26 protein-coding genes, 1 pseudogene and 1 CRISPR repeat array (1 of these 28 cut by a window edge) are annotated in these 41,097 nt (G+C 33.0%); of the genes and pseudogenes, 9 read left to right on the forward strand and 18 right to left on the reverse strand.

Annotated features, from left to right (window positions below):
- Together bshB1 and PQO00_RS17540 are read right to left on the reverse strand one after the other, a co-directional pair.
- Nucleotides 1-523: the 5' portion of a bacillithiol biosynthesis deacetylase BshB1 gene (gene bshB1, locus PQO00_RS17535; RefSeq protein ID WP_274186157.1), read on the reverse strand. The gene continues 194 nt to the left of window position 1, outside the view; the window shows 523 of its 717 coding nt (coding positions 1-523); the start codon lies at nt 521-523; the stop codon falls past the left edge of the window.
- A 24-nt stretch (nt 524-547) separates the two neighbouring features.
- Nucleotides 548-1,342 carry a cation transporter gene (locus tag PQO00_RS17540; RefSeq protein WP_274186158.1) on the reverse strand — a complete coding sequence of 265 codons (795 nt, stop codon included), beginning with the start codon at nt 1,340-1,342 and terminating at the stop codon, nt 548-550.
- Nucleotides 1,343-1,764: 422 nt separating this feature from the next.
- Here PQO00_RS17540 and PQO00_RS17545 point away from each other — a divergent pair, with 422 nt between their 5' ends.
- The 3 genes from PQO00_RS17545 to PQO00_RS17555 all read left to right on the forward strand — a co-directional run bounded on the left by PQO00_RS17545 (nt 1,765) and on the right by PQO00_RS17555 (nt 6,467).
- Nucleotides 1,765-3,606, forward strand: a complete 1,842-nt coding sequence (locus tag PQO00_RS17545) for an SLC13 family permease (protein WP_274186159.1) — start codon at nt 1,765-1,767, stop codon at nt 3,604-3,606.
- Nucleotides 3,607-3,647: 41 nt separating this feature from the next.
- Entirely contained in the window at nt 3,648-5,276 is a 1,629-nt protein-coding gene (pckA, locus tag PQO00_RS17550; protein WP_274186160.1) for a phosphoenolpyruvate carboxykinase (ATP), read from the forward strand.
- A 513-nt stretch (nt 5,277-5,789) separates the two neighbouring features.
- Nucleotides 5,790-6,467, forward strand: coding sequence for a DUF2490 domain-containing protein (locus PQO00_RS17555; protein ID WP_274186161.1), 678 nt, complete (start codon nt 5,790-5,792; stop codon nt 6,465-6,467).
- Nucleotides 6,468-6,488: 21 nt separating this feature from the next.
- On the opposite strand, the gene rlmF is transcribed toward PQO00_RS17555, so the two are convergent.
- The 3 genes from rlmF to PQO00_RS17570 form a co-directional block, all read right to left on the reverse strand.
- A complete protein-coding gene (gene rlmF, locus PQO00_RS17560; RefSeq protein ID WP_337992859.1) occupies nt 6,489-7,385 on the reverse strand; it encodes a 23S rRNA (adenine(1618)-N(6))-methyltransferase RlmF in 897 nt (298 codons plus the stop codon).
- The gene (locus PQO00_RS17565) at nt 7,386-7,820 is read right to left on the reverse strand and encodes a VOC family protein (RefSeq protein WP_274186162.1); all 435 of its coding nucleotides are present in this window, start codon (nt 7,818-7,820) and stop codon (nt 7,386-7,388) included.
- Nucleotides 7,821-8,382: 562 nt separating this feature from the next.
- Complete coding sequence (locus PQO00_RS17570) at nt 8,383-9,789, reverse strand: MATE family efflux transporter (protein ID WP_274186163.1); 1,407 nt, start codon at nt 9,787-9,789, stop codon at nt 8,383-8,385.
- 198 nt (nt 9,790-9,987) lie between these two features.
- On the opposite strand from PQO00_RS17570, the gene PQO00_RS17575 reads away from it, so the two are divergent.
- The gene (locus tag PQO00_RS17575; RefSeq protein ID WP_274186164.1) at nt 9,988-10,653 is read left to right on the forward strand and encodes an HAD family phosphatase; all 666 of its coding nucleotides are present in this window, start codon (nt 9,988-9,990) and stop codon (nt 10,651-10,653) included.
- Between the two features lie 72 nt (nt 10,654-10,725).
- Here PQO00_RS17575 and PQO00_RS17580 read toward each other — a convergent pair whose 3' ends face one another.
- The 3 genes from PQO00_RS17580 to PQO00_RS17590 all read right to left on the reverse strand — a co-directional run bounded on the left by PQO00_RS17580 (nt 10,726) and on the right by PQO00_RS17590 (nt 14,821).
- Nucleotides 10,726-10,884, reverse strand: a complete 159-nt coding sequence (locus PQO00_RS17580) for a hypothetical protein (RefSeq protein WP_274186165.1) — start codon at nt 10,882-10,884, stop codon at nt 10,726-10,728.
- Nucleotides 10,885-10,892: 8 nt separating this feature from the next.
- Entirely contained in the window at nt 10,893-14,150 is a 3,258-nt protein-coding gene (gene ccsA / locus PQO00_RS17585; protein WP_274186166.1) for a cytochrome c biogenesis protein, read from the reverse strand.
- A gap of 269 nt (nt 14,151-14,419) precedes the next feature.
- A complete protein-coding gene (locus PQO00_RS17590) occupies nt 14,420-14,821 on the reverse strand; it encodes a group III truncated hemoglobin (protein WP_274186167.1) in 402 nt (133 codons plus the stop codon).
- Between the two features lie 188 nt (nt 14,822-15,009).
- On the opposite strand from PQO00_RS17590, the gene PQO00_RS17595 reads away from it, so the two are divergent.
- Nucleotides 15,010-15,180, forward strand: a complete 171-nt coding sequence (locus PQO00_RS17595; protein ID WP_274186168.1) for a hypothetical protein — start codon at nt 15,010-15,012, stop codon at nt 15,178-15,180.
- A gap of 449 nt (nt 15,181-15,629) precedes the next feature.
- On the opposite strand, the gene PQO00_RS17600 is transcribed toward PQO00_RS17595, so the two are convergent.
- The 6 genes from PQO00_RS17600 to PQO00_RS17625 all read right to left on the reverse strand — a co-directional run bounded on the left by PQO00_RS17600 (nt 15,630) and on the right by PQO00_RS17625 (nt 25,546).
- The gene (locus PQO00_RS17600) at nt 15,630-15,788 is read right to left on the reverse strand and encodes a hypothetical protein (protein ID WP_274186169.1); all 159 of its coding nucleotides are present in this window, start codon (nt 15,786-15,788) and stop codon (nt 15,630-15,632) included.
- Entirely contained in the window at nt 15,778-18,507 is a 2,730-nt protein-coding gene (locus tag PQO00_RS17605) for a pitrilysin family protein (RefSeq protein WP_274186170.1), read from the reverse strand. Before PQO00_RS17605 ends, PQO00_RS17600 begins: the two co-directional genes overlap by 11 nt.
- 37 nt (nt 18,508-18,544) lie before the next feature.
- Complete coding sequence (locus PQO00_RS17610; RefSeq protein WP_274186171.1) at nt 18,545-19,939, reverse strand: RagB/SusD family nutrient uptake outer membrane protein; 1,395 nt, start codon at nt 19,937-19,939, stop codon at nt 18,545-18,547.
- A gap of 11 nt (nt 19,940-19,950) precedes the next feature.
- Nucleotides 19,951-23,538 (reverse strand): SusC/RagA family TonB-linked outer membrane protein, encoded by a 3,588-nt coding sequence (locus tag PQO00_RS17615; RefSeq protein ID WP_274186172.1) that lies wholly within the window; start codon nt 23,536-23,538, stop codon nt 19,951-19,953.
- A 169-nt stretch (nt 23,539-23,707) separates the two neighbouring features.
- Nucleotides 23,708-24,877 (reverse strand): FecR family protein, encoded by a 1,170-nt coding sequence (locus PQO00_RS17620; protein WP_274186173.1) that lies wholly within the window; start codon nt 24,875-24,877, stop codon nt 23,708-23,710.
- An 84-nt stretch (nt 24,878-24,961) separates the two neighbouring features.
- Nucleotides 24,962-25,546, reverse strand: a complete 585-nt coding sequence (locus tag PQO00_RS17625) for an RNA polymerase sigma-70 factor (protein WP_274186174.1) — start codon at nt 25,544-25,546, stop codon at nt 24,962-24,964.
- Between the two features lie 270 nt (nt 25,547-25,816).
- Here PQO00_RS17625 and PQO00_RS17630 point away from each other — a divergent pair, with 270 nt between their 5' ends.
- The 4 genes from PQO00_RS17630 (at nt 25,817) to PQO00_RS17645 (ending at nt 31,940) form a co-directional block, all read left to right on the forward strand.
- Nucleotides 25,817-26,737, forward strand: coding sequence for an ABC transporter ATP-binding protein (locus PQO00_RS17630; RefSeq protein WP_274186175.1), 921 nt, complete (start codon nt 25,817-25,819; stop codon nt 26,735-26,737).
- 154 nt (nt 26,738-26,891) lie between these two features.
- Nucleotides 26,892-29,225, forward strand: coding sequence for a Gldg family protein (locus PQO00_RS17635; protein WP_274186176.1), 2,334 nt, complete (start codon nt 26,892-26,894; stop codon nt 29,223-29,225).
- A 56-nt stretch (nt 29,226-29,281) separates the two neighbouring features.
- Nucleotides 29,282-30,613: a hypothetical protein gene (locus PQO00_RS17640; protein WP_274186177.1), complete on the forward strand. Its 1,332-nt coding sequence runs from the start codon at nt 29,282-29,284 to the stop codon at nt 30,611-30,613.
- Nucleotide 30,614: 1 nt separating this feature from the next.
- The gene (locus PQO00_RS17645; protein WP_274186178.1) at nt 30,615-31,940 is read left to right on the forward strand and encodes a hypothetical protein; all 1,326 of its coding nucleotides are present in this window, start codon (nt 30,615-30,617) and stop codon (nt 31,938-31,940) included.
- A 297-nt stretch (nt 31,941-32,237) separates the two neighbouring features.
- On the opposite strand, the pseudogene PQO00_RS17650 reads toward PQO00_RS17645, so the two are convergent.
- The 4 genes and pseudogenes from PQO00_RS17650 to cas9 form a co-directional block, all read right to left on the reverse strand.
- Nucleotides 32,238-32,450 (reverse strand): annotated as a pseudogene (locus tag PQO00_RS17650) (hypothetical protein); the annotation flags it as partial.
- A 928-nt stretch (nt 32,451-33,378) separates the two neighbouring features.
- A CRISPR array of direct repeats spans nt 33,379-34,560; the repeat unit is 46 nt; unit sequence GTTGTGAATTGCTTTCAGTTCCTTAATTTTATGGATAATTCACAGG.
- A 109-nt stretch (nt 34,561-34,669) separates the two neighbouring features.
- Nucleotides 34,670-35,014 (reverse strand): CRISPR-associated endonuclease Cas2, encoded by a 345-nt coding sequence (cas2, locus tag PQO00_RS17655; RefSeq protein WP_274186179.1) that lies wholly within the window; start codon nt 35,012-35,014, stop codon nt 34,670-34,672.
- Between the two features lie 15 nt (nt 35,015-35,029).
- A complete protein-coding gene (cas1, locus tag PQO00_RS17660) occupies nt 35,030-35,950 on the reverse strand; it encodes a type II CRISPR-associated endonuclease Cas1 (RefSeq protein ID WP_274186180.1) in 921 nt (306 codons plus the stop codon).
- 4 nt (nt 35,951-35,954) lie between these two features.
- Complete coding sequence (gene cas9, locus PQO00_RS17665) at nt 35,955-40,556, reverse strand: type II CRISPR RNA-guided endonuclease Cas9 (RefSeq protein ID WP_274186181.1); 4,602 nt, start codon at nt 40,554-40,556, stop codon at nt 35,955-35,957.
- Between the last annotated feature and the right edge of the window lie 541 nt (nt 40,557-41,097).

Here is a 41,097-nt window from a genome sequence, read left to right on the forward strand (position 1 = left end):
ATGCCTTTTTTTTATCCATAAAACCAGATACATCCACAACTAAATCTGGTTCTAAATTTTTCCATTGTATATAATGATAGACTTGTTTAGGCCTCCATGGGCTTTGTGCTTTTTCCCCATCATTCGTTTCAATTTTAATTAATCCGCTTAAAAAACAAGCATCACTAACCAGTTTACTTCCTTTACCATGATCTATATGCCTATCATCAATAGCATTACAAAGCACAATGTCTGGTTGGTACCTACGAATCATTTTAATGATTTCTAATTGGTGCTCTTTATCATTTACAAAAAAACCATCCGCAAACCCCAGATTGACCCTGGCAACTACACCTAATATTTTAGCAGCATTATTAGCTTCAATAGCCCTTGTTTCTGCTGTGCCTCGGGTTCCTAGCTCCCCTCTTGTTAAATCTATGATACCTACTTTTTTGCCGTTGGCAACTTCTTTTGCTATGGTGCCGCCACACCCTAATTCTACATCATCAGGATGTGCTCCTATAGCTAGTATGTCTAATTTCATAATACTTATTATTAGTATTTATTTTTATTTGCTGAGTTTTAAAATTCTAAAAGCGCCTTGAATTACCAAAACAAAAACAATGGTTCCTATAATTAGATCTGGCTTGTTTGAATGTAACCAGGTCACTAAAATTCCAGCAATAATAACCCCCAAGTTAATAATCACATCATTTGATGTAAAAATCATACTTGCTTGCATGTGCACTTCTTCCTTTTTTTTATTCTTTTGTAGCACGTACAGACAAATTCCGTTTGCTATAAGCGCAAAAATAGAAACAATTATCATAGTTGAGAAATCAGGTAACACTTCTTCACTTAAAAACCGCCTTAAAACCTCAATAAAACCAATGGTCGCTAGTATCATTTGAAAATAACCAGCAAGTTTTGCTATCTGTTTTTTCCTAACCAGTGTTCCTCCAACGGCAAAAAGGCTAATACCATAAACAAAACTGTCTGCAAGCATATCTAAACTATCTGCCACAAGTCCCATTGATTTAGAGATTAAACCTGTGGTCATTTCGATCATGAAAAAAAGGAAATTAATACTCAGTACAATCCAAAGTCGTTTTTTTTGATTGATTTCTTCTTTAAAATTAATTTGATTCGTTTTTTCTGTACTTATTTTTGAGCCTCCCAAATTCAGTTCGATTATAGATTTTTCAATGCTATCTATTTGTCCTGTATGGAACACAAAGAGTTTTCGGTTTGGAATATCAAATTCTAGATTTTTAATGGATTTTATGCCTTCTAATTTCATCCGAATTAAATTTTCTTCAGAAGGACAATCCATTTTAGATATTTTGAATGCTGTTTTTTCCATCTATTTAGCTTATAGAACTCATCTTGACTTTTTATGATTTGCTACAGAATCATCATTTTATTTCCATATTTTGTCTTTTAATGCATGGTAACGATGCTATTATATTCAAAAAAGTCTTCGTCTAAAAACAAAAACATGGCTTTTCGTTTAAATAAAAAAGTCTAGATAAGTTCATAATCCATAATCCTTGCACCTAAATTTATTAAAGATATAAGAAATCATTAAAAATTTAGTATTACTCTCACGTTTTCGTATTCATTTTACACACCAAATAGTTCAAAATATTCACAATTCCCGAAAAATAACGCACTTACAAAAAGCATGACATTCGTCATAATTGTTAGCAATAATCAACTGTAACTTTATCCTATAATTATATGGTACCTATTAAACACTAAAGACACCATAAACAACCACAAGATATGATTTATTTAATGCTTCTCATTTTAGTTATTACCATTGGTCTCTTTATCTGGGGAAAGTTTACACCAGATATTGTTGCACTCATGTCCATGATAAGTTTATTCCTAACAGGAATTTTAACCCCTACCGAAACATTAAGTGGTTTTAGTAATCCAACAGTTATTATGATTGCGGCACTCTTTATTATAGGTGAAGGTATTGCTCAAACAGGTTGGACCGCTTTAGCCGGTAAGAAATTTGTAGAATGGGCAGGAAAAAGCATTCCTAAACTATTGGTCATTGTAACATTAGGTGCTGGTATATTATCTGGTTTTGTAAGTAATACAGGTACAGTAGCCACTTTAATGCCTCTTACTATATCATCGGCCTGGAGCATTGGTACCCTGCCTTCAAAAATGTTAATGCCCGTAGCTTTTGGTTCTAATACTGGAGGCTTACTCACCTTAACTGGCACACCTCCAAATATTATTGCTAGTAATGCTTTAATAGATGCTGGTTTTGAAGGGTTCTCTTTCTTTGAATTTGCATTAATAGGTATTCCTTTATTAATAGTCGCATTAATTTATTTTAGATATATAGGATACAGACTATTGCCGAAAAACAAAACAAATAATAAGCCCGTAAATATTGAATCAACCTTACATAATTGGATAGAAGCTTATAAAATTGATAGTGGTTATTATAGATTACGTATAAGATCATTATCACCATTAATTAACACAAAAATTGAAGATTGGCAATTCGAAAAAAATTATAATGTTACCATTATTCGTACAAAAAGAAGGCATCCAAATATTTTAAAAGGCGTCCCTGCCTTTGAAGAATTTCCAAATCCAAAAACAGAACTCTACTATCATGATATAGTAACCGTAAAGGGTGATACTGAAGCTATTAATAAACTGATGATTACCTTCAGGTTAGGATTATTACCCCTTGAACCTATTACAGATGAGTTAAAACACAATCTAATTAACCAAGAGGTAGGTATGACAGAAGTTATCGTAAACCCAAATTCTATTCTCGTTGGTAGAAAATACAAACTAGGCGATTACTTTAAACGATATGGTATTCAGCTTTTAGCAGCCTCAAGAAACAATATCCCTTTACAAGAAAAAGAAATTACGGTAAAAGCTGGTGATGCTTTTATAATAAGAGGTACCTGGGAACATATAGACGATTTAAAAAAACAACATGAAAATCTGGTCATTATCGGTAGCCCAGAAGGCATGGCCAAAAACATTGAGAGTCTTAACTCAAAATCGTATATCGCTTTGGGGGCTTTAGTACTCATGATCCTATTTATGGTCTTTAAAATAGTACCAGGGTCAATCGCTGCATTAATTTCTGCCGGGATTGTTCTTTTAACTGGTTGCGTACCAATTTCTAAGGCTTACAAAGGTATCAGTTGGACCAGTGTTGTTATGATTGCTGCTATGATTCCCATGGGAGTTGCTCTACAAAAAACAGGAACTGCACAGATTATAGCCAACGGTTTGGTAGATTATTTAGGATCTATCCACCCCGTATTGTTATTAGGTGGTGTATTTCTACTAACAACAACGTTTAGTCAAGTCATTAATAACTCCGCAACGGCCGTGTTAATGGCACCTATTGCTATCCTTGCCGCAAATTCGTTAAACCTCTCACCTGCTCCATTTATGATAGTGGTTGCCATAAGTGCATCAACGGCATTTTTAACCCCCATAGGAACAACTACGAATGCAATGGTAATGACCGCAGGCGGATACAAATTTATGAATTACCTCAAAGTAGGAGCACCATTGCTACTTCTATTTTTTATAATAACCTTAATACTAGTGCCCATAATATGGCCTTTTTAAAAACTAAAAAAATATTAATAAGAACCTTAAAATCGAACAAAATGGAAAATCTAACAACAACAAAGCATGTAAGTTTAGAACAGTATGGCTTAAAAGACGTGAAAGTGAATTGGAATTTATCTCCAAAGAAACTGCAACAAATTACCGTTGCGAAAGGTATGGGAAAAGAAACTGCAAACGGAACGCTTGCTGTTAATACAGGTAAGTTTACCGGACGTTCTCCCCAAGATCGGTTTCTGGTAAAGGATGATTATACTGCCGATAAAGTTTGGTGGGGAAAAACCAATAAACCAATATCTCCTGAAAATTTCGATAAACTTAAAAATGAAATAACGAACTATCTTTCTGGAAAAGAAATTTATGCAAGAGATGGCTACGTATGTGCAGAACCAGAATTTAGAACAAATATTAGAACGGTAACCGAATTACCTTGGTCTAACTTATTCGTTTACAATATGTTCTTAAGACCTAGCGAAAAAGAATTAGAAAACTTTAAGGAAGATTGGTTAATTCTTTGTGCCCCTGGGTACGAATGTCCAGACCCCAAAGCTTATGGCATCCGTCAAGGTAATTTTTCAATCCTCAACTTTACTCAAAAAATTGCTTTAGTTGGAGGGTCTGCCTATACCGGCGAAATGAAAAAGGGTATTTTCTCTGCATTAAACATGATTTTACCTGTAGAGAAAAATGTATTGCCTATGCACTGCTCTGCTAATGTTGGAAAATATGGGGACACCGCTATTTTCTTTGGACTTTCCGGAACAGGAAAAACAACATTATCTGCAGATCCTGATAGAAAATTAATTGGCGACGATGAGCATGGATGGACAGCAGACAATACTATTTTTAACTTTGAAGGTGGGTGTTATGCAAAAGTTATCGACCTCACTGAAGAAAAAGAGCCGGACATTTTTAGAGCTATTAAACCAGGAGCTATACTAGAAAATGTTATATTTAAAGATGATGGAGAGGTAGATTATAAAGATAGTAGTATTACTCAAAATACGCGTGTAAGCTATCCTATTTATCATATTGATAATATTCAAGAAACACTTTATGCAGACAACCCTAAAAATATATTCTTTTTAACATGTGATGCTTTTGGCGTATTGCCACCAGTATCAAAACTAACGCCAGGGCAAGCTGCTTACCACTTTATCTCTGGTTACACTGCCAAAGTTGCTGGAACCGAAGCTGGTATTACAGAACCCGTACCCTCTTTCTCTGCTTGTTTTGGAGAGCCATTTATGCCATTGCACCCCACTGTTTATGGTGAAATGTTAAGCAAAAAAATGCAAGAAGCTGGTGTAAATGTATGGCTAATCAATACAGGATGGAGTGCTGGACCTTATGGTGTAGGATCTCGTATAAAATTAAAATATACAAGAGCTATGATCACGGCAATCCTTAATGGCGAGTTGGATCGTGTAGATTACGAGCAGAATTTTATTTTTGGCTTATACATGCCTAAATATTGTCCAGGAGTTCCGTCTGAAATCTTAGACCCTATGAACACATGGTTAAAAAAAGGTGAATATGTTGGTAAAGCTATTCAGTTAGCACACTCGTTCCACTTGAACTTTGAAAAATTTGCTGGCCAGGCTTCAGAACAAATTATTGAAGGTGGTCCACTAATTGATGAACACCATCACTTACACGAACACTTTTAATAGGTTCTTATTTAACCAGAAAAAGGCTGTCTGAAAAGTGTCATTCTGAATATTACCGAGAAACAAAATATATTTTGTTTTGAAGGTAGCTGCGAAGCTGTGATGAATCTCTTAAAAACATAATATATTGTTTTACTAAACTATAAGATTCTTCGCTATAGCCTGTACTGAGCGTAGTCGAAGTACTCTGAATGACAAATTTTACTACTTTTCAGACTGCCTCTTTCTCTTATATCATTAACAAAAAATAAGCCTAATAATTCGTTTAGTTCACTATCTTTTATTTTAAAAATAGGAGTTTATGAATCTTCGATTTCTATGGCACTTATATTTCAAGATAAAACATGTGCTCAGCTTGACTGGGTCCATAACAAGGGCTATGCTTTCACACCCAATCCCTAGGCAGGAAGCTGAGCACATGTTTTCTATTTTATATAAGCACACTATAATTCAAATTATTTAGGGATCAACTTTTGCCTGATTTTTATCGCTTTGATGCAAAATTTACAAACCATGAAATACTATATAGCTTCCCTTATTTTTATACTAACCATGTCTTTAAGTTACTCTCAAACTTCACCCCAAGACAAATTAGGTACCTGGTATACATATTTTGGAGATCATAGGGTCTCAAACAAACTAAGCATCAGTGTTGGTGGACAGGTTTGGTGTTACGAACCGGTAACAAACTTTAATTTATTACTCGTTAAAACAGGTATAGACTATCACATAAATAATAAATTAAAAGTTGAACTGGGCTATGGTTTTTTAGATATTGACAAAAGTATAGATGGTATAAAAGACAAGCACATATTTGAAAATAGAATATCAGAACAAATTTATTTTAAACATAGGCTGGTTAATTTGCCTATAGATCATAGGTTAAGAATTGAGCATCGTATATTTAATCCCAGAACAGAGAACTCAACAAAACATAGGTTAAGATACCGATTAGGGACAAAAGTTAATCTCAACAAAACATTTTTTATTCGTATAAATAATGAAACGTTGGCGCATATTCAAAAAGACTTTTTTTCAGAAAACAGACTTTACGGTGCTCTAGGTATAAACCTATCTAAATCCAGCAACCTCCAATTAGGGTATATGCATCGCTATATAAACGATTTAAACTTGCACAGATTACAAGTAAGTGTATTTATTAAAACGGATCATAGGAAGAAAAAAGTTTAAACGACTTCGTTATGTCTTTCTTCATATATCTAAAAAAGTCCATGCCACTATTCTAGATATTTTATTGCCTTGCCCCATATTAATGACTTTAACTTCTGTAGCTCCCAACTTTTTTAAAGACACTTGCATCCCTTTTACCAAATCTTTTTTAGAAACCAATGTTGTAAACCAATGACATTGGTTTTTATATAAAGAACTTTCATATAAATAATTATGAACAAAAGCCTTTTCGCCCCCCTTGTACCAAAGCTCGTTATGCGTTCCCGAAAAATTCCTAACAACAGTATCTCCCATATTTAAACCTTTTAGTTTTCGCATAGTCGCTCCCATAGCTTCTGTTTCCGATTTATAAAAAGGCGGATTACAAATGGCCGCAGAAAATGTATCCGATTCATTTAAAACACCTTTAAGAATGTTTGCACTATTCATCTGATGTCTTAACTCAATGGCGTTATCCAATTCATTTTTTGAAATGATATTCTGTGCATATTGCAATGCCTTTTTGTCAATATCCGTTCCAACAAAACTCCAATGGTATACTGCTTTACCAAGCATGGGATAAATACAACTGGCTCCGGTTCCTATATCTAAAATATCTATACTCCCATGAGCATGCGATTGGTCTAGTAAATCTGCTAAATGATGTAAATAATCTACACGACCAGGAACAGGAGGGCATAAATTGTTATCTGGAAATTCCCAGAATTTAATATTATAATGCGCAAACAACAATGCTGTATTTAATGCCTTTACAGCCTTAGGGTTGGCAAAATCGATTGTTTTGGTTTGATATTTATTTTCAAATACAAATTGTTTTAAATCTGGATACGAATGGGATAAGGCATCTATATCGTACCCGGATTTATGTATGTTATTTGAATGAAAATTAGGGTTTGTTTTGATAACTTTAGTTTTAATTTATGACTCTTTTTCTTCAATGGTATTTCCTTTTTCATCTAATGCTAAATAAGGGTTAAAAGCAATTTCCCATAGGTTTCCATCAGGATCTGAAATATAGCTACTATAGCCTCCCCAAAAAACACTTTCTGGTCTTTTCACAATGTTTACGCCTTTAGCTTCTAACGACTGAATTAATTGATCAACTTCTTCCTTCGTTCTTGTATTAAAAGCTAAAGAAAACGCTTTAAATCCAGTTCCTTCATGGCTAACCCCTGCATCTTCTGCTAATTTCTCCCTTGAATATAATGACAATAAAAGTCCGTTTAGTTGAAAAAAAGAAATGTCGTCGTTACTCGATGCCATCTTTTTCCAACCAAATTTGTTTTCATAAAAGTCATTTGATACTTTTAAATCGTTGACTCCTAAACCAACTATTGTTAATCTTTGTTCCATATTCTTTTATTATTGGTAAATCCTCATTCGGATCTATTCTAAAAATTTCAATTTGTTTTATGTTTTGTTTTTTCTAAATCTGGATGGCTAAAATATTTTCCGTCATACATAAGTATACCAAATAAACTTCAAAATAACTGGTTAAATCCGTTTAGTTCACTATCTTTTATTTTTATAATTGGTGTTCATGAATCTTCGATTTCTATTTCCTTTATTTTTCAATAAAAAACATAACCATAACTAGGCTTGCTTATGTTTTTTATCTCATCTAAAGAAAATATAATTCAAATTTACTACCAATCATTTTAAAATTCATTTGGTATAAACAAGGAACATTCGTTTTTTTATCAATCCATAAATAATAAAAATACCTTGCTTTAAATATAGAAACAAGGTATCCCATACCCAATTAAAAACCCAACAATTGTTTTATCCTGGTCTAAAGTATTATTTCTTAGCGCCAGCAAAACACTTTTATTGGGGGCACTTATATTTAGATAAGAGGCATCGGTTACCTTTATCATCATTCATAAAATTCCAAGTAGTCTAAATTAGCTAGAGTCTAGACTTTTATCGTTTTCCAATGCCCTCTTTTAAACCAAACTATAGAGACAACTGCTATTAATATTTCTGCCAAAGTAATGGCCCAAAATACCCCCGATGGTCCAAAATCTAAAGTAATGGCCATGATATAAGCAAAAGGTAATTGTAACAACCAAAAGCATACAAAGTTAATATACGTTGGTGTTTTGGTATCTCCCGCGCCATTAAAAGAATTAATCACCACCATACCATAACCGTAAAAAATATAACCAGCCGCTATAACCCTTAAGCACTGGCTTCCGTATTTAACAACATCTGGCGTCGTATTAAACAATACTATTATTTGTTGAGCAAATACTAAGTAAATAATAGAAACTAAGCCCATAAAAATGGCACTATACTTTCCTGTTTTCCAAACTGACAGCTCAGCACGTTCTGGCTCTTTTGCTCCCAAATTTTGTCCAACTAAAGTCGCAGCTGCATTGCTCATACCCCAAGCGGGCATTAAGGTAAACATCATGACACGAATCGCAATTGTATAGCCAGCTAATACCTCACTTCCAAATTCGCTCATAATTCGCATTAAAAACACCCATGAAGAAGTGCCTATTAAAAACTGACCAATTCCTCCAAGCGATACTTTGATTAAGTTAAACATAACCCCAATACGAATGACCAAATCCTTAACGCCTATCCTAATTTTACTGTACCCAAAAAACAAAATAGCTAATTGAAATACAACGGCAGTACCTCGGCCTATAGTGGTTGCTATGGCTGCGCCTTCTACTCCAAAAGCAGGAATAGAGCCAAAGCCAAAAATAAATATGGGGTCTAAAATAATATTGAGTCCATTCGATAGAATTAATGTCCACATGGCTACTGATGCATTGCCCGCTCCACGAAAAATAGCATTGATTAAAAACAACAACATAATAGTTATATTGCCCCCTAACAACACTTGAGTATAGCCATAACCTTCAGCAATTAGATCTGGTTCACCTCCCATAAGTCCTAAAATTTCTTTAGGATATAAGATGCCTATCATACTAATAATAGCAGCTACAAAAACCCCTAGAAAAATAACCTGAACCGCAGCATGAGAGGCGCCCTTTAAATCTTTTTCCCCCACACGTCTTGCAACTATAGCTGTTGCTGCCATACTTAAACCTATAGCGACTGCATATACCAAAGTAATAACAGATTCTGTTAAACCAATGGTTGCTACGGCATTTACACTAATCTGAGACACGTATAAGATATCTACAATGGCAAAAATAGATTCCATGAGCATTTCTAAAATCATAGGAATCGATAACATAAATACGGCACGACGAATACTGCCAGAAGTAAAATCTTGTTCTTTACCCGTTACAGCTATTATAAAATATTGAATAAATTGTATTAAAGAAATTTTATTTGATTGCATTTTTGATTGTATTAAATATAAACAATTACCAAACACGTAAAGCGCGCTCAGTAGCTTTTTGCTCGAGAGAACCTCGATGCATCTATAGAAGTGGCATTAAACAATCATAAAACAAAGATGTACATTTAATTTTAATTTACAAAATGATTTTTTAGGCTGTTTGTTTTCATTCTAATATCTTAGCAAAAAAAAAATTAGATGATAAAAGCTGTTATTTTTGACATGGATGGTGTTATTATTGATAGTGAACCCATGCATAATAAAGCATATTGTGATATGTTTGATGAAATTGGCATTGAGGTTTCGGATGCATTATATCAATCATTTACAGGACAGTCCACTATTAATATCTGTAAACGTTTATGCGATCGTTTTAATCTTACTGAGACTCCAGAAACTTTAGTTGCACTTAAACGAAAATATTATAAACGTTTTTTTGACAGCAATTCAGATCTGACTCTAATTAGTGGTGTTTTGGATTTAATAAAAGACTACCATCGTAACGGGTTAACTCTAGTTTTGGCTTCGTCTGCTGCCATGACGAGTATTAATCAAATCTTTGAGCGTTTTGATTTAGACCCTTATTTTGTTGCCAAACTAAGTGGTGGAGACTTAAAAGCATCTAAACCGCATCCTGAAATTTTTATTAAAGCTGCTGAAGCTTCGGGATTTAGTCATGACGAATGTATTGTTATTGAAGATTCTACCAATGGTATTAAAGCTGCAAAAGCTGCTAATATTTTTTGTGTGGGCTATGACAGTTTTCATTCAAAAAACCAAGACTATAGTCAGGCAGATATGGTCATAAAAGATTTTAAAGAGATTGCTTTTAATAAAATAAACACATTGGTCCACACATATTAAACCAATTGACAAGAGAAATGTCCCTTAAATAATTTGAATTATAGTGTACCTATATTTATTTGTTAATTGGTATTAGTCTTTACTATTTTGTGAATTTGCTTTTTGGATAATCGCTTTTAAGCGTTCCTTTCTTGATATCACCTCAGCTTTTTTCTTATTTTTCTTCCGCGTCATTAATTTAGAGTGCTTTGCCTTGTTTTTCGTGTTTTTTTCACGCCCCGTTTTTGCCATAGCACAAGCTATTTTTTATAATATTTGGCATACCCTCTGTAAGCAAAAAAGCCTAAAACAGCAACGATGGCACAAGCAATTGCAATAAATTTCATACTCACAATTTGATCGCCACTAGCATAACTATGCAAGCCTGCTAGATAGAAATTCACTCCAAAATAGGTCATCATAATACTTGCAAACGCTACGATAGACATGAGGTTAAAAAACCAACGTCCACGAAGTCCGGGAACTAATCGCATATGAATCACAAAGGCATAAACCATAATACTAATAAGCGCCCATGTTTCTTTAGGGTCCCAACCCCAATACCGTCCCCAACTTTCATTAGCCCACATACCACCTAAAAAATTACCAATAGTAAGCATAACCAATCCAACAGTTAAAGCCATTTCATTTATAATGGTAAGCTCTTTAATATTGAGCAACATTTTTTCTTTGTTTTCCTTAGTAGTGAAAATCATCAATAATAAGGACACCACACCTAAAATCATGCCTAAAGTAAATGGACCATAGCTCGCCACAATGACTGCCACATGAATCATAAGCCAGTAGCTGTTTAAAACAGGTTGCAGGTTTGCAATAGCCGGATCCATCCAATTCCAATGGGCGATCATTAAAATCATGGATGTTACAAATGCTGCCGCAGCTATGGTTAAATTAGACGTGTTTCTTTTTCCAAAAATAGCTGAAATAATTCCAGAGGCCTCATCTTTACGAAGCTTCTCTTTCTTCTTGCTTATCCCGGTAATAAACCCAAATAGCATGGTTGACCAAGCTACATATATCATCGATTCGTAGGCATCGCTCCAAGGCGCATGCCCAGAGATGTACCAACGAACAATCAACCCTGCTGTATGCAAAAGAAACAGCCCTAGAATGATAAACTTAAAAACAGTTACAGAGCTATTTAAGGCTTTGTTTTTATCTTTAAAAATTTGAACAATCAACAATATAAAAAGCAAACTACCGGCATACATATACCAACTGAATAGCTTCTTAAAAATATCATATTTATTATATAAAATCTCTGTATGCACTTTATCATCGCTTAGCATCACCTCGGCACCATATTTACGTTGCGTTTTTTTAAAAGCAGCCAATAGCTTTGATGCTTTGGAGAAATTGTCCGTTTGTTTTGCCTGATTTAAGGTGTACAGATATACGCTAAATCCATTTTTTATAAAATTCCCATAAAGTGAATCTTTTATTTTATTAGTGCCATGCCTATAATCGTAAGTAGAAATCCATTTATTGTTTTCATCATCAGGAATCGGGAATATTTTTAAAGACATCCCTTCAACGGTGTTGTATAATAAGGAAACACGCTGATCGGCTTCTTTAAATTCTTTTTGAAATCCGTTAGGCACCTGTGCCCTATAAGCTTCTTCCAAATAAGGAGCCAATTTATACTCGCCACGTTCTGTAAAAAAATCTGCTAAAGTGGCATACTTATCTTCTTTGGAAACGCCTATCATTTTTCGAATGGAATCTGCTTTCTTCGGCTTTAAATAAATGATAGGTACATTATACCAGAGCGTAGGGCTTTCCTGTATGGATAAGAACACTTGATTAGCATCAAAACCTTCATAAGTATCATGTTTGCTTAATTTACGAAGCATCTCTGACGCATAGGTATTTACGGGCATCATTCGACCACTAAGGTCTTGAATTACTAAATGTCCAAATTCATCGGCATGCACTTTAGGGGTGATATTCGCAGCTAAAATAGAATCAATTTGAGCTTTTGTTGGTTTAGAATGTCCATGTCCATCGTTAACCGCATGTTCTTGCGAAAACATATTCAAACCAAAACATAATACCAATACAGTAAACCATTTTGCTTTCTTTGCTTTTACCTTATTTAGTTGTTTTTTTAAATCCCCAAAACGAGACCCTTTAACAAATAGAATGGCCAGCATCCCAAAATAAAGCATAAAATAGCCTATATAAGTCATTAAAGTGCCCCAATAGTCATGATTTACAGATAAAATAGTTCCTTTTTCATCAGGATCAAAACTCGATTGAAAGAAGCGATACCCGCGATGATCCAAAATATTATTCATAAAGATCTTATAGTCAAAATCGCCTTCCTTTTCATCTAGAACAGTGACTTGGCTGGAAAATGCCGAATAGCCTTTTTCTGTACCAGGATACCGTTCTGCCTCAAAGTCATTTAATTTTATACTAAAAGGGAGGTCCAATACTTTAGCTCCGTATTTTAAAGCGAAGTCCAAACCACCAACCTCAATTTGTTTATAATTTCCATTAATACCCTGCCCTCCTAACATCCCAACAGATTTTGTTTCTCCATTAGCAGTGATTTTAAATACGGCACCATCGGCATCGTTCTTTAAGAGTTTTGATTTCTGGACAATATCAAAAACACCCTTAACTACTGGTTTAGGGAACACCATTTGCATATTACCGATCACATACCTTGAGCGTAATACCAATGGTTGCAAACTATCTTTTACTAATTTACCTTGTGCTCTAGTTGCCATCGTCATATACTCACCTTCAAAAGGAGATTGAATGGTAAGCTCATCATTATTGTAGGTAATGTTTATAGCGCCATCTGTAGGTTTATTTAAGGCAAATAAAATATTATGAATACTTTGTACCTGTCCTACTTTTAAAAAATGGTTGTGAGGTCCACTTCCACCTGCTTCCACTATTTTTAAATAGGTTTCTCCATCCTCATTTGGCACAATATCTTCTTCTGCTCCCACTATGAATTTTTCCAATTCAATAGTAACAGGTTGTTTATTATAATCGGTTTCTATTTTAAAATCGTTATCCAATCGACCGGAAAAATCAACCTTGCTTTCTAAATAACGTTGTTGGAGCTGTCCGTTAATTTTATAGTCACCAACAATCTGCCCTATAACATAAGTATCCCTAGATAAGAAGGAGTTTTCTGTAGCACCTTCCCGAATAGCCATCATCCCCTCAAAACTCACATATCTTGTAATAAAGGCCCCCAGTAAAATAAAAATGAAGGCCAAGTGCAAAATAAACGTTGCCCACTTTTCCTTTTTATACAATTGGAACCTAAAAATATTACCTGTAAAGTTTATTACAAAAAACACCATAATGGTTTCAAACCACCAGGCATTATAAATTAAATTTCTGGTATAGGGTGTTGGCGATGTTTCCTGTCCTGCATCTAAAAATGTTCCTGTAGCCATAGCTGCTGCAAAAACAATAAATAAAAAGGCAGTAAGACGTGTTGAGAAGAGAATATTAGCGAGCTTATTTTGCATAATCAAAACCCATTTTTTAGGTCGTGCAAATTTAAGGATTTATGTTTATTATGTCGTGTTAAAATATTGAAAAATGAAGTTACTATATTGAGGTTTAACCTGATATTTTACAAGCTGAGACGCAAAGCAGTATTATTTAACGAATTACGGTTAAATCGAAATTGAAGTTGAAGCTGAAACCGAAACTAAACACTGAATACTGAACACTGCCTACTGAACACCAAACACTGCCTACTGAACACTGAACACCGAATACTGCCCACTAAACACTACCCCCTTCTCGCTTCAAATATCTTTAAATATAAAAACGTACTCATTTTTCTGGCGCGCCTTTTAGCATTTTCGGCATAATCGCCTTCAAAAAGCTCATCTATGGTTTGAAACCAAAGATTTAGCCACAAACCAAAATGTGTTTCGGTGATACTATTATTATTTTTAGCATCTACTTTAATATGTGCCTCTAGAGGATTCCCCGTATACTTCTGTTCCAGTTTACGAGTCATAAAAAGACTTGATTCCCAAAAGGTAGTTAAACGCTCTAAATGGGCATCCCAATCTTTTATGGCATCGTTAAAAAATGGAGACAAGACCGGATCCTTTCTTATTTTATTATAAAATGACGATACTAATAAAAAAATATCGTCTCTGGATTTAATATCTTTTTTATTCATGGTCTCAAAGTTAAACTATTTAATTCTCGCATAGATGCAAAGGCGCTCAGCTTTGAAGGTGAAAAAATGAGTATCAAAAAAATAATAAAATACTGATTTACAATTATTTAAATTAAATTAATTCAAATAAAAGTGAGCACAAAGTGTGCTTTTTTTTATCTAAATTTAAATACCAAAAACTGCATTTTATGGCACGTACAAAATTAATTTTGGACACTAGAAAATCATCTCAAAGCAAAAATACTCGTTTGTACTCTATTGTATTTCATATAAAACCTAGATTAATTAGACTTCCATTTTATACCTCAATTTCTGGTTTGCTTGCTTTAAGTTTTTCTGCTATTTGTGCAGAGCCATAATGCTGGTTACTCAGGTCAAATTCCCTTCTTATCAAATCTGTAAACAGGCTTATGTTCCAATGCGCACTTTGATAGGCCAACCGTGTACTTCCTGAAAAAACTGCTCCTACTTATTTTAAAAACCTTACACATCCTATAAATCGGATATAAATGTTTATAGCTGGCTATAAATCCATAGATTTCCCATCGCTTTTAGAGAGAAGATGTGTAAGGTTTTTTTTATATTTCAAGTTCCCTTTCGAGCTTTACGTAGTCTTTTTAGATTCTAAAGTATATTATGATATTATTATTCGCTTATATGATGATATGATGAGGTTATCTTAGCTGCTTTACGCTGTTTGTAAATCCTCTGGACTTCTATACCCAGTTCATCTGCTAACTCTATTATGTTATCTTACTGGTAACTTAACCAATATACAATTTCATATTCTTAAAGAATAGAGTAAAACTTACTCTGGTTTAGGCTTAAAAATTATTTCATAAGACCTATTGTCTTCTAATAAAGTTTTTGCCATTTTTTGTACATCGTTCAATGTTATGTTATTTATAATATTTTCAAAGTTTTCCGGGCTATCCATATTAAAGCCCTCAAGTTCCTTATTCATCATAGCGTTCATATAAAAAACCATTACTGTTTTTAGACACCTCTCTGTCTTTTAACATAGACTGTAAAACTTTATCTAAATCTTCTGCCTTTATATTTCCATTTTTAATTTTATCAATTTCAGCATAAACAATATCAATTAATTGTTCTACCATTTCAGGATTTGAATCAAATTTTACAGATATCCCTGCTTTGGATATAGGCTTTTTTACAGACCAAGCTGAAGATCTTGCAACGTAAGTACCTCCAGATTCTTCCCGTAATGATTCTGTACATCTCAACTGTAAAATTTTTCCAAGAACACTTATAACATGCTCTTCTTTTATTGTGAATGACATATCCTTTTCTATTGAAATGTTTACACTACTTTTTGGATTTTCCATTGACAAATAAATATCTCTATCTATTCTATCACTTACCCAATTAGAAGCAAGCGGTTTCCATACTTCTTTCTCTTTAATTGTGGGAATACTTGCCACATATTTTTCAAGTAAAGGTTTTAACATTTCACCTGTAATATCTCCAGCAATAAAAACTTTAAAATCTGCTACATTCTTGAATCTTTCTGTATAGATCTTTTTCATTTTATCAGCACTAATGGTCGCTATTAACTCTTTCGACAATAATTGGTTTAATGGATTATTTTTCCCATAAATAGCCACCATTAGACTATCACTAATTATCCCTTGAAGCGTTTGACTGGCATAAGCTTTTTGATTTTCTAGATTTTGTTTAATATGAAATAACATCGCCTCATCAAACCTTGGTTTAGTAAATGTTAGATTAAAAAGTTGTAATAATGTTTCAATATCATTAGCACTACTTCTACCCATAATACTTTCTTCAATTTCACCTATATTGGTATTTAAGCTTACTTGCTTACCTGTTAGTTGTTTTTGCAATTCTATTTGAGAAAAATTACCAAGTCCAGACATTTGCGCAAACATTGGCACCAATGAAGCATTAAAATATTCATCCTCTTTAAGTAAAGATTTGCCTCCATCACTAACCGCTGATAGATAAACTATATTTTTTTGTTTGTTAATAAATCTATGATTTACTTCTACTCCATTACTCAATTTATAAGTTGTATAATCTAATTCCGTATTTTCTTTTTCATTATCTATTTTACCAAGAACAAGCGTTGTAGCATCCAATAATACGCCCTCTACTACTTGCTCTTCATAAGGCTGTAATGTATTATCACTTTCTATTTTACTTATAATTGTTGCTGCAGCATCTTTTGACAGGTTGTCCTCACCTTCTACACCAACAACCACAACACTTCTATTTATATCTGTATATAGCTCTTTTAATTTTTGAGTTAATTTTTCTGAATTTATTTCGTTAAAAATTGCCTTTGAAGCCTCAAACTCTGCATAAGGATCATTCATAGGTTCCCCATTCAAATAGTTGTCCAGAATCTGGCTTTGAATATAGCTATGCGGCCTATCATTTAAACGTTCTAAATTGTTCTTATAGTCGCTTGTATATTTAGTAATCATTCTTTCAACTTCAGAATTTTTAAAACCAAATTTTAAAGCTCTATTCAATTCTGTCATAGCTACCGTAAAAGCTTCATGCTGTTTATTAGGTTTCGGTGAAATTTGTATGCTGAATGAATTGTGTAATCTAGCTAACGAACCATAACTTATTCCCATCCTTAAGAAATCGCTTTCTGGATCTTGACCTAATTCTTGCAGACGTAAATTTATAATGTCTGTAATGAATTTGTTGCACCAAAACGCTTCAAGTCTTTGAGAAGCAGTAGCATTAACATCCTTATCATGTCGAATTGAAAACATAATATTAGATGTAGCAACTTCCTTATCCATGGCCATTACATAATCCAAATCAGTATTGTTTGGTATTTTAATAAAATCGCGCTTTATGGGATTTTTGACCATTGGTATTGAAGAAAATTTTTCTTTGACCCTAACCTCCATTTCTTCAACATCTATATCACCAATAACTACTATAGCCTGTAAATCTGAACGATACCAATTTTTATAAAACTTCCTTAATGCATCATACTCAAAATTTTCAATAATATCCATTTTACCAATTGGTGAGCGTTTGGCATATTTGGATTTACCATAGTAAACATCTTGAGTTTTTTCAGCAATCCTTGACCTACCACTTTGTGTGGTTCTCCATTCTTCTTTTACAACACCTCGTTCAGCGTCTATTTCTTCACCTGTCAATAATAACGCATCTGCCCAGTCGTGAAGAATCTGCAACCCATCTTCTATTAACTCTGGTGTGGTTGAAAGATTATTAACATTATAAACAGTTTCATCGTAACTTGTATATGCATTAATATCCCTTCCAAAAACCAATCCATTTTCTTCCATTTTATTCATAAAAGATTTACCAGGAAATGTTTCTGTTCCGTTAAAGGCCAAATGTTCTAAAAAATGGGCAAAGCCTTGTTCCTCATCAGTTTCTACTGTAGACCCTACATTTTGTATAATGTAATAACTTGCTTTATCTTTCAATACTTTGGTACTATGTAGATAGTATGTTAACCCATTTGGCAACACCCCTTTTTTTATAGTTTTATCTGCTGGTATATCAGAAATCGCAACTGTAGTATTTTTAGATTCATTTTCTACCTTTGGCCTTTCTACCGTATTGTTTTCTCGAGTCGATTTACAATTAAAAAATAGAAAATAGATTACTACAACAGGTAAAACCTGTAGGGCTTTGATTTTTATATTCATAATATTTTACTTAAATAATAATTTTGGGAGTGCTTGCCTAACGTGGGCTTTGTTCTATCTCTGGATTTTGTTGAATTAATTTTCTGGCAATAGGGACAATCCATCTGTTACTATTTGCCTCTAATGTATAAGTTGTGCCGTCTATTACTTTAACAACATCAATATCCGCTTCATCAAAAGTATTGTATCGTTTTAAATCAAACAACCTTAAACCAGTCCCTGCTAATTCCCTAAAACGTTCTTCTTTAACTAATGTTAAAGCACTGGTTCTATCTGCAAACTCAATCGTTGGTGTGTAATCTGTAGTAGATATTCTGTTTTCTCTTATAGTATTTAAATCGTCATTTACTAAAGATAAATCTCCAACACGGGCGTTACATTCGGCCCTAATGAGATACATTTCAGGTACTGTTGGACTAAGAGTCGATTTAGTTCTATTTCTATCAAAAGCGTATTCATTGCTAAAAAAATCGAGTATAAATTTGTGACTTAATCTTAAATCAGATGGTTCGTATGCTGCTATCAAGTCATTGCTTGCAAATAATGTAATACTAAACGGAGAGCGTGCTGGTCGCTCTTTTATCATCAACACCTCCTCATTATCAAAATTATCAGGCAGAAAAAATATATCATTATAATTATATAATGCATCATACAACTGCAAACTGTTATCCGCTGCCTCTAAAGCCCCATCATAATCTCCCATAGCTAAGTTAACTTTAGCTAAAACGGCGTAGGCACTTGCCATAGATGGTCTTATTCTAATAAAAGTTTGCGGTGCATCTGGAAGAGCTCCCGATGCTATTGCTTCATTTATATCTTGTAAAATTAATGTATAAACCCCCTGTACGCTAGAACGCTCAAGACTTCCTGAAGGTTCTTTAGTAAGCCTTATAGGAACCCCTAAATCGTTGGAAGCAGTAGTAGGATTGTATTGTTTTGAATACAGGTTTATTAAACTAAAATAGGCTAGTGCCCTATGAACTTTGGCTTCTGACCTCAATGTATTTCTTAAACCATCATCACCTATTATTTCTGGATTATCCATGGCCTCTAATACAGTATTAGCTACCAATATTTGATTATATAATACTCCCCAATCACTATCATCTTCTAATGGATTACAGAAATCCGTTTCCCATGTTATTGCATTTCTATAACGGGTTTCTCCGCTAAATGAAATATAATTAGCCAACTGTCCATCCGGCACTTTAACTTCATCAGACATAAAAAAGTCAATTTCATACATTGGAGCCCTACCCTTAGAAAAACGTCCATCGACATTAGAGCGTTCATCCATTAATAATCTAAATTCTTCAACAGTTGAAGGAATCGTTTGGCGATATGGTGTTATATCTAGCAATTCATCTGTATTACAACTTGTTAATACAACAACCATAATACCTATTATAAATAATATATTTTTTTTCATTTTAATACGGTTTAAAAAGTTACTCTGAAATTAAGTGAATACAAAGCTCTATTTTTCGGAGCATAAGAATTGTTTCCAAAATAGGGATCGATTCCTTCTTCATTTGCTGTCCAAATCACTCCAAGATTTTGTGCATTAACTCCAATTAAGAAACTATTAAAAAAAGTTTTGTTTAATACTTCGGGAGAAAATTCATAGTTTAAACTAACATTATTAAGACGAATGTTATCTGCTTTTTCAACTAGTATATTACTAAAATTGTAATATGTAGCATAATAGCTTCCAAATCCGCCTACATTACTATATGCAGGTACATCCGTAAAATTTTCATCTCCTGGTTCTAACCAACGATTTTCAAAATCTGGGTGTGGTGCCCTACCGTTAAGTGAAGAAAAAGAGCCATAGTCAACAGAAGATTTTCTAAAAACATGCCCAAATTCGTATGACAATAATGCTGTTAAAGAAAAGTTCTTGTAGCGGAACGTATTTTTAAAACTTCCATAATATTTGGGATCCCTTTGCCCTGAATATTGTAAATCTTCCACATCACTAATCTCTATATTATGAGGCACTATATTGTTTTCTGAATCATAAACTTGTGGAGCACCTACATCGCTCAATCCTGCCCAACGATAAGAGTATATACCTGATAATGGGTCCCCTTCTCTAAGATCTCCAAAAATACGCCTAATAACATCGTCGGGACCATCGTATCTTTTTACAATGTTTTTATTATGACTAAACTGCAATGACGTTTGCCATTGGAAATTATCATTGGCTATTACATTGTAGTTCAACATAGCATCAAAGCCTCTGTTTAGTACTGCTCCAAAGTTTCTTGTTTGGCTAGTATATCCATAAGTAGGATTAATAGGGGCAGTAGTCAACAAATCATCAGTAAATTTCTCATACCATTCAAATGAACCTGATAATCGATATTTAAATAGAGAAAAATCCAATCCTAAATTTGTAGTCGTAGTTTCTTCCCAACGTAATTCTTCGTTTTCCAGATTACTGATAGTAGCATAGGGATTAGACGTATTGAAATCTTGAGCTATAAAAAACGTTAAAAACGGGTTTACACCTTTATTTATACGCCCTCCTGTTCCCCGGGTTACTCTTAAATCTAACTGGTTAAGAAAATCACTTTTAATAAATTCTTCGTTAGCTATTTGCCACTTAGCCCCTAAAGACCATAGTGCTTTATTCCTATACTTTTTAGAGGATCCAAACAAATTAGAATCATCTAAACGCCAGCTACCGGTTAATACATATTTATTTTTATAAGTGTAACTCCCATTAGTATAGTAAGACAAGAATCTATCTTTAAATTTATCAATATTATCTCCAAAATAACCTAATCGGGTTTCATACCCATAATAGTGCAAATAGTTGTTGGTAACATCAACAGGAAAGCTTGTTAACAGTTCTTTATTATAGCCATATAGACGAGCATACGTATTAAGTTCTGCATTGCTTTCCCTATAATCCAACCCTGCTAATGCTGTTATGTAATGATCTTGATTTTTGCCAATAAAACCAGCATAATTTAATTGCGATCTAGCCCCACTAGAGGTTTGCGTTGACCTGTACCTATCAAGAAAACTGCCTTGTGGTATACCAAATCCATCATACTGTTGACTAACATCTAATATGGATGGAGTAAAAAAATCATTGTCATGGTCAACAAAAATTCCCGAATCGATATAAGCAGATCTAACAAAGTATGAATACTCATTTAAAAGATTTTCATTTTCATTCTGGCCATACTGATAGTTATAACTAATATTTAGCTTTAACCCTTTTAAAACATCTATAGCTATTTGCGCATTAATGTCAAGATTAGTTGCTTTAGATTGGTCATCCTTAAGATCAAATTCCTGCTTTACATTGTAATTTAAATCATAAGGAAAATATCCCGTGGCTTCGTATTCTGCAATTGTAGTTGGATGTATAAACGGCATATTTACATAACTACCATCATTGTTAAGAATTTTTTGATATGCCGCTAAACCTACAACATCACCAAGAACACCATTATTTAAAGTTTTTTCTTGTGAATAGTTAATTCTACTGGAAAATGTAACCCCTTTTAATATCTTAGATGAAACATTGATATTCCCCATCATCCGCTTTGTTTCCTCTCCAATTTTATTAGTTTTTTCGTTATCATAGTTAAAAGATGCATAATATGAGTATTCATCTTTTGCGTGGTCTATGGAGAAAGTGGCACGTTGTTTAATATAGGTACGGAGAAACAAATCATTAAATTCATCCATTGGATTATTTTGTCTCAATTCGCTAAAAATGGCATCTGCCTCTGCTTGGGTAATAATTCCATTTGCTAAATCAAAATAAGTTTGTTTTCCGATTGAATTAGCAGATGCTTGGAAAAATTGAGATGGCATACTAACATATCCATTTTCTGCATTTATTCTATCTGCTTCCAAAGCTGCATCAATTGAGTAGATATTACTATACTCTGGTTTTTGTTGCATAGAAAGTGACGTTGTAAAATTAACATTTGGCTTGTCAGTTCTTTTACCTTTCTTTGTAGTTATAACAATAACCCCATTTGCAGCTTTTGCTCCCCAAATTGAAGAGGCGGCTGCATCTTTAAGTACTGTTATATCCTCAATATCTTCTGGATTTATTTTTTTTAAAATATTAAAAATACTATTACCTCCTAAAGAAGTTTCTCCTATAACTTCGTAACCATCTACAACAATCAATGGATTATCTCTATTTGACGGTTCGGTTTGGAGAGATGATCGACCTCTAACAATAACCGTTCCTCCTACTTGACGGTCATATCGCACACCTGGTATTTGATTCGCTATAATATCCAATACATTATCTGCTGTACGTTGTTCCGTAAGTTTTTTTAATTTTGGCGTTACATACGAGCCTGTAGCATGCCCTTCTAATACTTTTTCAAAACCAGTTGAATGAATTACAACCTCAGCCAATTGATTAGTATCGGGCAATAAGGTTACATTTATTTCTTTTTGCCCTGTATAAATGATTCTCTGTGTAACATACCCAATATATGAAAATATAATAGTATCTCCAATGTTAACTATACCAGTTAAATAATACGACCCATCGAAATTCGTATAAGTTCCCGATCTAATAAACCTTTCGCTTTTATCATCAGTCACAGCAATATTAACACCATATAGAACTTCACCATCCACTTCTTTAACAACTCCTCTCAATTCTGTTTGTTGGTCTTTATTTTTTGGTGTAATAATTATTGTGCTTTTTTTATACTTAAAGTTGAAATGTTTAGTAGATATAACTTTATTTAAAAGGTCTTCAGCAAGAATAACTCCTTTTTTAAGTTTTACTTTTTTGTAATTCTTAAACATTTCTGAGGGGTAAATAAATCTATAATCTGTTTGCTCTTTTATTAGACCAAACACTTCATCGACTGTAATTACCCTATCGGAATCTACCATTATTTCCTCATTTTGGGAAAAAACATTATCTGGGGTTAAACTAAACGAAGCGATACAAAAAAGAAATATAAATAATCTCATAATAGTTAGTGCTACCCTTTCACCAAAAAAGAGAAATGGTTTATTAATTTTTTTCATAAATTTGAAGGTTTTAATTAGTTATACATATGGCTAGTTATTTACAAAAGGGGTGAAGATTCATACGGCTAAACATGTTTTCTTTTGCCCCTTATTTTTAAATCATTTGAAGTTTTATCTTTTCAATTTATTCTTGGCTTTTAGCTTTTCATTTTATTTTTAAAATGTATTATTTAAGTAATATGCTGGTCTTATGAATCTCATAAGAGTCAATATTTCCTGTCTCTTTTATAGCAGACAATATATCCTCTATGTTTTGCTCCTTACCTAACACACCGTTAAAAAGGGCCTCTTCTATGTCTTTATTGGCAAATTCAACTTCCATATTATACCATCTGGACATGACTTTCATTATCTCTTTGAGCGGTTTTTTCTCAAATGCAAAAACCCCATGTTTCCACGAAATTTCGTTATATACATTAACCGAATAAACTTTAATAGTGTCGTTGAATTTATTTATAACAGATTGCTGGGTAGGTTTTAGAACTTTATTTGAAATACCATTAACAACACTTACTTTTCCTTCAACAAGAGTAGTAAACACAAAGTCTTCGTCTAAATATGCTTTTATATTAAACTCTGTCCCGAGCACTTCAACATTTTGCATTTTATGTTTGACTTCAAATGAAGCTCCTTCATTTTCTGTACTTGATGTAACCTCAAAAAATGCTTCTCCATATACAAGTTCTACTTTTCTGATTTTCCCTGGAATAAAACTCACAGGGTACTTAAGTTGGGATTCAGAATTTAACCAAACTCGCGTTCTGTCAGACAGGGTCAATAAATATTGCCCTCCTCTTGGAATCGTAATATAGTTATACACTTCTTCCTTAAAAGTATTGGAGGCCTGATTATAAACAATCTCCTCGCCATTGCTTTCCAAATTATCCGTTATGTAATCTTTCCCTTTTTCTAAAACAATTTCTTTTCCATTTTCTATGGTCAGTATTGCTCTATTAGTTCCAGTCTGAATTTTATTATCAACAATAATCACCTCTCTGTTAACATCATCATTGGGAGATTTAACCTCATTATTGAAGACATATCCAAAGGTTATTAGTAGAGCAACAGAAGCAGCAATAGCGTATTTAAAAATACGCTTATTGTAAAAAGGAATTATTTTTTGGGGAGATTTTGATGGATACTTTTCTAAGCGAGATTGAATCTTTTTATAAATCCTTTCTTTAACCATGGTTTTATCCCCAAATTCTTGGGGCCAAGACTTAATGTTTTGGTTGATTAAAAAAAACCACAATAAAGAGTCTATTTCTTTATTATTTATGGAACCCTTAAAGAGTTTGCTTAATAATTTTTTGAAATTTTGTCTATTTAAATCCATTTTTAATACTATCGTATATTGAAAAGACGTAAAAACGGATTAGCACACGTGCTTTGTTTAAAAATAATTTAACTTTTTTTTAACCTACCCTTTATTTTGAATTAAAAAAAGTATGAACTCTGCACTTAAAGTTAATCCCATAGAGGTTCTTATTAACTTTAAAGCTTTGGAAATATGCCATTCAACCGTTCTTTGGGAAATTCCTAATTGTTCCGAAATTTCCTTATTGCTCAAGTGTTCATTTCTACTTAATGTAAACACGTCTTTGCTTTTTGGTGGCAATTGATCTATAATAGATTCTATATAATCAATTAATTCTTTATGGATCAATTTAGCCTCAGGGGTAAAGGATTCTATTTTTTTATTAAAATCATCAAATAGTTCATCCTTTATCATTTTTTTATTCTTTCTAAAATGATCATAAACTTTAAAAACAGTACTGGTATATAAATAGCTTCTAATAGATTTATTTATAATTATATTTTTTCTTTTTTCCCAAAGACCAACAAAAACATCTTGCACTATATCTTCACTTAACGCATTATTTTTAGTTAAATTAAATGCAGCTAAATACATAGTTTCCCAGTATTTCCGATATATTAAAGAAACTGCTTTTATGTCATCGCGCTGCAGCATTTGCATTAACTCTTCATCTAATATTTCTATCATCTTCGGCATATTCTAGTGTTTCTTTTATACATCAATACTTATTTGTATTGAGGCAAATGTAATAAAATGAGCCTATCTTAAATTAAAGATTATTCATAATTTTTCTTAATAAACAAGATATTTAATATGGTTTCGCACAAATATTTAAACGAAAAAGCACGTGTGGATAGAATAATTATCGTCTTATAATCATAAATGTTACTTAAAAAGCAAATAAAATTTATTTAAAGGTTAAGAAGGCAAAATAATTAAAAAAATAATTAATTACTTATGAACGACGTAATAGTTAAAATCCAAAACCTGTCTCATCGCTATAATGTGCAATGGGCAGTTAAAGATCTCCATTTTGAAATCCCGTCCAAAGGCGTGTATGGTCTGCTAGGTTCAAACGGCGCAGGGAAATCCACCACGATGAACATTATGAGTGGTGTTTTAAAACAAACCCACGGTAGTGTTTATATTAATGGAATAGATCTGGCAAAAAAACCCATAGAAGCAAAAAAGCATATAGGTTTTTTGCCTCAACACCCCCCTTTATATTTAGACACAACCATTGAAGAATACCTTACTAATTGTGCCTATCTCCGCAGAATAGATGACAAAAATGTAAAAGAAGCCGTTGAAAAGGTTATGGAAAAATGCGCCATTCTTCACTTTAGAAAACGTTTAATAGGCAATCTTTCAGGAGGTTATAAACAACGTGTTGGTATTGCTCAAGCCATAATTCACAACCCAAAATTTGTTGTTTTAGATGAACCTACAAACGGACTGGATCCCAATCAAATAATAGAAATACGAAAATTAGTAAAAGAAATCGCTGAAGACAGAGCCGTTTTGTTTTCAACGCATATGCTAACCGAAGTACATGCAGTTTGTGATTATATTTTTATGATTGAACAAGGTAAATTGGTTTTTTCTGGTAAGACAGAAGAATTTGACAATTATTTGGCGCCAAACTCTGTTTTTGTTCGCTTGCTGGATATGCCTTCAATTGATGATTTAATGAAAATAGAAGGGGTTGAAAATGTTGAGGAATTAGGGCCCACTGAATATCGTCTTAAATTCTCCAATGTAAATGGCGCTATTGAACGTGTTGTTCAAGCAAGTGTAAAAAACAACTGGAGATTAGATGAAATTTTTACAGAGAAAAGTTCATTAAACGAGGTATTCTCCGCGCTTTCAAAAAATTAAAAAATCACAAACTTATAATATGAAGTGAGCATAAACTTTTTGAGCATACCTTACCGATATGATTAAAATAAGTTTATGCAAAAACGAAGTGGTTACAGATGTTTATAAATTTTGTAATTACTTGTTTTTTAAAAAATCATAAAATTTTAAACCGATGAAAATAATATTAAAAATAGCCAGAATGGAACTTCAAAAAATGTTCTATTCTCCAATTGCATGGTTAATTCTCATTGTATTTTCTATTCAAGCAGGAATACAAGTCATGTTAATGATTAAGCATTTTGTTATGGGAACAGAATTAGGATATGGATTCCAGTCTTTAACTCCTGCAATATACACAGCCTCTAATGGTGTTTTTAACCAAATGCAACAATATTTATATTTATACATTCCTTTGTTGACCATGGGGTTATTTAGTAAAGAGTTTAGCTCAGGGTCAATTAAACTGTTATATTCTTCTCCCATTACAAACACACAAATCGTATTGGGGAAATTCTTTTCCATGATGTTTTTTGGTTTAGCAATGGTATTTATCCTTTTCAACGTAGCCTTGTTAGGTAATTTTACTATTAAGGATTTTGATTTTTCTTTAGCTATAACAGCAATTTTCGGCCTGTATCTTCTTATCTGCGCTTATTCTGCCATTGGACTATTTATGTCGTCGTTAACAGCTTATCAGATTGTAGCAGCTATTGGTACTTTTGCAACCCTTTTTGTGCTAAAACAAGTCGGAGGTATGTGGCAGGATATTGAATTTGTACGTGATATTACCTATTGGTTGTCAATTCAAGGAAGATCAAACACCTTAATTAATGGCTTGATTTCCAGCGAAGATGTATTATATTTTATTTTAATATCCTTACTTTTTATTGCTTTTACTATATTTAGATTAAAGGGAATTCGAGAGAAAAGTGCTAAATATGTTTCTTTTTTGAGATACACAGGGGCTTTTATTATTACTGCTTTAATTGGATATGTAAGCACGATACCATCTTTAATGGTATATCACGATTCAACACGTACAAATACAAATACGTTAACAGAAAATAGCCAGAAAATTATATCCAAACTGGAAGGCAAAATTTCTATTACAACATACGCAAACGCGTTTGATCAGAATTTTTTCTTTGCCATGCCTAAATCACAAAAGTCCTATATGGATATATTTAAACAATATAAGCGATTTTATCCAAACATGGATCACGAGTTCAAATACTATTATGCGCTTCCTGTTGAAAAGCATATTTTAAAGAGCCATAACGAAAGATATAAAGGCTTAACAGAAATTCAAGCTTTAGAAAAGCTATGCGAAATTCAAGAAATAAATATTGAACGGTTTAGATCAAGCAATGATTATTCGAACGAAATTAATTTTCAGGATGAATTAAATCGTGTCGTAAACAAAATCACTACTGAATCTGGAAAGACGACGAATGTGCGACTTTTTAATGATTTTAAAGTAGTTCCTACCGAATCTGAAATATCAGCAGCATTTAAGGTCTTGGTCGAAAAATCATCTCCCATAGTTGGCTTTGTTAATGGTCATGAAGAAAGAGATGTAGATGATTTTGGATCCCGTGGCTATAATACATTAGCAAAAGAAAAACCTTTTAGACAAGCTTTAATAAATAATGGCTTTGATTTTAAAGAATGTAATCTATCACTACCCGTAGATAAGGATATAAATATTTTGGTGATCGCAGACTCAAAAACAATGTATTCTGAAGAGGAATTAAAAAACCTGAACAATTATATCGACCGAGGCGGCAATATGGTTATAGCATGTGATCTAAATAGACAAAATGTTATGAACCCACTTGTTCAAAGATTTGGAGTAAGTTTTATGGATGGTCAGATTGCAGAACATAATAAAGGCTACACCATGGATTTGATAACTGCCGTTTCTACAGATAAAGGTTCTAAACTTGCATACCATTTTGAAGATTTAAAGGGAGAAAAAGTAATTACTATGCCTGGTGCTGTAGCCATTTCCTACGAAAAAATGGATGGTATTAATTATACGCCATTATTTGTTTCAGATGGTGCAACTAATATTAAAGAAATTGATTCTATTGGTTCGTGGAATGAATTAAAAACCACAGATTTTATAGATGACATTGCAAAGTATGACCCCGAAGAAGGTGATAAATTAGGTTCGCTCACAACAGCTTTAGCACTTACTCGTAAAATAGGAACGAAAGAGCAACGAATTATGATTCTTGGGGATGCAGACTGTTTAAGTAATGGGGAAATTTCAACCAATAGAAGAGAAATTAGAGCCGAAAATTTTAAAATGGCTTCTGGTATATTTTTCTGGTTATCTGATAATAAACTGCCCATAGATGTACGTCGTCCTATTCCACCAGATGACAAAATGGAAATCGGTAAAAAGGATTTGGATTACTTAAGTCCTTTATATAAAATCATCTTTCCGTCTCTATTTGGATTAGCATTTTTGGTATTGTGGTTAAGAAGAAAGGGAAGATAAAAGCTTGTGTAATACAAGGAAAAGTTCTCCCCATATTTATTTAATTTTAAGATAAGATGGCTTTTAAAATAGATCAACAAACAATTGATGACCTAAAGATAATAACGAATGGTAAAGGGAATGATGTATATAGCCTTTTCAACAGAACCAAAACACGTGGAGGCGCAAAAATTCTCAAGGATATGTTTTTATATCCATGTTCGCATGCAGATGAAATTACAAACCGTGTAAATACCATTAAGTTCTTTAAGGAAGAAAATATATCATTCCCTATTGATAATGCTATTTTTGATATTATAGAATTCTATTTAAGCAATACGGATGAACGTACAAGACTTTCCTTGCACGAAGATAATATCAAGCGTAAGTTAAATCAGGTTATAGGTTCAGATACAGAGTACCAACAAATAAACAAAGGTGTTTCAGACACACTTCAATTTCTAATAGATTTAAACAAATTTATTTCAGTAATTGATGGAAAAACGCTTCAAGGTGATTTCAAAAAAGATATCGACTCAATTAAAAAGCTACTTGAATCGCCATCATTATTCCTTATAAAGGAGATGCACAAAGTTGGTAAACTTTCTTATACCAAAACTGTAGAATACGATCAATTATTACGCTTTACGGTAAGGAAAGATATTTTAAAATTACTTCATCATATATACAAAATAGATGTATTTATTGCGGTAGCGCAAGTATCAAAAGAGTTAAACTTCTCATTTGCTGAAATAAATGAAAATGAAGTCAATATAATAGATATCCAAGGTGCATACCACCCCTTAGTGCCAAATGCAGTACCAAATAATATTACCATTACCGAAGAGAACAGTATGGTTTTCTTAACAGGCGCTAATATGGCTGGGAAATCTACTTTCATGAAAACCTTTAGCATAGCCATTTATTTAGCACACATGGGGTTTCCCCTTCCGGTTAAGAAAATGTTGTTCAGTATTCAAAATGGCATGTTTACAACTATAAATTTAGCTGATAATCTCAATATGGGATTTAGCCATTTTTACGCTGAAGTATCCCGTGTTAAAAAAGTAGCCGAGGAAGTTAACAAAAATGAACGATTAATTATTGTATTTGATGAATTGTTTAGAGGTACCAACGTAAAGGATGCCCATGAAGCAACCGTAGCTGTAATAGATGCTTTTGCCAATAAGGTTAAATGCACTTTTATTATCTCTACCCATATTATTGAAGCTGGCGAGGATTTAAAAAAATTAAAGGATAATATTAGGTTTTTGTATCTACCAACGGTCATGGAAGGTAAAAAGCCGCACTACACCTATACCATAAAAGAGGGTATTACAAATGATCGTCATGGGATGCTCATTATTGAAAATGAAAAGATTTTAGATATTTTAAAAGCTAGTAATTAACATGAAATTCACTACAGATAAACAAACATTAAATGATTTAAATATTTTAGGACGCTATAAAAGCAATTCTATATTTAGTTTATTTAACCATACTGTAACAGCTGGTGGAAGCAGACTTTTGGAAAACATATTTCAACAACCTTTTACCAATCCTGAATCTATTAATGAACGCAGTGATATTTTTTCGTTTTTTGAAAAACTAAATATAGACTTACCTTTTAATACAAAAGAATTTGAAATTACGGAAAATTATCTTCGTAATCCAGAATCTAAAAATAGACTTGTAGCAGGTATTAATATTTCAAAAAGTAAGTTGTTAAATTTTATTGCTAATGACGAAGAGTATATTTTATTAAGAAATGGTTTAGAGATGACTATTAATGTTTTCTCTAAATTAAAACCACTAATGCAATCTGTTTTAAAGGCATCTATAGACACCCCATATTACAAAAAAGCTAAAAAAATAACAGATCTATTAAATAACAATCGTTTTGATTCTGTCTGGGAATATGCACAAAATCAGTCATTAGGTTACAAACAAGTTTTAAGGTTTGATTACATCTTTAGAGGTCAATTTTACGATGACATTGAAGACTTGTTCAAAGAATTATATGCTATAGATGTTTACATTACAGTTTCCAATGTGTCAAGGGAACGAAAATTTTCTTATGCAAAAGCTGTAGAAAAAAAAGGCATGTTTATTGATTTAAAGGGCATGTACCATCCCTGTATTCCAGGAGCAATTGCAAATGATATTCTTATTAGTAAAGATAAGCATGTATTTTTCTTAACAGGAGCTAATATGGCTGGAAAATCAACCCTAATGAAATCTTTTGGAATTGCAGTATATCTGGCACACATGGGGTTTCCAGTTGCTGCAAGTAACATGACATTTTCAATACATGAAGGTATTTATACATCAATTAACGTTCCTGATAATTTAGATAAAGGTTATAGCCATTTTTATGCTGAAGTTTTACGAGTAAAACATGTGGCTGAAGAAGTAGCATCCAACAAGCAATTAGTTGTCATTTTTGATGAACTATTTAAAGGAACCAATGTAAAAGATGCTTCCGATGGAACCATTGCAATTGTAGATGCCTTTTCAAAAAGAAATGGATCGTATATTATTTCAACGCACATTATGGAAGCTGGAGAAGCGCTTAAAAAAGAAAACAATAGTATTTTCTTTAAATATTTACCAACCATAGTAAAAGGCAAGGTTCCTACTTACACATATACTTTAACCGATGGCATAACAGATGATAGACAAGGTATGATGATTATTGAAAACGAGAAGATTTTGGATATCATTAATGGTAATTAAATTATTACTACTTCAAAAATAGGGCTTTTACTTCCCTATAAATTTGCTCAAAATTTAACTCTAAATCTTTGTTATTGTAAATTTTATCCAATCTAGGGGTAAGTATTTGTCAATTTGGTTGGCACTCTTTACGTTTTATGATTGTGAACCAAATTAATCATATTAATTCAATTTTTACGACAGAATAAAAACTATATAACTTTGAAAATCATTATTTAATTCCTCTAATATCTTAAGGGATTTAAAAATATTCATCGACATCAACAATACTATTTTAAAAAAAATTAAAATGACTTATTGCTTATCGTCACAACAATTTTTCTTTGTTATAGAACACCCTTCTGTAGATGGTTTCTCCATTACCATTCCGCAACCTTTGGCTTTATGAAAAATAGCCGTTTCTACTAAAGTATTTCCACAATAATGTATATCAATAGTAAATGACATTGTAGAAAATAAAACCACGAAAGCCATTACTAAAGATATTATGTTATGGAAAACTTTTTTCATACGTACTGTGAAGTTACTAAAATTTAACAAATGTTGATTTTGTTTAACAGAGGTTTATTTTTGAAATAATATGAATTATTTTGTAAATATGATCAAAGATTCCTTTTCAGTTCCTTAATTTTATGGATAATTCACAGGTAAATTTTGTTCTAGTTAAACCGTGCAGTGTTGTGAATTGCTTTCAGTTCCTTAATTTTATGGATAATTCACAGGAGTAAAGGGTGAATTTCGTTACCAGACCAAGTTGTGAATTGCTTTCAGTTCCTTAATTTTATGGATAATTCACAGGCCACACCCAGTACACATAACAGGGCTACTAGTTGTGAATTGCTTTCAGTTCCTTAATTTTATGGATAATTCACAGGGAAGTAGAATACAATGCGATGGAAGATATAGTTGTGAATTGCTTTCAGTTCCTTAATTTTATGGATAATTCACAGGTTTAGAGCCAGAATACCGAATGGCGATGTTAGTTGTGAATTGCTTTCAGTTCCTTAATTTTATGGATAATTCACAGGATTAAAGTCGTACCTTCGTCTTGTTAATCAGTTGTGAATTGCTTTCAGTTCCTTAATTTTATGGATAATTCACAGGAAACTCGTCTAATAGATTACTGAGTTTTCTGTTGTGAATTGCTTTCAGTTCCTTAATTTTATGGATAATTCACAGGTTTTGTTTTGTTGTTTTAAATGCCAACGCTGTTGTGAATTGCTTTCAGTTCCTTAATTTTATGGATAATTCACAGGAATTTTGTTGGTTTTACCGTTGGTGTAGATGTTGTGAATTGCTTTCAGTTCCTTAATTTTATGGATAATTCACAGGCCGCTCCATCATTATGATGTGCTATATAGAGTTGTGAATTGCTTTCAGTTCCTTAATTTTATGGATAATTCACAGGCTATTTTTGACGTGGCTAGTGCCTATGTCAGTTGTGAATTGCTTTCAGTTCCTTAATTTTATGGATAATTCACAGGACTTCCAAAAAAGACCTTAATCCGTCAAAGGTTGTGAATTGCTTTCAGTTCCTTAATTTTATGGATAATTCACAGGAAAGACCAACATAGAGTAAAGGTTATGATGTTGTGAATTGCTTTCAGTTCCTTAATTTTATGGATAATTCACAGGGAAACAACAAAAGTTTCAGAAGATAAATTTGTTGTGAATTGCTTTCAGTTCCTTAATTTTATGGATAATTCACAGGTATTTAAATGAATACAATCTTATTCATTCCGTTGTGAATTGCTTTCAGTTCCTTAATTTTATGGATAATTCACAGGAGTTACTTTTGCAGATAGTTCTGGATTGGAGTTGTGAATTGCTTTCAGTTCCTTAATTTTATGGATAATTCACAGGCACCCCCATAAAGCCTAATCATGGTTAAATGTTGTGAATTGCTTTCAGTTCCTTAATTTTATGGATAATTCACAGGACCAACGAACACGGCATTGAGGTAACGCCTGTTGTGAATTGCTTTCAGTTCCTTAATTTTATGGATAATTCACAGGGTCTCCAGCTGGGAGCTGCTGAGGATCCTGTTGTGAATTGCTTTCAGTTCCTTAATTTTATGGATAATTCACAGGGTTGGAAATCATTTCCCGCATCCAATCCTTGTTGTGAATTGCTTTCAGTTCCTTAATTTTATGGATAATTCACAGGTATTTTCCATCCCCTTTGAAGCTGAATTTGTTGTGAATTGCTTTCAGTTCCTTAATTTTATGGATAATTCACAGGGGGAAGGCTGAAATCCATTGCGGTACGTAGTTGTGAATTGCTTTCAGTTCCTTAATTTTATGGATAATTCACAGGTCGACCCAAAGAAAGGTAGATGCTGCCTCCAGTTGTGAATTGCTTTCAGTTCCTTAATTTTATGGATAATTCACAGGTTACTTACAAGACCACTAAACGTACCAAATGTTGTGAATTGCTTTCAGTTCCTTAATTTTATGGATAATTCACAGGCATAACTTTGCATTCCTTGTAATTCTATTGTTGTGAATTGCTTTCAGTTCCTTAATTTTATGGATAATTCACAGGAAAATAAAGCAAAAGGACAAGAAGAAAACAGTTGTGAATTGCTTTCAGTTCCTTAATTTTATGGATAATTCACAGGATACTTGCTGTAAAAGGCTGGTATCCTGTTTTTTACAAACACACTTAGAATAATTCATTTTATTAGAACAATTAGGGTTTTTACTAAGTCCAACCCGACATTTTGATTTCTAAAACAATTCCAATTGTTGTGAAGGTGGCTCCAAAGCAGTTTCTTTTTGACCGTGAAAAAGCTCCATCATGCCAAACTGTTTATCGGTTATTTGCATGATACAGACTTTTCCTTTTTTTGGCAAGGCTTTTTTGGTACGTTTTATATGCACTGATGCATTTTCCCTACTGGGGCAAAAACGGGTATAAATACTAAATTGGAACATACCAAATCCATCATCCAATAGGTTTTTCCTAAACCGGGTAGCTGCTTTGCGTTCGGTGGCGGTTTCGGTAGGAAGGTCAAAAAACACGAGTACCCACATACATCTATATTGATTTAATCGTGTAAGATAAGATTCCATGTTTACAAGCCATTTTTAAGTGATGAAGGTTTGTAAGGATGATTGAAAATCCGGATACAAAATTTTTCTACGAGAGCCTTCAAAACATTCATAAAGGCTGGCCGTAGTTCTGCTCATAGCATTCATTAATGGGCTTTGTTTTCCATCAATTACAACATCCATGGCAGGAATCATTAATAAATCTGATTTAATATTTGTATTGAGTTCCTCAATATAGCAACCGCTCTCTACTATATCATATACAATAGCATCTACAAATGGGCGGTAGGGCTCCATAATATCATCGGCTAAACAAAAGGCATTGTATTTGTTATGGTGAAAAATCCCAACCGAAGGCAGCAGCCCACTACTCACCAAGGCTCTTGCTGTAACGGCGCGTAAAATGGCATATCCGTAATTGAGTAAGTTATTAGGAGGAATGCCTTTTTGGTTACGACTAAATCCTTCTAAATCAAACAAATTTTGAAAATAAAAAGCTGCTGCCAATGCCTCTTGATTGCCAAGGTCTCCGCTTTTAACAGCTTTGGCATAACGTTTTAACCGTAAGGCGTTTTTTTCCCTTGATAAAAAGTGGTTGGCTTGATTGTCTATTTTTGCCATGACTGTTTGTTGCCACAGGTTCTTTTTTAATGGTATACTGGCATTGAGCTGATAGCGCATCCTCTCCGATTGTTCCGTATGCCCCACCAAAGGCTGTAACAAAGAACAGGGTAAATGTTGTTTGTCGCAAGTTATTACAGCAGTTTTATTCTGAATCAATTTCATAAGCAAACCATTACTGACCGTTATTTGAGGGTGTTCTAAAACCACATACCCCAAATCTTCAATAGGAATCGTTTTTTCGTCTATATCTTCCTCTGGAAAATTGACCACTAATTGTTGATTTTTAGTGCTTAAATAGGCTGGATTACCGAAAAAGAGGGTGCGTTTTATCATACTACTATACTTTGGTGAGGTTTCCGAGTCTATCTACTTTTAGCTTGATGCATCTTTCTTTTATACTTACACCATCCAAACTGGCTGTTTTTGCATCAAAAGAACCTGTAGTTTTCTGTTTCTTCTCATCAAATTTCATATCAACTTCTTTTGGGCAGATGGATTTCGAAAAAGTATTGGGCGAGAAGTAAATTGTATAGCCTGAAAAGTCATTCACATTATAAATTCTTTGTAGTTGGCTTTTGTTTAAATTATTAAAATCAATTGAATTTATATTATCTAGCTCATCATCTGTTGGAACATAAACAAGATCTAAAGGCGAAAGTGTCAACCTATAATCTACTGAAACTTCTTTGCCTCTATTAATAGCTGTGTTAGAAATAGGAACTGAAGTTCTATTTTCCTTGGGATGATTTGCAGCATCTTTTTGATGAATAATTACCTTGTCTAAAGGTACTGTTTCATAATATTGCCCGTCTTTATTTTTATAAATGTTAAAATACAAATTAGGCGCCCCTTGAGCATATTTCTTTGAATTTATACCTTTATAACCTAGGGCAAATCGCCCACTTCCTTTTTCGAAAAGTCGCACTTTGTAAATAGGTTTGTGAGGTTTTCCATTATTAAATTGTTCAATATTTGAATTTAAATCTTCTAAGCCTTCTTGAGAAAATGCAAATTCGCTATTATAGACCTCTTTGCCTTTTTTATCAAACTCCTTAAACTTTTCTTGTGTTAAGTAATTAGTAAGTATTTTTTGAATACCTGTATCAGTGATTTTTTCAATCTTTTTGAGGTCAAAGGACTTATCAAGCGATTTCCTTGTGGCATAAGTATATTTGTCTTTTTCTCCTTTTACCCAAGGGAGCTCAACAATCCCAGAAATAGTTTCTTCGTGTAAGGGTTGTCTAACAGCCCAATTATCTCCTTTGGTTTGTTTGCGAAGTTTTTTAACGGGTTTGCCGCTTTTGTCTAGATTTAGGATACCATTTTCATCTTTGTAAGACCAAAATTTATTATTAGCTTTATTAATAACGCGTAAGTTTTGCTTAAAACTAATGACCATTTTTTCTAATTGGTTTTTAGCTTCTGTTGTAAATCCTTGCCACGGCATTTGAAATGCTTTGGTATAATCACCTTGTTCATTTTTAATCAATAATTTATCTCTCAAACCGTAGTTTTTTCTCTCAGCATTTAAAGTACTTAAATAGTGCCCATGATTACGTGTACAACAAGCCACCACTAAAGCGTCTAAAGCGTGATGGCGATGGTCTATACGTTTTTTGCTAAAGCCTTTTAGCAATTCATCGGGTACTGTCGGGATGGTGTTACCATTAGTGCTTATTGTGGTAAAATCATTGGTTTGTGTTAATTGGTTTAAACGCTCAAATCGTGGTAAGATAATTTCGTTCCATTTATCATTTAATCCCCAATCGCTTTTTAGTTTTGAGGTTACAGAACCCGCTACAGGAATCAAATGTTTTGAAGTCGCTTCTTGCTCGTTCTCTTCACGCACAATATTACTCAACAAACCTTTAACCAATTTACTAATGTAGCGACTATCATTCATTTGCCTATTGATAAAACCTTCGGGAATATCTTCACTCAATAGGTTCCTCAGCTTTTGGTGATTGTTTTTAAAGTATTGGTTAACGTGGGCTTCGTATTCTGCAAGACCTAATAATTTATGACCATTGATAACGCTACCACTTTTTTCTTTTAAATATTCAAATGCCGTTTTATTGTCTTTATCTTCATTTACCGCACTTTCACAAATAATTTTATTACTTAGTGAGTTATCAAAATATCGGGATTGTGGAATAATATGTTCTATTTGATATTCGTGGGTAAATAATTTTGACAACGGAATGGGTTTGCCTGTATAAGGCGAAATATAACCTTGCTCTAACCACAAACGATAGCGCTGAATTTCTTTTGATGTTGGGCTATTACTACGTCTAATCTTAGTAATTTCATCTTCACTAACTTTTGAATAATCTACTTTTGGGTTTTGATAGACACCTTCTTCATAGATTTTTAATAAATCTTGTTGACTAGGTGAATAATCTCGTACATCACCCTCAATAGAAACATCGTTCATTAAGTCTTTTAAAACTTCTCTTATACGATGGTTGGTGTTTTCATTTTCAGTATTTCGTTTTGAAATTTGTTCTCGTTTTCCTGCTGGATTTTTCATTTCACGCCCTAATTCTACGTGAATTTCATTGAAAAAATTGGGTTTACTGTCGCCGTGATGTTTCCAAATATCTCGCACCACACGTAGTGTTTCGGTAACCACTTGCTCTACAATAGGATTGCGAAGTGAATGTTGCTTGAAATTTTCGAGATAAGTATCTATATCTTCTGGTGTTTTCCAATTTTGGATATCTCCAAACTCTGAGTGCCTACCATAAACCAAATAAGTAGCTTGATAGGTATTTAAGCCTATTAAGGGGTTTTTATCTTTAAGCGGAATAAAACTTTTTATGAGCTGCTTTTTTACATCATCATCACTAACATTTCCTAAAGCTTCGGCTAAATCTTTCTTATTGTAATCTTCTTTTAAGTTAAGTGAATTAACACGGGCCATGATATCCGTAACACGCTGTTTAACTTCTTCTAAAACATCTTTTTCATTCCAGAACTTACCTCTTCGCATTAAAGGCAATAATTTGTTTAAGGCTTTTTTGGAGTAGCTTCCAAAATCACTCTTGAAAGGAGGAAATTTGATAAAACTATCTACAAAAGATGTTTGGTCTAAATGATGTTTGTTTGCAAATTTTTCTAGTGCCGATTTATATTCGTTGATATCAGATACTGAGTAGATAATGTGCCACAATTGCTCAATTCTACTTACAAACGGACTATTCTCTTTTGTACCAAGTTGTGTTTTTTCATCCAAAAAAGCGTTGATATCATCAACACCTTCAACTTTGTTCAAGCGCGAAATAAATTGCGCTCTGGTTTCAGCAAATGGATATTTTTTATCCTCTACATAATTCCACCGGTAATGGTCTTTTTCTGACTTAGCGATTAATTTTTTATCTATAAAATACTTTATAAATTGACTTTGTTCTAGTTCTTTTTTGCTTTGTAGAAAGTCGAATAAATCAACCCAGCTATCTTCGTTTGTTAATAATTGCTTAGTAACATCGGTAAGTTCGCCTTTATCCGTATCAACTTTATTATAGATTTTTAAATTTCGCAGCCACTGCCAATTTCTAAACTCCTGAAATAATGGATGAGATTTAGAAATGGCTTTTACAGCTTGTTTAACTTCTTCTTTTTCACTCGAGCCTTTATTGATTTTGTAGTAAACGCGTTGTTCTAATTGGCAACCAGAAATATTAGATTTTTGACTTTTAAGCGGACGTTGATAAAAAATAATATCGTCCATTAATAAATAAAGAAAGTCACGGTTTTTTATTGCATTTTGGTGTGCTTCATTTCTCGGGTATAATTCCTCAATACAAGCTTCGTATAACTCGGCAGAAAAAAGTTGGGGTTGAAGTTCAATTTGTTTGGCTAATATTTTTTTTAATTCCTCTTTGTAGAATTTGCGTTCGATGGTTTTTATAAGTTCTCCTCTTATTTTCTGAACTGGATTTTTAAGCAAAGTTTCATAAATGAATGAACCAACAGTACCTTCAAATTCATTACTCAACTTAAAAGCTTTAATATGGCCATCTAAATCCTGTTCAGTTTTTGCTTTAATAGCAGCCCAATCTTTTTCGGAATCAACGGCTCTAAAGCTTCTTTTTACATTTCCCTCTTTATCTAACTTTAAAGAGCCATTTTTGTCAAGTTGAGTAGTAACTATAAACTCTTTTTGTCTTCCTACCCAAGCATCTAAAGGTTCTTTGCTCTGTCTTCGATAAATCCAACCATTTTCTAAGACAACATTATACCAAACTCCCTTTGCACTTTTATCTTCCGTTGACTCTACTTTGTCTACTTTAAGATTAAAATATTCTTCTTGTTTTGTATCATCACCATCTAGTTCTTCACCACGTAACTGATAATATCCACGCTTTTGATTAAAATTTAAAATAATCCAAGCCAACTCCTGCTTGGTCAATGGTTGTGAAAGGGCTTTTTTTCTTAGATAATAGAGTGTCCAATCATACGTAATCTTCGTTTCTTTTCCGTTGGACTTCACATAAAACAACTCGGGTTGAGTCTCTTTGAATTCCGCAAGCATTTCATTAAATGATGATTGAAAAATAAACTCATATTTCCCATCTGCATTGGGTTTATAGTTTAGTTTTACTTCTTTACCATCTTTAAATTGACCCAAACGTTTTTCAAAATCGATGTTGTCGGCATAATGTTGAGGTAAAAAATCAAGTATATGCAATACACGATGTAAACGCTCTCTACGTAAATTATCTCGTTGATATAAGCGTCTTGTTCCTCGATAACCGGTTCTTTCGGCCGTTTGAGAATGTGATTGCCCTGCATCAAATTTCCCCAAAATATCTGCGCTCATAGGAATGATTCGAACACCTAAATTGTTAATTTTGCCTTTCTTTTTTTCAAAATCATGCTCTATTAAACTCCACCCAATCGAGTTGGTACCTAAGTCTAACCCTAATATTTTTTTCATATATGTTTTATTTAACAATGAATTTAATTGGTCTGTTTTAATTTTTATTACGGAAAACCCCACTTGTTTTATTGTTCATTTTTAGTATATTTGAAACACTGAAAGCAATTCACAATAAGGATTATTCCGTTGTGAAAACATTTAAGGCGGGGCAACTCGTCTTTTTTTTAGCCTTAATTTTAAAGTTGAAAATTATAATAAACAACAACGGTTAATATTCTAATCAACACCATTCAAACAGATAACCTTCTAAAAAGGTTATATCGACCACTATGCAACATTAAAACCAAAGCTCCAGCAATAAAAATAGTATTTCTAGATTAGGTAAGAAAAAAAAAACTAGGTTAAATGTAATTACATACAAGTAATAAATATCGATCTTTTGTGTTTAACCAATAGCGCGTGCCTTTTACCGGATCAAGTCAAAAAGTTGTGGGATTTTAGAATTAAGCAAAAATATTAGTTAGTCTAAATAAGAAGAATTCTACATTTCTAACTCCTCTAAACTGTGCCCTAAAGGCTTTAATTTTGGCATTAAAGG

This window comes from Flavivirga sp. 57AJ16 (assembly GCF_028736925.1).
In the GTDB taxonomy this organism is placed as follows: Bacteria; Bacteroidota; Bacteroidia; order Flavobacteriales; family Flavobacteriaceae; genus Flavivirga.

Bases quoted from the DNA above. Each gene is read 5' to 3' on its own strand.
- PQO00_RS17640 (WP_274186177.1), top strand. From the start codon at position 29,282: ATGGCTTTTAAAATAGATCAACAAACAATTGATGACCTAAAGATAATA.
- PQO00_RS17575 (WP_274186164.1), top strand. From the start codon at position 9,988: ATGATAAAAGCTGTTATTTTTGACATGGATGGTGTTATTATTGATAGT.
- pckA (WP_274186160.1), top strand. From the start codon at position 3,648: ATGGAAAATCTAACAACAACAAAGCATGTAAGTTTAGAACAGTATGGC.
- PQO00_RS17600 (WP_274186169.1), bottom strand. From the start codon at position 15,788: ATGATGAATAAGGAACTTGAGGGCTTTAATATGGATAGCCCGGAAAAC.
- cas2 (WP_274186179.1), bottom strand. From the start codon at position 35,014: ATGGAATCTTATCTTACACGATTAAATCAATATAGATGTATGTGGGTA.
- PQO00_RS17605 (WP_274186170.1), bottom strand. From the start codon at position 18,507: ATGAATATAAAAATCAAAGCCCTACAGGTTTTACCTGTTGTAGTAATC.
- cas9 (WP_274186181.1), bottom strand. From the start codon at position 40,556: ATGAAAAAAATATTAGGGTTAGACTTAGGTACCAACTCGATTGGGTGG.
- PQO00_RS17540 (WP_274186158.1), bottom strand. From the start codon at position 1,342: ATGGAAAAAACAGCATTCAAAATATCTAAAATGGATTGTCCTTCTGAA.
- PQO00_RS17595 (WP_274186168.1), top strand. From the start codon at position 15,010: ATGGCACGTACAAAATTAATTTTGGACACTAGAAAATCATCTCAAAGC.
- PQO00_RS17610 (WP_274186171.1), bottom strand. From the start codon at position 19,939: ATGAAAAAAAATATATTATTTATAATAGGTATTATGGTTGTTGTATTA.
- PQO00_RS17635 (WP_274186176.1), top strand. From the start codon at position 26,892: ATGAAAATAATATTAAAAATAGCCAGAATGGAACTTCAAAAAATGTTC.
- PQO00_RS17570 (WP_274186163.1), bottom strand. From the start codon at position 9,789: ATGCAATCAAATAAAATTTCTTTAATACAATTTATTCAATATTTTATA.
- PQO00_RS17545 (WP_274186159.1), top strand. From the start codon at position 1,765: ATGATTTATTTAATGCTTCTCATTTTAGTTATTACCATTGGTCTCTTT.
- ccsA (WP_274186166.1), bottom strand. From the start codon at position 14,150: ATGCAAAATAAGCTCGCTAATATTCTCTTCTCAACACGTCTTACTGCC.
- PQO00_RS17565 (WP_274186162.1), bottom strand. From the start codon at position 7,820: ATGGAACAAAGATTAACAATAGTTGGTTTAGGAGTCAACGATTTAAAA.
- PQO00_RS17630 (WP_274186175.1), top strand. From the start codon at position 25,817: ATGAACGACGTAATAGTTAAAATCCAAAACCTGTCTCATCGCTATAAT.
- PQO00_RS17555 (WP_274186161.1), top strand. From the start codon at position 5,790: ATGAAATACTATATAGCTTCCCTTATTTTTATACTAACCATGTCTTTA.
- cas1 (WP_274186180.1), bottom strand. From the start codon at position 35,950: ATGATAAAACGCACCCTCTTTTTCGGTAATCCAGCCTATTTAAGCACT.
- PQO00_RS17615 (WP_274186172.1), bottom strand. From the start codon at position 23,538: ATGAAAAAAATTAATAAACCATTTCTCTTTTTTGGTGAAAGGGTAGCA.
- PQO00_RS17625 (WP_274186174.1), bottom strand. From the start codon at position 25,546: ATGATAGAAATATTAGATGAAGAGTTAATGCAAATGCTGCAGCGCGAT.
- PQO00_RS17620 (WP_274186173.1), bottom strand. From the start codon at position 24,877: ATGGATTTAAATAGACAAAATTTCAAAAAATTATTAAGCAAACTCTTT.
- PQO00_RS17580 (WP_274186165.1), bottom strand. From the start codon at position 10,884: ATGGCAAAAACGGGGCGTGAAAAAAACACGAAAAACAAGGCAAAGCAC.
- PQO00_RS17645 (WP_274186178.1), top strand. From the start codon at position 30,615: ATGAAATTCACTACAGATAAACAAACATTAAATGATTTAAATATTTTA.
- PQO00_RS17590 (WP_274186167.1), bottom strand. From the start codon at position 14,821: ATGAATAAAAAAGATATTAAATCCAGAGACGATATTTTTTTATTAGTA.